Consider the following 46,380-nt stretch of genomic DNA (forward strand, 5'->3'; position numbering starts at 1 on the left):
CCGCCTGTTCCGTCTTGGCCACCGCCTCGGTCTTCGCGGGCTCGTCGGTCTTCTTGGCTTTCTTCTTCTTCGCCGCCCACGCGGGCTCCGCCGTCCACGCGACGACCAGGGCCAGCAGGACGCACTACAGCATGCGTACCGATGTCTTCATTCTTGCTCTCCTTTTCCTTTTTACGGGGCCGGCACTACTCCCGGCGGCCCGAAACACATATCCAGGTGCTCCTTCGGCGGCTTCGCGGTGAACGCGGAGACCGCCACGGTGACGATCACGGCCAGGGGGAACCCGATGATCATGGGATCGACGAACGCCCAGATCACCGGCCCCGCGCGATGAAACTTCTCGACGCCGTCCACCAGGTACACGCCCAGCGACCGGACGCCGAACAGCTTCTGGCACAGCAGCAGGGCGGTGGAGGCCTTCTCGTGGACAAAGGTCATCCAGGCCAGGCTGGCGACGGCGCCGACCAGCATGCCGGCGATGGCGCCGGCCCGCGTGATCGCGCGGCTCCACAGCGCGCCCAGGTACATCGGCAGGAAGGCGCAGGCGCAGAAACCGAAGAAGATCGCCGTGCCGCGCGCCACGATCTCGGTGCCCGACTTGCCGAACTGCTTCTCGAGCTCGTAGCCCAGCCACACGCTCGCCAGGAGCCCGGCCAGCACGCCGACGCGCGTCGCGATCACGCCGCCCCCGCCGCGGCCGTGCCGGAGCCCCTGTTCGTAAAGGTCCCGCCCGATCGCGGTGCCCATGGCGTGGAGCTGGCTGCTGATGGTGCTCATGGCCGCCGAGAGCAGGGTGAGCATGAAGAGCAGGGAGAACCAGCCGGGCAGGGACTCGGTGATGTAGAGCGGGATGATCCGCTCCACGTCGCCGCCCGCGGCCGCGATGGCGATCTTGCCCGCCGTCCGCTGGAAATGGATGTTCGTCAGGGCGCCGACGACGTAGGCGACGCCGACGGTCAGGAGGATGAACACGCCGCCGATGGGCACGGCGCGGTTGATCTCGCGTCCGCTCTTGACGGTCATGTAGCGCACCGCGAGCTGCGGCTGGGCCAGCACGCCGAGGCCGACGCCGAGCATGATGGTGCTGACGAGGGTCCACCACCAGGGCGAGCCGAAGGCCGGCATGCTCGTCCAGCCCCGGTGCCCGGCGGCGATCAGCTTCTCGGGCACCAGCGGGGTCATGGAGGACAGCTCCGCGTGGACGCTCGCAAAGCCCCCGAGTTTGACGTAGGTCAGCACCAGCAGGGCGGTCATGCCGGCCAGCATGATCGTGCCCTGGAGCGCGTCGGTATACATCACGCCCTTGATCCCGCCCATGATCACGTAGAGGCCGATCACGACCGAGAAGAGGAACAGCGCCGTCTCGTAGCCGATCCCGAGCTGCTGCGCCAGATACTTCGCCGCGCCCATCATCACGGCCGCCGTGTAGAGCGGCATGAGCAGGAAGATGAGCAGCCCGCTGGAGCCCTGGATGAACCGCGACCGGAAGCGCCGCCCGAGGAACTCGGGGAACGTGTGGGCGTCCAGCCGCAGCCCCATCTGGCGGGTCCGCGCGCCGAAGGCGACGAACGCGATGAAGATGCCGAAGAAGATGTTCAGGAACACCAGCCACAGCAGCCCCATGCCGTACACCGCCGCCACCCCGCCGAACCCGACGATGGCGGACGTGCTGATGAACGTCGCCCCGTAGCTCATGGCCATCACGTAGGGATGAATCCGCCGCCCGCCGATCAGGTAGTCGGTCGCGCCCCGGGTCGCCGCGTAGCCGCGGAACCCGAGGTACCCGATCGCAAACAGGTACACCAGGACGACGACGGTCATCCACACGGGGGCCATGTCTCTCCTCTCTCTCCGGATCAGCCGGCGGGTTTCGCGGGCGCGCCGAAGCACCGGGCCAGATGCTCGTCGGCGAATTTCCGCGACAACAGCGAGACCACGACGGTCACGACGATCGCGATCGGCAGGCCGATGAACAGCGGGTCCACGAAGGCCCAGATGAGCGAGCCGTGCTTCACGAACTGCTCGACCATCGCCCCGGCCTCCGGGCCCTCGACCATCCGGATCGCCAGCGAGCGCACGCCGAAGAGCTTGTTGCACAACAGCAGCGCGGTGGATTCCTTCTCGTGGACGAACACCATCCAGAGCAAGCTGGAAACGGCGCCGGAGAGCATCCCGGCGATCGCGCCGGCCTTGGTGATCGCCCGGGTCCACAGCGCGCCGACGTACATCGGCAGGAAGGCGCAGGCGCAGAGGCCGAAGAAAATCGCCGTCCCGCGCGCGACGATGGCCGTGCCCTCCTTGCCGAACTGCTTCTCCAGCTCGTAGCCCAGCCAGACGCTCAACAGGATGCCGATCAGGATGCCCAGGCGCGTGGCCAGCACGCCGCCCTTGCCCTTGCCCTTCCGCACGGCCTGCTCGACCAGGTCGCGGCCCAGCGAGGTGCCCATGGCGTGGAACTGGCTACTCAAGGTGCTCATCGCCGCGGAGAGCAGCGCGAGCATGAACAAGATGGAGAACCACCCCGGCATGGCCTGCTTGACGTACATCGGGATGATCGCCTCCACGTCGCCCGCCGCGGCCGCGATGGACACCTTGCCGGCGGTCCTGAAGAAATACACGTTCGTCAGGGCGCCGACCACGAAGGCCACGCCCGTCATCATGAGAATGAACACCCCGCCGACCGGCACGGCGCGGTTGAGTTCCTTGTTGCTTTTGACCGTCATGTACCGCACCGCAAGCTGGGGCATGGCCAGCACGCCGATGCCGACGCCCATGACGATGGTGCTGACCAGCGTCCACCAGAGCGGCGAGCCGAATTTCGGCATCGCGGTCCAGCCCAGGTGCCCGCCCTTGGCCAGTTTTTCGGGCACCAGGTGGGCCAGCGAACTCAACTCCCGGTGGGCGGGCGCGACCCCGCCGAGGGCGCTGTAGGTCAGGACGATCAGGACGATCATGCCCAGCAGCATGATCGTGCCCTGGAGCGCGTCGGTGTACATCACGCCCTTGATGCCGCCCATGATCACGTAGAGGGCGATGATGATGGAGAAGATGAAGAGGGCGGTCTCGTAGGAGATGCCCAGTTGTTCGCCCAGGTACTTCGCCGCGCCGATCAGCACGGCCGAGGCATAGAGCGGCATGAACACGAAGATGATCACCGCCGCGGCCCCCTGCAGGAAATGCGAATCGAAACGGCGGCCGAGCAATTCGGGGAACGTGTGGGCGTCCAGCCGCAGGCCCATCTGCCGGGTGCGCCCGCCGAAGAAGACGAAGGCCACGAAGATGCCGAAGAAGATGTTCAGGAACGTGAGCCACAGCAGGCCCATGCCGAACACCCCGGCGGCGCCGCCGAAGCCGACGATGGCGGAGGTGCTGATGAACGTCGCGCCGTAACTCATCGCCATGACGTACGGGTGAATCCGTCGGCCGGCCACCATGTAGTCGGACGCCGTGTGGGTCGAACGGTAGCCGCGGTAGCCCAGGTAGCCGACGCCGAACAGGTAAATAATAACCGCAATGGTCATCCACATGGATTGCATGGGGGTTCCTCCGTGAGCCTTACAGCTCTTCCTCGACCTTGTCCTCTTCCTCTGCCCAGTGGCGGACTTCCGCCTCGGGCTCCACCACGGTGTCCTCGCGGTTCCACCGGAGAACGCCCCACACCACGCACAGTACCGTGCTGGCGATGCACAGGATGTACGCCAGCCAGACCCACGGATCCTCGATGCCCAGCAGCATGACCCTATCCTCCTTTATCCGTCATCCTTGTTGCATAAACGGCCGGTTCCACGCCGGTTGCCCCGCTGCGGTCTCGAATAATGGCGGCCCATCCCCCGTTTGGCAAAGGAAAAAACGGTTTTTTTTGCCCCCCTCCGCAGCGGGCGGCTGCAACAAAATCGTTCACGGCCGTGAATGGATTTGTTTCAGTTCAGGAGCGGGGCGGCGTGGCGTGAAGACGCAAGGACGGCGCGCGCGGGCCGGGCACGGCCCAGTCCCGCGAGACGCGGCCGCCCGGCACCCATACGATCTCCCCGCGGCACTCGAGCACCGGCACGCCCGCGCGCGCTTCCCTCGGCATCTTCAGGTCGGTGAAAAGATCCTGCAGTTTCTTGGAGCCCGTCAGGCCGAAGGGACGAATCCGGTCGCCTGCTTTCCATGAGCGGGCGATCAGCGGCGAGCGCCCCGCCCGCGCGGCATCCAACCAGGCTTCCAGGTTCCCGCCGACCGCCGGGACCGAAAAACCGCGGCCGCGTTCCACCCGCACCCGCCAGCCGCTCTCCAAGGCGGTGACGCCGGGAATTTTCAACCGCGTCGAAAAAGAAGACGGCCCCGCGCGTCCGGCCTTCAGGACCCGCAGTTCCCCGGCCTCGCGGACCACCCGCCACCCGCCGGGCAGCGGCACCGATCCCCCGCCCCGCCGACGCTCCGCCAGCGCCCGGACGCGCTCGACGGCTTCGAAATCGAGCAAATCGGGCGGAACACCCGTTTTACCCAGCCACGCCCGGAGCGCCCGGCGCGCCAGGGACACCGGCATTTCAGACAGAACCGCCGCCGAACCGGAAAACCCAAGGCGGTCTGCCTCCCGCTCCATCCACCGGTTCTCCTCGCCGGAAATCTCGGCCAGACGGCACAAGGCCTTGCGCAGGCGCGGATTCAACCGCGCCGCGAGCAGCGGCAGGATCTCGTGCCGGACACGATTCCGGAGGTGCTCCGGATTGCGATTGGTGGCGTCTTCTCTCCATGCGAGGCCCCGCCGCTTCAGGAACGCCTCCACCTGCGCGCGGGTCACATCCAGCATCGGCCGGATCACCGGCATCCCGCCGTGTTCCGCCCGGCACGGGATGCCCGCCAACCCCTGCGGCCCGGCTCCCCGAGCCAGCCGCAGCAGCACCGTCTCGGCCTGGTCGTCGGCCGTGTGCGCCGTGGCAATCGCGTCCGCGCCGGCCCGCCGGGCCGCGCGCGCCAGGAAATCATACCGCGCCTCGCGGGCGGCCATTTCGATGGATATGCCCTTTTTCCGCGACAGGCCGGGGACGTCCGCCCGGCCCAGGACGAAACCGGCGCGCAGCCGCCGGGCCAGCCGCCGGACGAATTCCGCGTCGGCGTCGGCGTCGGCGCCGCGCATGCCGTGGTTCAGGTGGGCCAGGGTCAGCTTGAGTTTCAGACGCGGCCGCCATTCCGCCAGCGCCGCGGCCAGGGCCGTGGAATCCGCCCCGCCGGAGACGGCGAGGAGCAGGTGCTCGCCGGGCTGCACCAGGCCGTGCCGGCGGATCGTGCGTTGAATGTTCTGAAGCACGGCGGAATCCTCGGCCCCGCCGGCGGCGGGGTCAATCCAGAACCGTCAGCCCGCCCAGGTACGGGTGCAGGGCCTCGGGCAGGACGACCGAGCCGTCGGCGCGCTGGCCGTTCTCCAGGAGGGCCACGACGAGGCGCGGCAGGGCCACGCCCGAGCCGTTGAGCGTGTGCACGAAGTTCACCTTGCCCTCGGCGTTCCGGTAGCGAATCCCGGCCCGGCGGGCCTGGAAGTCGCCGAAGTTGCTGCACGAGGACACCTCCAGCCACGCCTTCTGGGCCGGGGCCCAGAGCTCGATGTCGTAGGTGTGGCACGAGGCAAAGCTCAAGTCGCCCGCGCACAACTCCAGGACCCGGTAGACCAGGCCCAGCCGCCGGAGCACGTCCTCGGCGTCCGCGAGCAGCGTCTCGAGTTCCGCGTCCGACGTCTCGGGTTCGACGAACTTGACCAGCTCGACCTTGTCGAACTGGTGCACGCGGATGAGCCCGCGGGTGTCGCGCCCGGCCGCCCCCGCCTCGCGGCGGAAGCAGGCGGAGTAGGCCGTCAGCTTGACCGGCAGCGGGTCACGGATGATCTCCTCGCGGTAGAAGTTCGTCACGGGCACTTCCGCGGTCGGGATCAGGTAGAGGTCGTCCGACGCGACGTGGTACATATCCTCGGCGAGCTTCGGGAGCTGGCCGGTGCCGGTCATGGACGCGGCGTTGCACAGGAAAGGCGGCGCGATCTCGCGGTAGCCGTGCTGCGTGGTGTGCAGGTCGAGCATGAACTGGATCAGCCCGCGCTCGAGGCGGGCGCCGCGCCCTGTGAAGAGCGGGAAGCCGGCGCCGCTCATGCGCGCCCCGCGCTCGAGGTCGAACAGCCCCAGCTTTCCGCCCAGTTCCCAGTGCGGCCGGGGCTCGAAGTCGAACTCGCGCGGAGTGCCGTGGCGGCGCACCTCGCGGTTCTGCGTGGCGTCATGGCCGGGCGGGACGGCGGGGTGCGGCAGGTTGGGCATGAACAGCAGGGCGTTGTTCAGCTTCTCCTCGGCCTCGCGGACGACCCGGTCCAGCTCCGCGATGCGGTCGCCCATGGAGCGCACCTCGGCCTGGCGGGCGGCGGTATCCTGGCCGGCCTTCTTCAGGGCGCCGATCTCCTTGGAAAGGACGTTGCGCTGGTTCTTGAGTTGCTCGACCTCGGTCAGGCCGTTGCGGCGGTCGCGGTCGAGCGCGAGGACCGCGTCGAGGTCCACGCCGACGCCGCGCAGGTCGAGGGCGCGGCGCACGTCGGCCTCGCGCTCACGGATGGTCCGGATATCCAGCATGGGCGGCCCGGCGGATCAGGGGGTTTCCGCGATCGGTTCCGGCGCGCCGGGCTCTTCCGGCTCCGGCTCGGCCGGCGCCGGAGCGAACGGGGACTCGGTGACGATCGGCAGGCCTTTTTCGACGGCCAGCTTTTGCGCGCGGTCGAGGCAGGGCGGGCAGTAGTTCCGGCCCTTCATGTCCAGTTCCTCGTTGTTGGCGTACAGCCACATCGCGCACTGGGGATTGGGGCAAGTCTCCAGGCCCAGGAGCAGACCGATGCTCATCATCACTTCCCGCTCGAGCCGCCGCCCGTACTGTTCCTCGTCACCGCCCTCCGGTTTCAGCAGGCGGGCGTTGACCACGGCCGTCCGCTGGCCGGGCAACTGCGTGCCGTGATTCGGGAGCTCCTCCAAAGGCACGGCCAGGACCACCAGGCAGGCGTCCTCCTCGCCGATGGACTGCGCCGCGGCCTCGCCGATCTCGTGAAGGCTGGCGGCCGGCTTCGCTTCGCGCGGCTCGAGCAGCCGGACCGGCAGGGCGAGGTTCTCCTGCGCGAAGGCGCGTACGCGCTCCGCCATCGCCGGGTCCAGGTCGCCGACGGCCAGCAGCGAAATCGTAGGGCCCGCGGCCCGGGCCCAGGCCGCGGCGAAAAGGGACAGACAACCGACCAGCATGCGCTTCATGATGGTTCTCCTCTTTTTCTATTGTTCCTGTTCCGCCGAACGCCGCCGGGGAACGCGCGTCGCCAGCAATTCCGGGTACCGCGGATCGGCCTTGATCTTGGCGAGATAGGGGTCTTCCTCCTGCAGCCAGGTGCGGGTCTCCGCGGGATAGTCCCGGATCAGGCCGGTCAGGATCGGCCAGGCCTCGTCGAGTCGGCCGTTCTCGGCCAGCATGCAGGCGCGCGCGAACACGATCTGCGGGTGTTTCGGCATCTTCGCGAAGGCGCGGTCCAGTAACTCCAGCGCCGCCTTGTACTCCCCGTCCTCGACGAGGGTGTACGCGTAATTGTAGAGGACCTGGGCCGTCTCCGGGAACCGCTCGCTCAAGTCCTTCATGATGGTCCGCGCCTGCTCCCGGTCGCCCTGCTCCATGATGGCCCGGGCGCGGTCCATTTCCAGGCCCAGCGCCTGCAGGCCCATCGCGCGGCTCTCTTCCAGTATAGCCAAGACCTTGTCCCACTGCTGCAGCCGCTCGGCCTGGCCGAGCCGGCGCAGGATCGCCACAACGTCGGGCAACTTGACGCCCAGGCCGGGCCCGAGGACCGTGTCGCACACCAGGTAGAACTGCTCTTCCGGCATGAGGAGGAGAAAGTCCGCCCGGTCCGCGTCCAGCCAGTTCGCCACCTGCGCCACGTCGAACGTAAACAGGTCGGCCCACGACTCGCCCTGGAGCGACTCGCCCCGGGCCGCCTTGACCAGAAGCCTGTTGAACCGCGCCAACAGGTCGCCGGGTTGCAACTCCAACGCGCGATCCGTCAGGACCTGCGCCGGCACAAACTGTTTCAGCCGGAGCAAAACCGAGGCGCGGCCGTTCATAAACACTACGCTGCTCGGGTCGGCCATCAGCAGCCGGCGGTAGTAGTCGTCCGCCGCGGTGTAGTTCTTGGCCAGCGCCGCGATCGCCGCCCCGCGCCGCAAGAGCAACCCGTTCTGGGGATCGATTTCCAGGCCCTTCTGGACCTCGTCGAGGGCCTTGGCCCAATCTTTCTTTTCGGCAAATACGTTGGCGGCGCGCAGGTGCTCCAGGGCTTTTCCCGCCGGCGGCAGGGCCACGCCGGCCGCGGGGGCCGGGGGCGCGACGGACGGACGGACGGAAGGCTCGGGGGCCGGCGTGTCACGCAGGGACATCGGGCTTGCCGGGAGCGCGGGGGATGCCCCCGGGTCCGCCTCCTTGTACTGGTCCACCAGCATGCCGTCCACGTAGTACGGATTACCGGCCGGCTCCTGCGCCAGGGCCAGACCCGCCAGGATTGCCAGGGCGCCCGCCATCTTGATCGCGTGGTTCATCATCCCATCCTCCGGATTGCCATCGAGCCGTCACCTTACCGTCGGCAGGATAAAAAGACAACCCCGCAGACGCCACGTTCAAACCCGGGCCAACGCCTCCAGGTCCTCCACGGCCAGATTCTGAAGCGAGTCCTCCACGCGGTCGGCCACTGCCAGCGAGCCGTGCGCGTGCGTCGTCCGCACCGCCAGGACCTTCAGCCCGGCGCCCCGGGCCGCCGCGATACCGGCGGGCGTGTCCTCGATGGCGACGGCGCGCGAGGCCGGGAACGCCCGCCCGGGGAACCGCGCGGCCAGGCGGCGCAGCGCTTCGCGGTAGCACTCCGGGTCCGGCTTGCTCACGGCCACGTCCTCCGCGGTCACCATGACGGCGAAACAGGCCTTGAGCCCGGCCCGCTCCAGGATCGGGTGGACATCGGACCGGAGCGCCCCGCTGCACAAGGCCAGCGGCACGCGGCCCGCGAGCGCCCCGATCAGGGGGACGACGCCGGGATAGGGCTCGACGCCCTGGCCCTCGGCCAGCTTCGCGAACGCCGCCGCCTTGGCGTCGATCAGCCCGGCCAGTTCCTCCTCCGCCAGCGGCCGGCCAGCATCCCGGAACAGGGCGCGGAACGCGTCCCGGTCGTCGAAGCCCATGTACCTCGCCCGGTACGCCTCCCACGCCAGCTCGATGCCGAGCGGGGCCGCAAGGCTCCGGAAGGCCTCGAAGTGCAGCGGCTCCGTGTCCGCGATCACGCCGTCGAAATCAAAGATCACCGCCGCGAGCGCCGGCCTGCTCACGGGGCCCCCGTCGGGGGCTGCTTGCGAAGAAGGGTTGTCACCTCGTCATCCTCCACCTGGTCGAAATTCCTGAAGAACTGGCCCACCGCGAAAAACACGTCCGGCACCTCGAGGCAGACCGTTTCGTCCGCCAGCGCCGCCACCTTCTCCAGCGTATCCGACGGCGCCACGGCCGTCGCGGCGACCAGCCGCGCGGGCCCGCGCGGGCGGAGCGCCTACAGCGCGGCGAGCATCGTCGCGCCCGTGGCGAGCCCGTCGTCCGCGACGATCACCTCCCGGCCCTCGACCGGGACCGGCGGCCGGACCGGCGTGTACAGCGCCCGGCGCTGCTTCAGGCGGTCCCATTGCACTGCCGCCTCGTGCCGGAGATAGGGCTCGTTGATCCCCAGCCGCCGCGCGGAGTCGGAAATCGTCACCCGCCCCTCCTCGTCCACGGCGCCCACGGCGAACTCCGGCTGGCCGGGCGCGCCGAGCTTGTGGACCAGCACGACGTCCACCTCGCCGCCCAGTGCGTCCGCGATCGCCGCGGCCAGCACCACCCCGCCCCGCGGAATGCCCAGGCACAGCGGCCGACGCCCGGCGTACGCCGCCAGGCGCTCCGCCAACCGCTCCCCCGCCTCCTGCCGGTCACGAAACACGGCCGGATTCTACAGCAGCCCGGCGGCAAGGCAAGAGGGGCATCAACGCTCAACACCCAACTTCCAACAGCCGACGTCCAACGGATTGGAAGTTGGGCGTTGAGCGTTGGACGTTGAATCTGTTTTCACCGCCCCATCGTTCTGGCCAGCAGCGGGCGGAGCTGTTTCAAGGTCCGGGTGTTAAGGACGTCCTTCTTCTCCAGCCAGCCGCGGCGGGCCTGGCCGACGCCGTAGCGCAGGTGATCGAGTTCCGGGATGCCGTGGGCGTCGGTGTTGATGCCCACCAGCACGCCCGCCTCCCTCGCCATCCGGCAGAACGTGTCGTCGAGGTCGAGCCGCAGCGGGTGGGCGTTGAGCTCGATGAAGCAGCCCCGCTCCGCCGCGTGGCGGATGATACGGGGAAGGTCGATGTCTATCGGCTCGCGCTCGAGAAGCAGCCGGCCGGTCGGATGCGCCAGCATGGTGAAGTGCGGCCGGTCCATGGCCTTGCGCACCCGCTCGGCCTGCTTCGCGGCCGGCAGCTTGAAGTGGCTGTGGATCGAGCCGATCACGAGATCGAGCGTCGCGAGGACCGCGTCCGGCAGGTCGAGCGAGCCGTCCTCGAGGATATCCACCTCGATCCCGCGCAGGATCGTGAAGCCGTCGAACTCGTTGTTCAATTCCCGGATCGCGTCCGCCTGCCGCGCCAGCTTCCGCTCGTCCAGGCCGCCGATCATCTTCAGGCGCGGGGAATGGTCGGTGATGGCGATATACTCGTAACCGCGCCCCTTCGCGGCGAGGGCCATCTCGCGCAGCGTGTTCTTGCCGTCGGTCGCGTCGGTATGCATGTGCAGGTCGCCGCGCAGGTGCTTCAGCTCGACCAGTTTCGGCAGCCGCCCCTCGCGCGCGGCCTCGATCTCGCCCGCGTCCTCGCGCAGCTCGGGCGGGATGAACGGCAGGCCGACGGCGGCATATACATCCTTCTCCGTGCGGCCGGCGAGGTATTCCTCCCCGCGGAAGACGCCGTACTCGTTGACCTTCAGGTCGAGCTGCTGGCCGAGCTTCCGCACGGCGATGTTGTGGGCCTTGCTGCCGGTGAAATAGTGCAGCGCGGCGCCGTAGCTCTTCTCCTCGACCACGCGCAGGTCCACCTGGATGCCCGAGCGGAGAACGACGGCGGACTTCGTGTCGCCGTGGGCCAGAACCTGGGCGACCTCGTCGTACGCGACGAAGGCGTCCATGATCGTCCCGGCGGACTCGGCGGTGACCAGGATGTCCAGGTCGCCGACCGTCTCGCGGCCGCGCCGGAAGCTGCCCGCGACGGTCACCCGGCCCGCGCCCGGCAGCTTCTCCAGGTAGGCGGTCAGCGACTCGGCGTAGGTCCGCGCGTGGGCCAGGAGGAACCGGCGGCCGGTGTCGGCCTTGACCTGGATCGCCTGCAGGATGTTCTGCTCCGTCTTCTCGCCGAAGCCGGGCAAATCGCGGATCTTCCCCTCGCGCGCGGCGGCCTCGAGCTGGGCGAGCGATTCGATCTTGAGGTCGCCGTACAGGACCTTGACCCGCTTGGGGCCTAGGCCCGGGATGCGGAGCAGGTCGGTGACACCGGGCGGGAACCGGGAGCGCAGCTTGGTGAGGGCGGTACAGGCGCCGGTCTGGACCAGCTCGATGATCTTCTCGGCGAGGTCGTCCCCGATGCCCTGCAGTTTTTTCAGATCCTCGCCGGCACCGACCATGTCGCGCAGCTCGCGGCCAAGGTCCTGGACCGTGCGTGCGGCGTTGCGGTAGGCGCGGATCCGGAACGGATTCTCTCCCTGGATATCGAGCAGGTCGGCGATCTCCGTGAAAACCGCCGAAATATCGGCGTTGTGGATCGGCATATTTTTAGTTTAGCAAAAGAGAGCACCTCGGCAAAGCAGACAAAATCCGAATATCGAATGTCGAAATCCGAAACAATTTCAAACGATCCAATCGCCGAAATGATCGAAAATCTGTTTCGGCCATTTGGATATTCGTGCTTCGGCTTTATTTCGAATTTCGATATTCGGATTTCGAATTTAGCCCTTGATGCAGATCATCGGTGCCAGCCGCGCGACCTTGCGCGCGAGGCCGGCGGCTTCGGTGGCCTCGATCACCCGGCTGACGTCCTTGTAGGCGCCGGGCGCCTCTTCCGCGACGCCCCGCATCGAGCGGCACCGGACCAGGATGCCGCGGCCGGCAAGGTCGTCCACGACCTCCCGCCCCTGCCACTGCTTCGTCGCCTGGGTGCGGCTCATCTGCCGCCCGGCGCCGTGGCAGGCGGAGGCGAAGGCGCGGCCCGCGCCCTCGCGCGTGCCCGCGAGAATCCAGGAAGCCGTGCCCATCGTCCCGCCGACCAGGACCGGCTGGCCCGCGGCGCGCAGGTCATCCGGCAGTTCCGGATGGCCCGGCCCGAGCGCGCCCGTCGCGCCCTTCCGGTGGACGAACAACGTCCGCGCGGCCCCGTCCACCTCGTGCGTCTCCTCGCGGCAGGTGTTGTGCGACACGTCGTAGAGCAGCGGCATTTCCATTTCGCCGAAGATCGACCGGAAGGCCTGACGGACAAGGTGGCCGAGGATCTGCCGGTTGGCGAGGGCGCAGTGGATCGCGGCGCGCATGGCGCCGAGGTAGGCCTGCCCGTCGGGCGACCGGATCGGCGCGCAGGCCAGCTCGCGGTCGGGCAGACTCAAGCCGTGCCGGCGCGCGGCGTCCAGCATGCGCTTCGAGTAATCGGTTGCAACCTGGTGGCCCAGCCCGCGCGAGCCGCAGTGGATGCTGACCACCGTCTCGCCCTTCCGCAGGCCGAAGGCGGCCGCCGCGGCCTCGTCGTAAATCTCCCGGATTTCCTGGACTTCGAGGTAATGATTGCCCGAGCCCAGCGTGCCCATCTCCTCTTCCTGCCGCTGGCGCGCGCGGTCGGAGACGTCCTCCGGCCGTGCGTCCGCGACGGCGCCCCGGGACTCGATGCGCTCCAGGTCATGGTCCGTCCCGAACCCCTGTTTCACGGCCCAGCGCGCGCCGCCGGTGAGCATTTCGCGCATCCGCTGATCGTTCAGGCGGACATGACCCGTGCTGCCGACGCCGGCGGGGACCTTGTGGAACAGCGCGTCGGCCAGGCGCTCCCGGACGCGCAGCACTTGATCGCGTACCAAGCCGGTCAGGTGAGTCCTTACGCCGCAGGAGATATCGAAGCCCACGCCGCCGCAGGAAACCACGCCGCCCCGGTCCGCGTCGAAGGCCGCCACGCCGCCGATGGGGAACCCATAGCCCCAGTGGGCGTCGGGCATGGCGTAGGATGCCTGCACGATCCCGGGCAGCGCGGCGACGTTCGCGACCTGTTCGGCCACCTTGTCGTCCATTTCCGCCAGGAGCGTTTCGTCCGCGAAGATCACGCCCGGCACGCGCATCGGGCCGGAAGGCTCGAGGCGCCATTCGGAGGCGGAGATGCGGGTGAAACGGGAAAGCTTCATGGTTTCAACGTCCAGCTTCCACTTCTTATACATCCACCACGCACTGGACCAGCCAGTCGCCACCGGGTTGACGCTCCACCTTGAGGCCATGGTACGTGGCGGCCTTGACCTCAACGGCGGGGCGGTGCCGGTCCGGCTCGATGCTCTCGCCCCAGGCCGTGGCGCGCAAGTCATTCTTTTCCAGGCAGACCTCGAAGCGGGAGAAGAGCATGCGGCGGGCGGCCATCTCGTAGACGAGGGCGTTGAGCCAGTCCACGAGGAGGGATTCGGGGTCGAGCGCCGAACAGCGGATTTCCACGGGCCGCTCGGCCCGGACGCTTTCGGGATCGGTGACGACGGCGGTGAGCGCGAGCGCGATCCGCGCGAAGGCGTCGTCCAGCGTGCCGCCGCGGCCGCGCAGGCCGATGTCGGCCTGGTGCTCGAAGTGCTCCCAGCGGGCGGCGGTCATGGGTATCCGCCCTTCGGTCTCGCGGGAGCTCGACCCTCCAGGCGGGTCAACCTGGAGGGCGGAACTCCGCGACGCCGGCCGGTGCGACGATCAATAGTAGAACCGCAGGCCCATGTGGAGGCCCACGTCCCAGTTGGTCAGTTCGTCGTCGGCGATGTAGACATCGTCCGTGGCCAGCGACAGGGTCGCGTGGATGTCCAGGGCGACGTTTTCGACGAGGTAGATCTTCGCGCCGGCCATGCCGCTGAAGACGAGCGCGGTGGTGTCGTCGCCGTTATTGACATCGGTCATCAGGAGGGAAATCGCGCCGCCCATGTACGGGACCGTGATGGTCTCGATGTCGAAGTGGTACTCACCGAACCCGCCGATGGAGTAGCTGTCGCCGGGATCGCTCAAGAAGACGTCGCCGCGCACGCCGGCCTCGACGAAATCGGTGACGAAGTAACCCCAGCCGAGGCCGAGGTCGAGCACGGAGCCGCCCGCGCCCTCGAAGTCAAAGCTGCCGTCCACCTGGATTTCCTGGGTGCCTTCCTGGAGCATGACGGCGGAGGCGGACGCCGCGAGGCACAGGCTCACGATCAAAGATCCGACGAATCGTTGCACGGTATGTTCTCCCTATGGTTGTATTCGCCCCCGGTCCGGGGGGGTGTGGCGGGTTTTGTATGCCGATGGCGGTTCCGGTGCAATGTTTTTTTGGAGGGGGCGGCGCACTTTCGGCTTGCACTCCGGAACGCAGGTCCTAACCTACCGCGCATTCGACGCAGGGCAGAATTGCCGAAACGCTCTACGAAAGGGTTGCGCCATGGCTTTTGAACCGACTTCCATGCCGGACATACGGATGCCGGAGGAATTTTCCCGGCTGCGCGAGCTGGCTTATAACCTGTGGTGGTCGTGGACGCCGCGGGCGCGGGCGATGTTCAGCAACATCAGCCCGCCGCTGTGGGCGTTGTACCGCAACCCCGTCCAGCTGCTGATCGACATCGAGCCGCACCACTGGCAGACGCTGCTGGCCGACGGCGGCGCGTTCATGTCGGAATACCGCCGGGTGATCCGCGAGTTCGATCGGTACATGGATCCCGAGTCGGAGACGCCGTTCAAGAAGGCCTTCCCCGACTACAAGGGCGGGCCGGTGGCCTACTTCAGCACGGAGTTCGGCCTGCACGAGAGCCTGGGCATCTACTGCGGCGGCCTCGGGGTGCTCTCCGGCGACCACGCGAAGGCGGCCAGCGACATGGGCCTGCCGTTCATCGGCATCGGCCTGTTGTACCGCCACGGGTACTTCCGCCAGAACATCGACAACGACGGGCGGCAGCACCACCTCTTCAACGAGACCGACTTCTACCGCATGCCCGTGCGCCCGGTGCACACGGCCAGCGGCCGCAACCTCCTGATCGGCGTCGAGTTCCCGGGCCGCGAGATCAAGGCCCGCGTCTGGCAGCTCACCGTCGGCCGCGTGAAGCTGTACCTGCTGGACACGGACATCACGGAGAACGAGATGGCCGACCGGCCGATCACCTCGCAGCTCTACGTCCGCGGCCGCGAGATGCGCTTCTGCCAGGAGTTGCTCCTCGGCGTCGGCGGCGCGCGCATCCTGCGCGAGATGAAGATCAAGCCCGCCGTGTGGCACATGAACGAGGGGCACTCGGCCTTCCTGCTGTTCGAGCGCCTGCGCGAGCTGATGAAGGCCGGCCGGACCTGGGACGACGCGATGAACACCATCCGCAAGGACACGATGTTCACCACGCACACGCCCGTCCCGGCGGGCAACGAGGCGTTCGACATGGACCTGGTCGAGAAGTACCTCGGCCCGCACGCCAAGGGCATGGGCGTGGCCATGGACCGGCTCCTGGAACTGGGCAAGGCCTATCCCGGCGGCGGGGGCCAGCCGTTCAACCTGACGGCCCTGGCGATCCGGATGAGCTCGTACGCCAACGGCGTCAGCCGGCTGCACGGGGACGTGTCCAACGACATGTGGCGGCACCTGTTCCCGCAGGCGCCGCACGACAGCCAGCCGATCAAGGCGATCACCAACGGCGTCCACGTGGCGACCTGGCTCGGGCACGACATCCGCGAGCTGGTCGAGGAATCCCTCGGCCACGGCTGGCAGGACCGGTGCTGCGACCCTGAATTCTGGCAGGGCGTGAAGAAGATCCGCGACGACGATCTGTGGGCGGCCCATATCCACCAGAAGGAGCGCCTGATCCGGCTGCTCCGCCACCGGCTGGTCGAGCAGTTCGCCCGGCACGGCAACAGCCCGGACGAGATGCGCGAGGTGGAGCGGATGCTCGATTCCAAGGTGCTGCTGATCGGGTTCGCGCGGCGCTTCGCCACGTACAAGCGCGCGGCGCTGATCTTCCGCGATTACAACCGGCTGCGCGCGATCCTGACGAATCCCGAGCGCCCGGTGCACATCCTGTTCTCCGGCAAGGCGCACCCGGCCGACCAGCCGGGCCAGGATCTCGTCCGGCACATCTACAACATCGCGTTCCACTCCGACCTGCGCGGCCACATCTTCTTCGTCGAGGACTACGACATCCGCATCGCGCGGCACATGGTCCAGGGCGTGGAAATCTGGCTGAACACCCCGCGCCGCCCGCGCGAGGCCAGCGGCACCAGCGGGATGAAAGCCGCGATGAACGGCGCGTTGAACGTGAGCATCTCCGACGGCTGGTGGCCCGAGGCCGCCAACGGGCGCAACGGCTGGACCATCAACGCCGGCCGCTACTTCGACAACGAGGACATGCAGGACTACGAGGACTCGACCTCGTTCTACCATATCCTGGAAAACGAGATCGTCCCCGCCTTCTACGGCCATCGCCAGAAGGGCGTCCCGGCGGACTGGGTGGCGATGATGAAAGAGGCCATGGCCACCATCATCCCCGAGTTCAGCGCCGCGCGGATGCTGCGCGACTACACCCGCGACGCGTACATGCCGCTGGCGGGCGGGAAGTAGGCCGGGCCTTTATTCCACGTCCGCGTCCACGACGTTGTACGGCGTGGCGATCGCGTTGACCATGGGCCCCAGGTCCAGGGCCTGGCACCGGACGTGGGCGATCCGGCAGGAACCCGATCCGGAGTTGGTGACCGCGCCGGCGACTGTGGAGTCGTAAATCACCGCCCCGTCGGCGACCATGATCCCGGCGCCCCACCGGCAGCCCTCCATCCGCCCGCCGAACTGACCGCGCCACGTGTCGGAGTCCATCCAGCAGTGGAACAGGCTCCCCGTGATGTCGTCGTCGTTGCCCCCGAACGAGCGTAACCCGCCGCGGCAGTTGATGAACGTGCCCGAGCAGTGTCCGTCCATGCCGAACGACATGGCGCCGGCATGGCAGTTGATGAAGGTCCCCGACGCGTAGCTGCCGAGATGGCTGCCGAAGCTGTCATCCTCCGCCACGCAATTGAGAAAGAAACCGGAGGCCATCCCGGCGCGGCTCCCGAAGCAGGTATCCCCACCGATGCAGTGGAGGAAGGTCCCCCCGGCGATGCCGCCCCAGCCACCGAAGCCGGCGCCGCCGCTCCGGCAGTTCCGGTAGGTGCCGGTGGCGTAGCCGCTGCCGCCGAACGCGAAATTGCCGCCCGCGCAGCGGTCGAACGTGCCGCGGGCGTCGGTGAACGCGCCGAAGCTCGCGTCGCCGCCGGCGCAGTCCTCGAAGGTTCCCGAGGCCTCGGCCCCCACGCTGAACCCGAAGCTGGAGTCGCCGCCCTCGCAGCGCCGGAACACGCCCGAGGCCCGGCCGCCCGGCCCGCCGAAGCTGTTTTCGCCGCCCACGCAATCCTCGTAGGTCCCCGCGTACTCGACCTCGCAGCGCATGGCCCAGGCATTCGTGTCGTTGGCTTTGAAGCGGCAGTTGCGGATCACGGTGTTCGAAAGGCCGGACTCCGGGAAATACGCCGCCGGGTCGTTGAAATCACCGCCGGCGATGCCGTTACTGCGCGTGCACTCCACGAAGAGGTTTTCGATCCGGACGTCGGAGGCCGATTGGAGAATCACGCCGAAATAATCCACGTCCGCCGAGCCGACGAGGCGCTGGTCGTCCCGGGCGGAGGACACGCCCACCACGTCCACGTGTTCCCCGGTAAGCTGCAGCGCCTCCGAGCCCAGGTTGTACACGCCGGGCGAGACGAGGAGCGCGACGCGGTTGCTGCCGCTCCGGGCCTGGCCGTGCGGCCAGAGATTGGTGGCCAGGACATACGCGGCCAGCAGGTTCCGCCCGTTCAGTTCCTCGTCCCGGCAGGGCTTGACGGTCACGCTGGCCTCGCCGATCTCGAAATACGAGTCGTCGCGGAAGACGCCCTCGATCACGGACCTGAACACCCGGCCGCTCAACGCGGCGATCACCGGCGCCTCCCAGCGGCAGCCTTCCATGCGGCCGGAGAGCTGCCCGCCGGTCCAGTTGGTCCCCTTCATCCAGCAATGCAGGAAGACGCCGCCGGCGCTGCCGCCCAGGGCGCCAAAGCTGTTCTCCTCCCCCGCGCAGCGGATGAACGTTCCCGAGGCCGAGGCGTTGACGCCGCCGAAGCTGCCGACCCCGCCCGTGCAATCCTCGAAAGTCCCGGACGCCGTTCCGAAAAAGGCGCCGAAGCTGCCGTTTCCCCCCGTGCACCGGCGGAACCGGCCGGAGGCCTGGGCGCTGAAGCCGCTGCCGAAGCTGAAATCGCCGCCGTCGCACTCGACGAACAGGCCGGAGGCCCGCCCGAACTGGCCGCCGCCGAAGGCGTAATCCTCGGCGACGCAGTTCTCGTAGATGCCGGCGTAGTCCACGCCCAGCCGCATGGACCAGCTCGCGTCCTCGCCGACCGCCTTGAACCGGCAGTTGCGCACCACCGTATTGGACAGGCTGGAATCGGGGACATAGGCCGCGGGATCCGCGCTATCCCCGCCCGTGCCGCCGCCGGCGCGGGTACATTCGACAAACAGGTTCTCGATCCGCACATTGTCGGCGGTCTGCCGCAGGACGCCGGTATTGTCGCCGTCCGACGCGCCCCGGATGTGCTGGTCCTCGCGGGCCGAGGAAAGTCCGACCAGGTCCACGAAGTCGCAGGACAGGGTGAGTTGGTCCGTCCCCAGGTGGTACCGGCCCGGCGGCACCAGCACGACGGCCCGGTTGACGGCGCTCAAGGGCAATCCGTGCGGCCGCAAGTTCGTGGCCGCGGTGCAGGCCGCCAGCAGGTTCAGCGCATTGACCGCCTCGTTGTTGGTCACGGACACCACTACGAAAGCATCGCCGCCGCGATAGGCCAGCGGGCCCAGGGGGCGCCCGCCGGACACGATGCGTTCGCGGGGCGACAGGCGAACCCCGCCGATCTCGACCTCCAGGTACACCGGGTTATTGGTCAGCGCCACGGCGAGCGGCGTGCCGACGGGATTGTCGCCGAGCAGCGTGGAATAAAACCCGTCGGCGACCGGGACGTTCACATCCTGCTCGATATAAATCTGCAAGCCCCCCGCCGGCAGGACGTAGAGGCGGAAGATCGGCGAGATCGTTCCGCTATACAGGTTCGTGCCGTTCAGCAGCCGGCCCTGGTAGTTCACCAGGCCGGGAACCTGGGCCGCGGCGAGGCCGGGCCAGGAGCAGATCAACGCGGCCAACAGCCGGCGCACCGGATTCGCGCTCATGGAGAAACCTCCCCGTTACATGGCCCCCTCACGGACATAGTACAGGTTTCCCGCCAACGGCACGAGAAAAAAAATCAAGTCAGTACTTCCGGAGCTTGTCTCCGCCCCGGCTCCTTCGTTATGCTTCAGCCTGTAAGGGCGAGATGACGGAAATGGCCGGGGATCAGCGACGGCGGTGTTCATAGGAGGTGCATCATGCGAAGGCTTACCAGGCTGGGCACAATCGCCGCGATCATTCTGCTCATGCGACCCATCCCCTCCGCGGCGACGGAACACGCGGCCAATGGCTGGCTTGTTAAGAAGTGGTCCCGCGAGACGTCCTGCCGCTGCGGCGACGTGATCCGCTACTACATCCTCGTCCAGCGCACGGGCGGCAATGCCGATAACGTCGTTATCAATGACGGCCGGCCGGCGGCCTCCACCGGCTACGTCCCCGGCAGCATCGTCTCGATGCCGAGCATCCCCTACAGCGGCGGGAGCACGGACACCTACGTGGCCTGGAATCACACGATGAACCAGGGCGACATCTTCGTGGCCCAGTACGATGTCCAGCTTTCGACGCCGCTCTACACCGGCCAGCGGATCCGCAACTACGTGCAGGTGAACAAAGACCCCTACGATGCCAACTATCACATCTCCGCGGATTACGACCTGTGGGCCGCGATGGGCAACTACACGCGCGGCGCCAAGCGGAACAGCGGCGCCGCGGGGGAGCCGGTCAACGCCGCCACGGGCGAGTACTTCCTCGAGCCGCTCACGGACCTCGACCTCGGCGGTCCCCTGCCGCTGCGCTTCACGCGCTGGTACGGCTCCGCGCTCAACGACCCGGGATTCGACACGATCGGCAGCGCGCTGGGCATGAACTGGATGCACAACTTCGAGGTGCAGGCGTTCAAGCCGGCGTCCTCCTGGAGCATGTTCGTCATCGCCGAGGGGGGCAAGCAGGTCTATTTCACCGAGGTCTACAGCAACAGTTCCTCCTCGTGGTCCCTCAACTTCGAGCAGGAGCCCGTCCCCTACGAGTTCAAGTACGACGGCGCGGATTTCTGGTTCCTCGATCCCGAGCGGGAGCGGGCCTACCGCTTCGACGCCACAACCCGGTCCTACGCCAAGGAGGTCGTGGACCGCAACGGCAACGCCCTCCTCATCCAGCGGCGGTCCGACATGCGGGTGACCAACGTCACGGACGGCCTCGGGCGCAGCCTGCGCTTCGAGTACAATGCCGCCAGCAACCTCGTGGGCGTGACGGACGGCGCGCGGGCCGTGTCATTCGGCCAGGACACGAACGGCTACCTCGTCGCTTTCACCAACGCCCTGGGCGGGGCCACGCAGTACGCCTACGATCCGGTCTTTTCCCACATCGGCCTCAACGAGGCGCTGATGACTTCGATCCAGTACCCGCGCGGGAACATCCCATACACGCAGACCTACGACATCAACGGCCAGGTCGTGGCGCAGGCCGACGCGTACGGGAACAACTCGGCCTTCGCGTACACGCCGCCGACCACCGGCGTCACCCAGGTGACCGATCCCTCGGGGACCTTCGCGCAGACGCACTACGACCGGCGCCAGGTCGCGGAATTCACCGACCAGGCCAGCAACACGTTCCGCATAGGTTACCACTTGCGCGACGTGCCCACGAACCTGGTGGACCGGCAGGGCTTCGAAACGGCGTTCGCCTACGAGGAGGACAGCCGCCGGCTCACGGAATACGTGGACGCCGGGGGCCGGACCACCCTTTTCACCTACGCCTGGACCGAGCAAACCTTTACCAGCAGCGAGACGGGGAGCAACGTGGTCTTCCGGTTCCGCGACCTGACCGGCGTGACCCACCCCGACGGGACCACGGAGCAGTTCCATCGCGACGGGCGCGGCAACGTCACGAACTACGTGGACCGGGCCGGGGCCACCTGGCGGATCACGTACAACAGCCGCGGCCAGCCGCTGACGCTCGTCAACCCGCGCGGCGGGGTCCAGGCCTGGGCCTACAACGCCGACGGCACGCTGGCGTCGGCCAGCAACACCGACGCGGGGCCCGTGACCTTCAGCTACGACGCCCTGCGGCGCCGGACGAAGTCCACGTATCCCGACGGCGCCTCGGAATCGCTGGAGCTCGACGCGCTGGACCGGGTCACCCGGGCGACCAACGGCTACGGGCAGGCGACGGCTTTCGCGTTCGATGCGAACAGCGTGCCGACCGGGAACACCGATCCCGCGGGCCGCATTTTGACTCACCTGACCGATTTGCTCGATCGCCGCACGAACACGGCGGACAACCTCGGCCCCCTGCGGACGGCGACGTACGACGCCATGGGCCGGCTCGCGACGGAAACCGATCCCGCCGGCACGACGACGTACGGCTACGACTTGCGCGGCTGGCCGACCAGCGTGTCCCGCGGCGGGCGGACGCGGCAGCGCCGCTACGATGCCGACGGCCGGGTCACGAATACGGTCTCCCCGCTGGGAAATACGGTGACTTACCGGCGCGACGCACGGGGGCTTCCGACGCAGATCGTGGACCCGCTCTCACGCACCAGCTCACTGGCGTACGACGCCATGGGCCGGTTGGTCTCCGCGGCCGATCCGCTCGGGAACAAGATGAGCTTCGGCTACGACGCCGCGGGACGACCGGTGAGCATGACCAATCCCGTCGGCGCTTCGGCCTCGATCGAGCGTGATGCGGCGGGGCAGGTCATCCGCCAGACCGATTTCGACAACAACGCCTGGACGTTCGGCCGCAGCCCGATGGGGCTCTTGACGGCCGTGACGAATCCCCTGGCCCAGGTCACGCGCTTCACGTACGACACATCCGGCCGACCGGCGCAGCGCGACCACGCCGACGGAACGCACGAGACGTGGGCCTACGACGCCATGGACCGGGTGCGCATGCATACCGACCGCGGCACCAATGCGTGGTCCTACGGTTACGACGCGCTCGGCCGCCTCGTCGCCGCCACCAACCCGGCCGGCGGCGTGACCCGGTATGCCTATAACCTCGATGGAACGGCGGACTCGGCCAGCGACTCGGACACCGGGCCGGTGTCCAACCGCTACGACGCGGCGCGCCGGCGGGTCCAGACCCTCCTGCCCGGCGGCGCGGCCGTGTCGTTCGCCTACAACACGAACGACGAGATCGTCGCGGTGACCGACGCGAACGGCTGGACGAGCCGGTTCGACTACGACACCGACGGGCGGCTGACGGCGGCGACGGACCCCTACTCCAACCAGACCCGCTACGTCTACGACGCCGCGGGCCGCCTGACGAGCGTGGTGAACCGGGTCGGGGGCACGACGCGCTTCGAGTACGACGCGGCCGGGCGGCTCGTCGCGGCAACCGATCCGGCGGGCGTGCTGACCGTGTACAGCAACGACGCCGCGGGCCGGCGCGTGTCCGCCACCGTCGGGGGGCGCACGTGGCGCGTGGCCTACAACGGGTCGGGCTTCGCCACGAGTTCCGTGACGCCGCTGGGCCGGTCGAATCGGATCGTGCCCGACGCGCTGCAGAGGCCCGCGGCGCTCGTGGACGCGCTGGGCCGGAGCCACACCGTCACGCGCGACAGCCTGGGCCGGGTCACGGCAGTGACCGATCCCCTCGGCCTCTCGGCCACCTTCGCGTACGAGAGCCGCGGCCGGCTCGCCTCCGCCGCGGGCAGCGGCCAGGCCCCGGCGCTGTACGAGTACGATGCGCTCGGTGCGCTGACCCGTCTCACGGACCCCAACAGCAACGCCTGGACATTCGGCTATTCGGCGATGGGGGCCGCGCTGTTCGCGGCGGACCCGCTGGGCCGGACCAACCGCTTCACGCGCAACGCACGCGGCCAGGTCACGCGCGTGACCTTCACCGATGAAAGCTGGGCGGACCTGTCCTACGCCCCGGCGGGACAGGTCACCGGCACGGTGCACTCGACCGGCGAGAGCTACGGGTTCAGCTACGACCGGCGGGGCGACTGGGCGGGGGCCCACGGCATCGCGGTTCAGCGCGACGCCGAGGGGCGAGTCACCAACACCGTCTCCACGGCCGACGGCCGGGCGTTCTCCGCGGCCTACGACGCCGCGGGCCGGCTGGTCTCGGCGGGATACGACAACGGGGCGTTCCAGGTGAACTACACGTACGACCCGGCGAGCGGCCTGCTCACGGGCGTGAGCGACACGTTGAGCGGCGCGTCGGTCTCGTTCCAGTACGACGCCGATTCCCGGCTGACGGGCCTCGCGCGCGGCAACGGCGTCCACACGACCTACGAGTACGACGACGCGGACCAGGTCGCGCGGATTGCCCACGGGTCGCTGATCGATCTCCGGTACGGATATGACCTCGCGGGCCGGGTAACGGGCCTGGTCAGCACCGCGCCGGTTGCGGCCTTCGGCGGCGTGGCGACGCTCGTCACGGGGACGACATACGACGCGGCCGCGCAGGCGTCTTCGGCGGGCTACCGCTACGACTCGCGGGGGAGGCTGACCAACGCACCCGGACACACGTTTGCCTGGAACGGCGCCTCGCGGCTGACCGGCGCGGACGGGGCGGGCCTGGCCTACAACGGACTGGGCGGGCTTGTCACGCGGACGGAAGCGGGGACTTCGACGCGGTTCTACTACAACCACGGTCTCGGTCTGGCCCCGATCGTCGCCGAGCGAAACGACACGGCAGGGACGTTCGCGCGGTACTACGTCTGGACGCCCCGCGGGGTTCTGCTCTACATGATTGACGTCGCCGCGGGCCACAAGCCGCGCTACGGGCACTTCGACCGCGTCGGCTCTACCGTCGCCCTGACGGACGAGGCCGGCGCGGTGACGGACGCCTACGCGTACACGCCGTTCGGGCAGATCGCGGGGCGGCTGGGCGCGTCCAGCCAGCCGTTCACGTACATCGGCGCGTGGGGCGTCCGCCGGGAAGGGAACGGCGCGCTGTACCAGATGCGCGAGCGCTACTACGACGCGGCGCTCGGCCGGTTCCTGTCGCCCGAACCGCTCTGGCCACAGATTCGCCGGCCCAAGGCGCTCAATCCCTACCAGTACGCCGGCGCGGACCCGGTCCGGCGGATGGATCCGACCGGCCTGGACGACGAACCGATCGGCGTGTTCGTCAATTCCAATACCAAGTCCATTCAGTTCATTGATCCGTTGAGTTTATCGCAGCTCGAGCAGTCGTTCTACTGGCGCGTGGACGAGGTGAGCGACGCGCCGTCTCCACCCGCCGGCGACGTCTGGAGCTTCGGGGAACATCAGAGCGTATGGCTCCCTCCCCAACCGCCCGCCGGGCAGTTCTGGACGTATCAGCCGCCGGTCAATCCGTTCGGCGCGATCGACACGCCCACGCCCGGGCCGGCGCGCTCAAAAAAACCACTAAAAGGATTGGCTATTATCGACTTAGGCGACGGCGGTGTCGTGATCGGGGAACCCTACCCGCCGTATCAGGATTCCCTCCATCCTCCCTTCCAGCCGCCTGAATTCCCGCAGCCGCCCGCCGGGCAGTTCTGGGTTTATACTCCGCCGGTCAATCCGTTCGGCTCGCTGGACACGCCGGCAAGCGGGCCCACTCGCTCCTCGATACCCGTGACCGGCTGGGTTCTGGACGACATCGGTCCGGGGGCCCTCCCCGGCCCTCACTACATGCCGGGCCCGGGGAATCCTTTTGGGCAGACGTATTACTGGCGGGTGGATGAAGTGGGCGACGCGCCGCAGCCGCCGGCCGGAAGTGTCTGGAGCTTCTCCCCGAGAGGCTATCTCGACCCGTACTGCCATCAGCGGCCAAGGAACACGAGTCCGCAGGGCTCCCACGGGCCTTACCGGGGCGGCCGCCCGCCCAACACGGGCATAGGTATTCCTCCAAAGCGGGGCACCAGCCAGTTGTTCGGCGTGGACACCATCGCGCTGGATCCGGTCGGAAACTACCTCTATGTCGCCAACCCGACCGCGTCCGGGGGATTATCCACACTGTCCATCATTGATCTAACGGCCCAGAACCAGGTGAATTACATGCCGGGTTCCGGCATCCCGACAGGCATCGCGTTCAGCACCATCAAGGATTGAGGAGGGAACCCATGAACACCATCCAACGCCTCCGCCTGGCCACGACAACGCTCATCCTCCTGGCTTCGTCGAGTCGGGCCGCGCAGGAGAGCGTCGCCTACACCTACGACGACTCCGGGCGCCTCGTGACGGCCGCCTGGTCCATGGGCTGTTCCAATGCCGCGGCGCATTACCAGTACGACGCGAACGGCAGCCGGACGGGCACGATCCACGTCGCCGCGAACGACACGAGCGTGGACACGGACGGCGACGGCATGCCGGACCTCGGCGAGCTGGCCTTCTTCGGCGGGCTGAACGCGGACGGCGCAGGCGATCCCGACGGGGACGGCCTCGTCACCAGCAACGAGCTGGCGCTCCTGGGGAATCCCTTCCGGGCCGATACGGACGAGGACGAGATGAGCGACCTGGACGAAGCCATCGCGGGAACCCGGCTGAACGATCCGCTTTCCTTCTTCGCCCTCCTGCGCTTGTCGGTGGCCACGGGCGGCGTGTCGCGGGCGAGTTGGGACGCCCGGGCCGGCCGGACCTACCAGCTGGAAACGAGCGCGGGCCCGCTGGCGGCGTGGACGAACATCGGGGCGCCCTACGTCAGCACCCACGACGGCTCCTACTCGGCCGAGCAGCCGCTCGGGACCGCCGTCCTGTACCGGGCGCGGGTGCGGCTGACGGAATGAGTCCCGGAGGCGGGACACCCGCGTCCCGCCTCGCCAAGCGCCGCGGGGGCTCTACTTCGACCGCGACCGCACCCGGTAGAAGAGGCCCGTGTACGAGTTGAGGCCGAGCCAGCGGCCGAGGTCGTAGTACTGGCATTCCGGCTCGCTGGGAATGATCTTGGCATAGGAGGTCCAGTTCGCCCCCGGCCCGAGCGCCGTGGAGACCTCGATTTCGTTGGTCGCCCCCGCGCTCAAGTTGACCAGGCCCAGGACCGGCCCGCCGAAGTCCGCGTCCCACGCCACGGAATCCACGACGGGCAGCGCCTCGGTCATGCCCAGTACGTACCCGTAGGCCCCGGCGCTCCACGCGCCGTTGCCGTTTTCGTTGTACGCGCGGACGAAATAGTAATAGCCCCGGTCGATCTGCGCGGTGTTGTCGTAGTAAACAACCTGCGTGGTGTCATTCTCAATGATCGTGGCCAGGGCGGGATTGTTGGTCTCGCCCCGCGCGACATCATAGTGATCCGCCACCGGCAGGCCGACCCAGCTCACAAACACGCTGGAATACTGGCCCTGGCTGGCCAGGACGATCGGCGCGGGCGGGGGCAGGTTGTTTTCCGCGTACCCGGAATCCACGGCGCTGAAGGCGCTGGTGATCCCGCTGTCCACCACGGTGACCTGGTAGTAGTAGAGCCGGCCCGGCGTGATGCCCACGTCGGCGATCGACTTGGTGGGCTCGTTGTACGCGATGCGGGTGGCCCCGGCCATGCTGTTGTTCGTGCTCCGCCAGACGGAATAGACGCCCGGCGCGGCCTCCCAGGTCACCACGACCCGGTCGGCGTGCGCGCCGTCCGTGGCCACGACGTTGGACGGCGCGAGGAGCGCCCACGACGTGTAGCCCTTCGTCGCGTCGCTCCAGTTGCCCTGCATGACCCCGTTGGTCGCCCGGACGAAGTAGTAGTTCGTCTGGCCGGGCACGACATTCAGGTCCCCGAACCCGATCCGCGAACCGGGCACGTTGGTAACGTGCGTGGCCCCCTCGCCGTTGGGCTGGACGCTGCGCCAGACCTCGTAGCCGGTCGTCCGCGCCGTCGGCAGCCAGAGAACCAGGATGCGATCGAGGAAGGAACCCTGGCTGGCAAAAACCGTCGGGGCCGCCGGCCGGAAGACATTCATGAACCCGGAGTCGCCCCGGCTCCAATCGCTCGTCTTCGAGCCGTCCGTCGCCCGAATCCAGTACCAGTAGATGGTGCCCAGCATGGCATCCCAATCCTGGTAGGCCGTGCCGTTCACGTCTCCGTCCAGCAGGTCGGCGCTGTCCGGGGTCACCAGTTCGCTCCTCCAGACCTCGTACCTTGTGGCGCCCTCCACGGCGTCCCAGGCCACGTACACGATGTGGTTGAACAGCCCGTCCGTGGCCCGGACGTTTTCCGGCGGCTCGGGCGCCGGGTCGCTGACCGCGGCGTACCCCGTGTTCGGCGTGCTGTAGTCGCCCCAGCCGTCTTCGTTCTCGGCGCGGACCCAGTAATAATAGACCGTGCCGGGCACGGCGGATTCGTCGTCAATGGTGTCGTAATTCGGGCCTGTCGTGCGGACGGTGGTCGCGCCGCCCGTATCGTTGATCGTGTGGCGGTACACCCGGTGGCGCGTCGCCCCGCCCACGGGATTCCATTGCACTTTTACGTGGTCGGTATAGGCCCCGTCGCTGGCCTGGACTCCCGTCGGCGCGGCCGGCGGCTCCAGCGCGCGGGCGGCCCAGCCCTCGTCGCCGACGCTGTAGGGGCTCAACCCGTCGGCGTTTCCGGCGCGGACGAAGTAGTAGTAGATCACCTCCGGCAAGGCGCCGGCATGGGAGTACTGGCCGTCCAGGTCGCGATCCTTGACCAGCAGCGCCCCCTCCGGGGTATTCTGAATATTGCACCACACCTGGTAGTAGTCGGCATCCTGCTGCGTGTTCCATTCCACGAGGACGGAATCGGTATACGTCCCGTTGCTCGCGTGCACGCCCGTCGGCTGGGCCGGCGGCGCGGCGCCGGCGACGGCGGGATCCATCACGGTGACGGTGTAGTTGAAGGTGCGCGGCGACCCGCCGATCAGCACGTTGTTGATCTGCACGGCGTACACATCGTCATCGCCGGGATTGGGCCAGACGTACGTGTCGGGATGCCCTTCGGGCCGCCAGACCAGCGTTTCTTCGCCCGGGGACGCGGTCGGCGTCTCCAGGGTCACGAAGATGGGGCTGCCGTTCTTCGTCATGGTCACCGTCGCGCCGCTGAAATCCGCCTGGTAGTAGCCGAACGACCAGTATGCGTACACGACCTGGTATGGGACATACCCGGCCGGCGGCCAGGCGGTGTAGCCCAGGCCGTGCGGCGGCGGGACTTCGCCATTGTGGCTGTCCCAGGCCTGGATGGCCGAGGCGGGCGTGGCGCCGGCGTCCGGGATATCGCCCGTGCCCATCTTCCGGTTGTTGGGAAAGAGGAGCCACCGGCGATGCCCGCACTCCGGGCTGCCGCGATCCCGCATGAACTCGCTCACCGCCGTCCAGCCATAGTACCCTTGATACAGGATGGACTCGGCGCAGCCGGCCGCGCCCTCCGCCGTGTAGCAGGGCCAGCTGGGCTGGGGATAGTGCGGGCTCTCGTCCCCCGTGTAGCGGCTGCGGATCAGGGCCGCCTTCTGGCAACGGGCGTTGTACGCCGCATCGAAGGTCACCTCCGCCAGGCCGGCCATCCGCCGGAAGTAATTGATGCGGAGCAGGACGTCGTCCTTGAAGGCCTGCGAGGTCGTGCCCTCGATGCAGTTGTCGTCGTCGCCCGTCCAGTTGATCGGCGCGTCGGGGGCGAGGTAAACGTCGTTATAGAAATCGCGGACGGACTCCCGGTCGAAATTGTCCACGGTCAGGGCGAGCGAGGACGACGGCAGGAGCAGGGCCAGCGCACACCACGCCCGGCCTGCGGCGAAAAGCGATTTCATAGAAGCCTCCCTCTTACGGGGGCATTCTGCGCTTTCGCGGGAGGCGTGGGAAGCTTTTTTTTGACCCGGTCAGGACTCCCAGTACGCCTTCAGCTTCGCCAGCCCCTCGCGGATGCGGTCCACGTGGATGCCGGAGAAGGCGAACCGGATGAAGACCCGGTCCTCGCCCGGCAGGGGCCTGCCGAAGTGGCTGCGCGAGCAGAAGGAGATGCCCGTTTCGCGCAGGGTGTCCAGGCGGAACTTCTGCTGGTCGGTGTACCCGCGGCGCCGGAAGACCTCGGTGACGTCCGGGAACAGGTAGAAGGTGACCTCGGGGTTGTATACCGTGACGCCCTTGATGCCGCGCAGGGCCGCCACCAGCACGTCGCGCCGCTCCTTGAGCACGCGGTTGATCTCCAGCGCGCCGGACTGGTCGCCCTTGAGCGCCTCGACGCCGGCGTACTGGATGAACTGGCAGGAGCAGGACTCCTGGTTGACGTTGAGCTTGTTGATGACGTCGATCACGGCCTTCGGGCCCAGCGCGCCGCCGAGCCGCCAGCCGGTCATGGCGTAGCGCTTGGAGAAGGACATCAGGATCACCGACCGCTCCTGCATGCCCGGCAGGCTGGTGATGCTCTTACTCTTGCCCGAGTAGCGCGTGTGGAAGTAGGGCTCGTCCGCGAGCACCCACAGGTTGTGCCGCATGCAGAAATCGGCCAGCCACTGCATCTCCTCGTCGCTGGATTCCGCGCCCAGCGGGTTCTGGCCGTTGTTGTACACAAGGCACTTCGTGCGCTTGTTGACCGCCGCCTCGAGCTTGTCGCGCTGGATCTCGAAGCCGTTCTTCGTCATCGTGTAGCCGTACGGGACGGCGACGCCGCCGAGGAACTGGATCTGCGACTCGTAGATCGGGTAGCCCGGGTTCGGGTAGAGCACCTCGTCGCCCTCGTTCATCAGGGCCTGGAAGAACTTGCCGATCACCGGCTTGCCGCCGGGTTGCACGGAGACGTTCTCCATCTTGAAGGCGATGCCGCGGTTCTTGCCCAGGTCCGCCGCGATGACCTCGCGCAGTTCCGGGATGCCGGCCGCGGGGCAGTAGCCCGTCTTGCCGTCCAGCATCGCCTTGTTCGCCGCCTCGATGATGTTCAGCGGCGTGCGGATGTTCATGTCGCCCAGGTGAAACGGGTACACGTCGTGCCCCTTCGCCGCCCACGCCCGGGCATCCTCCGACACCGCGAACGCCGTCTCCGTGCCCAGCCGCTCGATCCGCTTCGCTATAGCCATGGTGGCCTCCCTTGTCTTGATTTATGTAATGTTTCAGTTTACAGCAGAAGCGGGAAAACTGTACAAGGTAAAAAACGGAGAATGCCCATGTCATCGACTATTTCCAAACGAGCCGTCTGGATCAATATGGCCGAGCGCGCCGGCGACCAACCCCCCATCGCCGCGTCCGAACTCGCCGCCTTCGATTTCTTCGACCTGGTCTACCGGGCCCTCGTGGCCATCCTCTACAACTTCGTCCCCGGCTCCGGCCATCCCGGCGGATCCATTTCGTCCGGCCGGATCGTCCAGTCGCTGATGTTCCACACGATGGACTACGACGTCTCCGACCCCGAGTCGCCGACCGCCGACCTGATCTCCTACGCGGCCGGCCACAAGGCGCTGGGCCTGTATGGCTTGTGGGCCCTGCGCAACGAGGTCGTCCGCGTCGCCCGGCCGGACCTGCTGCCGGCCAATCCCCACATGCAGTTCCGCCTCGAGGACTTGCTGGGCTTCCGCCGCAATCCCGTGAACGAGACGCCGCTCTTCCGGCAGTTCGGCGCGCGGGCGCTCGACGGCCACCCCACCCCGGCCACGCCCTTCCTCAAGCTCTCCACCGGCGCCTCGGGCGTCGGCGACTGCTCGACCACCGGCCTCGCGCTGGCCGCGATGGACATCTACCGCGACGACCCGCCGCGCGTGCACATGATCGAGGGCGAAGGCGGCATGACCCCCGGCCGCGTCTCCGAGGTCATGGCCTGCGCCGCGACGACCGGCCTCAAAAACCTGTTCATGCACCTCGACTGGAACCAGGCGTCCATCGACAGCAACCGCGTCTGCCGCGAGGACGGAAATCCGGGCGACTACGTCCAGTGGGACCCCGCCGAGTTCGCCTACGCGCAGGACTGGAACGTGGTCTACGTCCCGGACGGCAAGGATTTCCGCATGGTGCTCCTCGCCCAGCGGCGAGCCCTGGAGTTCATCACCAGCGGCCAGCCGACGGCGATCGTGTACCGGACGGTCAAGGGCTGGCAGTACGGCATCGAGGGCAAGGCCTCGCACGGCGCCGGCCACAAGTTCTGCTCCGAGGGCTTCCAGAACGCCATCGCCCCGCTCCTGGGCCAGGTCGGCGCGCGCCTCCCGCTGTGCCCGTCCGACGCCCAGCGATGCGCCGGCGTGGACCCGGTCACCATCGAGGCCTGCTACTGGGACGCGCTGAAGGTCGTCCGCGAGGTCCTCGAGGCCAACCGCGACAAGATCCAGATCCTCGGCGACAACCTCGCCACCTCCCGCGAGCGGCTGCAGAAGCGCGCGCGCCAGCCGCGCGCCAACGCGCCGCGCCTCGGCGTGCTCTTCGATCCGAACGTCGTGGACCCGAACAAGGCGCCGGCGGAACTCGAGCTGAAGCCGGGCGCCAAGCTCACCATTCGCGAGGCGCTGGGCAACGCCCTCGGCTGGCTCAACCGCCAGTCCGGCGGCGCGGTCCTCGCCGCCGCGGCGGACCTGATGGGCTCGACCTCGACCTCGAACGTCGGCAAGGGCTTCCCGGAAGGCTTCCTCGATTTCCGCAAGAATCCCGACGCCCGGCTGGTCAGCATCGGCGGCATCTGCGAGGACGCGATCGCCGGCGTGCTCTCCGGCGTCGCGGCCTACGGCTGGCACACGGGCGCGGGCTCGTCCTACGGCGCGTTCATGGCGCCCCTGTCGCACATCGCCGCCCGCCTCCACGCCATCGGCAGCCAGTCGCGGCAGCAGCTGCTCCCCGACTACAAATTCCATCCCTTCTTCGTCGTCTGCGCCCACGCCGGGCTCAAGACCGGCGAGGACGGGCCGACCCATGCCTGCCCGCAGCCGCTCCAGCTGTTCCAGGAAAACTTCGTCAAGGGCACGATGATCACCCTGACGCCCTGGGAACCGGCGGAAATCTGGCCGCTGGTCGCCGCCGCCCTGCGCGCCCGCCCGGCGGTGATCGCGCCGTTCGTCACGCGGCCGGTGGAGGCGGTCCCCGACCGCGCCGCGCTGAAATTCGCCCCGGCGACAGACGCCGCGAAAGGCGTCTACGCCCTGCGCCGCGCCGATCCGAAGCGGAAGAGCGACGGCACGATCGTCCTGCAGGAGAGCGGCGTCATGTACGCCTTCGCCGAGCAGGCCCTGCCCCTCATCGACAAGGAAGGCTTCAACCTGAACCTCTTCTACGTCGCCAGCGCCGAGCTGTTCGACGCCCTCCCGGCCGCGGAGCGCGATGCGATCTTCCCGGAAGATCTCGCGCGCGAGGCCATGGGCATCACCGGCTTCACCCTGCCGACGATGTACCGGTGGATCCTCTCGCGGGCCGGCCGCGAGCGGACGCTCTACCCGTTCCGGCGAGGGCACTACCTCGGCAGCGGCCAGGCCGCCGCCGTGCTCAAGGAAGCGCGCCTCGACGGCGAGAGCCAGTTCCAGGCCATCGCGGAGTACGTCAAGAGCCGCCGGTAGGCCCAACTGCGCGCGTAAGGATTGCGCAATCCCTGCGCACGGCGCTGCCCTTGCGGCTCGCGCGGACGCTCGCCCTCCATAACGCTCTCTATACTATGCAGATAGGGTCCTCGTCTGGAGGGCGAGCGGCGCGAGATCATCAGGGTCAAGGGTTCTTACGCGCGGATCATGGCCCCACGGGCTTGCTTCTATACCCCCTTGGGGTATATTGAGGCCATGAACACGGCCCTCGGCATCCTGGCGGAGTTCTGGGCGGTGCTGGCGGAAATGGCGCCGTACCTGCTGTTCGGCTTCTTCGTCGCGGGCCTGCTGTCCCTCGTCCTCTCGGCCCGGACGGTCGAGCGCCACCTGGGCGGGCGCGGCCTGGGCCCGATCGTCAAGGCGTCGTTCTGGGGCGTGCCCATGCCCCTGTGCTCGTGCAGCGTGATCCCGGTGGCCACGTCGCTCCGCCGGCACGGCGCGAGCCGCGGGGCGACGGCGGCGTTCCTGCTCTCGACGCCCCAGACGGGCGTGGACAGCCTCCTGGTCACGTACAGCCTGCTCGGCCCGGTCTTCGCGGTGTTCCGGCCGATCGCCGCGTTCGTCTCCGGCCTGCTCGGCGGCTACCTCGTGGAAGCCTTCGGCGGAAACCCGACCGAGCCCCCGGCCGCCGAACACTGCGCGTGCGCCGGGTGCGCGCCGGCCGGCGGCCTGCAGCGGTTGGCCCAGGGCCTGCGACACGGGTTCGTCACGCTGCCGCGCGATATCGGCAAGGAACTGCTCGTCGGCCTGGCGCTCGCCGGCTTGATCGCCGCCCTGCTGCCGGAGACTTTTTTCGCCGACGTCCTGAAGCCGGGGCCGCTGCAGGTCCTGGCGATGATGGCGCTGGGCATTCCGCTCTACGTGTGCGCCACGGCCTCGGTCCCGATCGCGGCGGCCCTGATCGCCAAGGGCGTGTCGCCGGGCGCGGCGTTCGCGTTTCTCGTCACCGGCCCCGCGACCAACGCGGCGACCCTGCTGACCCTGCGCAAGCTGCTCGGCGGGCGGGCGGCGGCGCTCTACCTCGGGACCATCGTCGCCACCGCGCTCGGGGGCTGGCTGCTCCTGGACGGGCTGTTCACGGTCGGCGGCCTGCCGGCCCTGCACGCGGACCACGCCATGCTGCCCGCCGCCGTACGGCAGGCCGCCGCCATCATCCTGCTCGCCGTGCTGCTCGCGCCCCGGCTGATGCCGCGGCGGCCGGCCGAACCATCCAGGGAGGACTCCGATGAAGACGAAGCACAAAACCACCCACGAGGAAAACCTGGCCCGGCTGGCGCGGATTGAAGGCCAGTTGCGGGGCGTGCGGCGCATGGTCGAGGAGGGCGCCTACTGCGTGGACATCATCACGCAGGTCCAGGCCGTCTGCGCGGCCCTGCAGGCCGTCGGCCGGAAGATCCTGCGCAAGCACATGGAGCACTGCGTGTCCGAGGCCCTGCAGGGCGGCTCGAAAGAAAATATCCGGCGCAAGATCGGGGAAGTGATCTCGATCCTCGAGCGCGGCGGCAAGCTGTAGCCGTCGGCCCGGGCTTTCCAAGCATTGGAAAAAACGAGGGCCGGTTTTCCAGGCATTGGAAAACCGGCCTCCTTGAAGTTGGCGCGGGTTCGTTATTCCGCCAGCGGGGTGATGACGATCCCCGGCTCGCCGATGACGACGTTCATCCGCACCTTCTCGAGGATGTCCTTCCATTCCTCGGCGGACATCTCCGTGCGCATCATGGGCACCTCGATGGCGGAGTCCTGCTCGAGCAGGATCCGCTTCGTGATGTCGCGGTGGCCGGGTTTGCCGACGGTCAGGACGTGGTCGCCCTTGTAGACCTCGAAGTTCTCCAGCGGGGTGCTGCCGACGAGAAGGCCGTCGATTTCGACCAGGGCCGGGTCGGCGGAACTCCGGACGCTGATCTTCACGCGCGGCCGGGCGGCCTGCGCGGCCTCGCGCTGCTCGAGCCGGGACTGCAGTTCCGGCACCACCTGCTCGATGGCCTTGTCCAGCAGGCCCAGGGCGTCATCCTCGGAGAGCGTCGTGAAGTGCTCGGCGGTCTGGCGGAACTGGCCGGAGGCGGCGCCGTCGGCCATGGCGATCACCGTGCCGTCGACGGGGTCGACGGCCTGGACGCTCACGCGGAGCGAGAGGGTGACAAACTCGGTCTCGTAGCCGCCCTGGCGGACGACCTGCTTGCCGGGGGAGAAGCTCAACAGGCTGCCGCGCAGGACCACGTCCATGTTGAGCGCCTGGGCCGCGTGCAGGAAGGACGGCTTGGTCGGGGTCGGCCGGCCCATGTCGGTGGGCTTGAGCTGGTCGATCTGGTTGATGAAGTCGCGCCGGTCCACGAGCACGAAGGTCCCGGCGTCGAGCAGGCGCCGGCCGAGCAGGTCGAGCCCCTTGTCGGCCAGGGCGCCGGACTTGATGGCGCCGCCGAGGAGCGCATCGGAGGCCTGCCCGGTACGGTCCTCGAAATCCAGGACGGCCACTTTCACGGGTTCCGCCCAGCCGACCAGGACGGGCATCATCATCAGCACTGCCGCGATCGCATATTTTTTCATGGTTCTGTCCTCCACCCGGTTTAGACGCCGGGGATGTCCTTCTATTCAGCCCCTATCATGCCCCGCGGAAAGAGGACGCGCAATGCCGGAAAAGAGGGCTCGCCGAGGGGGCCGGGTCATGTTAAGAAAAGGGGGAGAAGGCATGAACTTCCCGATCGGCAAGGCGTGGGCAGCGGCGGCGATTCTCCTGGCGGGCGGACCGGCCGCGCCGGCGGAAAGCGAACCGCCCGAATTCTCCACGAACTGGACCAACCTGAACGACATCGCGCGCTTCCATGCCGAGGAGACGGAGTACCTGCTCCAGAAAAAAGACCTGGACGGGGCCAGCCTGGAAGTGCAGCAGGCCTTGAGCATGGTGCCGGATCATCCCACGCTGTTGCGGTGGGCGGCCGACCTGTACACCGAGCGCGGCCAGTACGCGATGGCGGAGAGCTACTGGGCCCGCCTGTCGGAACTGTACCCGACCAACGCATGGGTGTTCGCCCGCTGGGGAGACGTCTTCTTCCAGTTGGACCGGTTTGACCGGGCGGAACAGGCCCTGGCCCGGGCGCTGGAACTGGATCCCGACACGCTGCCGGCGCGCTATCAGTTGGCCTGCATACACCTGATGAAAGGCCGCCGCGCCCGCGCGCAGGGTCTTCTAAAGGACCTGCCGCTCACCTCCGTGATACGGATCGCCGACTGGATCGAGATCGATGCCGAACTACTTCCCGACCGGATGGGCCACCTGGCTTTCGAGTCCGTGGTGCTCCTGGCGCTGGGCGCCCCGCCTGCGGAGCCGGGCGCCGAAACCACGCCCGACTGGGCAGGGCGCATGGCCGCTGTGAAGGAAGCGCTGACCCGCGCGCTCGCGGCGCGGGACGCGCAGCAATGGGCGGATCTCCGGGAAAGCCTGGAAACGGCCATGAGCGCCGGGTTGCGGGTCCCGGAAGCCCGGCGCGATCTCGCCCTGGCGCTCTATCACCTCGGCGAAAAGGCCCGCGCCCTCGACGAATTCGACCGATTGGAAAAAGAGTATCCGGATTTTCCCGGCGTGCAGGGCCGGTATGGGCAACTGCTGCTGGAGGAGGGCCGGTTCGACCTGGCCGCGGCGGCGCTGGAAAAGGCGCGCCGGCAAGACCCCGCGGATACTGAATCCGCCTTCGCGCTGATCTGCGCCTACGCGGGCCTGAACCGCTTCACCGATGCCCGGGACACCGCGCGACCGCTGCCGCCCAGGCAGGCCCGGCAAATCGGCGCGTGGATCGCGGAAGGACACCGTTACGCCCGGCACCTGGAGGGGAACACGGAGTTGAGGGATTGGCTGCAATCCCTCGGGCCTCAATCCGCAAAAACCCAGTAGACAGGGAGCAACCACCGCATGCTGGCCAGGATCAGGTCCGGAGCCGTGTTCGGCGTGGAGGCCTTCGCCGTGGAAATCGAGGTCCACGCCGGGCGGGGCGACCCCGCCACCATCATCGTGGGCCTGCCGGACACCGCCGTCAAGGAGAGCAAGGACCGGGTGCACACCGCCCTGATCAATTCCGGCTTCATGCCGCCGCGGGGCCGGACGACGATCAACCTGGCGCCGGCCGACGTGAAAAAGGAGGGCCCAAGCTTCGATCTGCCCATTGCGCTGGGCATGCTGGTGGCCGAAGAGGAACTCGGCCAGGAGCGCCTGGACGGGCTCTGCGTGCTGGGCGAACTGGCCTTGAGCGGCGAGATCCGGCGGGTCCGGGGCGTGCTGCCGATCGCCATCGAGGCCCGGGCTTCCGGGTGCCGGGGCATGATGGTGCCGGAGGACAACGCCGAGGAAGCCGCCGTCGTGGAAGGCCTGCCGGTCTACCCGGTCCGGACGCTCCGGCAGGCGGCCGATTTTCTCGCCGGCACGCTGGCCCTGGAGCCCCATCGCTTGGACGCGCGGGCGATTTTCGACGAGGCGGCGCACGGCGAAGAGGATTTCGCGGAGGTCAAGGGCCAGGAGTCGGCCAAGCGCGCCTTCGAGGTGGCCGTGGCGGGCGGCCACAACATCCTGACCCTGGGCCCGCCGGGCACGGGCAAGACCATGCTCGCGCGGCGCGTCCCGTCGATCCTGCCGCCGATGACCCTGGACGAGGCCCTGGAAACGACCAAGATCCACAGCATCGCGGGCGTCCTGGCCCCGCACCAGGCGCTGGTGGTCCAGCGTCCGTTCCGGGCCCCGCACCACACGGTGTCGGACGCGGGCCTGCTGGGCGGGGGCTCGCATCCCATGCCGGGCGAGGTCAGCCTGTCGCATAATGGGGTGCTTTTCCTTGACGAGTTGCCGGAATTTCACCGCAACGTGCTCGAGGTCCTGCGCCAGCCGCTGGAGGACGGGCACGTCACGATATCCCGCGCGGCGGCCAGCGTGACCTTCCCGTCGCGCTTCATGCTGATCGCCGCCATGAACCCCTGCCCGTGCGGCTTCTTCGGCGACACGCGGAAGGAATGCCGCTGCAGCCCGATCCAGATCGAGCGCTATCGCCGCCGGATCTCCGGCCCGCTGCTGGACCGGATCGACATCCACGTCGAGGTGCCGGCCGTCGCCTACACGGAGCTGTCCCGCGCGGAGCCGGGGGAGCCGTCCGCCGCGATCCGCGGGCGCATCCTGCGCGCGCGGGACATCCAGCGGCGGCGTTTCGAGGGCTTGAAGCGCGTGTACTGCAACGCCATGATGCGGCCACGCGACATCCACAAGCATTGCCCTGTCGAGGAGGAGGCCCAGCACCTTCTGAAAATGGCCCTCGCCGAACTGCATTTCAGCGCCCGGACCTACGACCGGATCCTGAAAGTCGCGCGAACCATCGCTGACCTCGAAGGATCGGACGTGCTGCGGACCCCGCACGTGTCGGAGGCGATCCAGTACCGCTCCCTGGACCGGCGTTACTGGGTATGAAAAAGGCGCGGGTGCAACCCCGCGCCCTCCCCGCTCGATCCCCCGGCTACCGGGGTTCGGCGAGCATGATCTGGGACTTCCCCTCCTGTTGCACCTGCCAGATCACGCGGCGGCCCGCCGTGCGGGGCTCGCGGTCCTCGACCTCGTTGTAACTCAAGCGGCCGGGGGTCGACCCCACCTGCCCCTCCTCGTTGACCATGGCGATATAATCCCCCGTTTCCAGGTCCCAGGCGAAGATTTCCGAGTCCCAGTTGTCGTAGTAGGCCATCCAGCAGATGAGGCCGTCGCGGATGTCGGGATTCACGTCGTCGTGGCGGTTGCTCGTGAGTTTGACGGTCTTCGTCCCGTCGAAGAGGTAGATCTCGAAATCGTCCCCGTCGAAGCCCTGCCAGACCACCTTGCCGTTCCAGATGCGAGGGTTGGTGTCATCCCAGGGGTTGTCGCTCAAGCGCTGGAATCGCCCATCCTTCCACAGGTACACCTCCGCGTCGGCGCCGGGATAGGCCTCCCAGGCAATCTGCCCGTCCCAGATCACGGGCGAGACATCGTCGTACCGGTTGCTGGTGACCTGGAGCGTCGTGCCGGCGGCGAAGTCGTGGAGGTAAATCTCGTAGTCGTTGCCGTCCCAGCCGTACCACGCGATCTGCGTCCCCTGGACCTGGGGCGACATGTCGTAGAAGAAATTGGTGGTCAACTGGTACATGTTGCCGTCATTCCAGACCATGATTTCCCAGCCGAACGGGAACCCCTTGGCTTTCTGCCAGGCCAGCGTGCGGCCCCACAGGCTGACGCTATAGTCGTTTCGCGAATCAAAGTTGATCCGCTTGATCTCGTCGCCAAACCAGACGACAGGCTCCATTTCCCCGCTGGGATGCCGGCGCACGGCATCCGGGGCCGTTTCTTTGGAGCCTTCGAGCGGCTCGGCCTCAAGCGCGGGGACGGGCTCCGCAGGAACTTCAGCGACCGGGCCATTCGTTTCGACGCCCTGCGGCATCTTATTGGTGGCCATGAACTGGGGAATGGCCACCAGTTCCTCGTACGGCACATCCCGGACAGCATCCGGCACCTCTTTCAGCACCCAGTTGTACTCGTCCGCTTTCGGCATGGCGTAACTCCCGATCCACGCCACCCAATTGCTGTAGACGGTGGGCCGGTAGTGCGTGGTCCCGGCCGGGACATTGCCGCCGGTCAGCGAGCGCTGCTGCCCGTTCTCGAAGAGGTGAATTTCGGACGCGCTCTCCTCTCCGTCCGTCGAGATATACGCGGACCAGGCCGCGAATCCAGTTTCAGAAATGACGGGATCGCGGTTGAAGAAATTCTCGTTGGAGATCTGCCGGACCGTGTACTCCGCCGGCGCGGCCAGACCGGCCGACGAATACAGGGAGAAGATGAGCATAACCCACCCTCTCGCGCTGCGAAGACAGCGTTCTATCCGGTGCACGCTCATGCCAATAAATTACAGTCTCCCGTTCCGCAACAGGCGTAATTGCGGACGGTCCACACTTGCAAAAAGTGATTCATACTAGTGCAACCCCGCATGGAGTGCAACCTTAACCAACAGGGAAAAACAGGGCGGGCAGGCGTCTGGCTTATGGAGCGCCTGGCGCCGGGGCCCCTTCCGGCGCCGCGGCCGCAGGCGCCGCCGGCGTCTCACTGGGAGCCGGCGTCGCGGTTTCCGAACCGAGCGGGGGCAGATTGGTGGTGGCGGGAATGGGCCAATCCGGGCCCCATTCGTGCTGGGCACTCCAGTAATGCAGCGGATACGTGGTCGGCAATTCGGGACTGGAATTCCTCAAGCGGGCATCGACCAGGCGCGGATCCAACCGCTCGTCCTCGATGCCCTGCATGCCCACGAGGTCGCGGCTCATGCGCTCGATGGACTTGAGAATCGCGTTGATCATCACCCGGTCGAACGTGGAACTCATGCGAATGATGCTAAACTCCTGCTCCAGCGTCGCCTGCTCGAGCGTTTTGACCATTTCAACCGCCCACCAGTCGTACTTGTCAAAACCGTATTGATCCTTCCTCTTCACGCCGCCCCACTTCGTCCGCAGGCCCGCTTCCGCTGCCGTCTTCATGTCGGCGAAAAGGTTGAGCGCGTATCGCGAGGAACGGGCGGAGGGGGTCAGCACCAGGATGTCGCAGCGCCCGTCGTTGTGCGCCAGGTATCCCTTGACCACCACGGCCTGCACGTGGTTGCGCAACTGCGGGGGCACGGCCTGGCGGGGGTCCGGCAGCACGAGACTGAAGTACAGGGGCTCCTGGAGGTGGGCCACCAGCATCATGATCTCGCCGGAGAATATGGAGTCCAGGATCTGGCGCTGCCGCTCCGTGGCCGCCTCGTCGGCGCCGAACACGATGATGTCGCGCCCGAGAAACCCGATGGCCAGGTTGCCCAACGTCCACAGGTCGCTGTCGATCTGCTGGAAGAAATAACCGTGACGGTGGAAGCCCGGGCGCTTGCGGGCCGCCGGGAATCCCCCGACGGCGTGGACGATCACGTCGGACACCGTCCCGTCGTCCTCGAGATGGTAGGTCACCAGCAGGGCCGTGATCTCGCCGGCCGTCAGCGTGGAGTCCTGGGCCATCCCCTGCTGCACGACTTTTTTCAGTTGATCGAGCAGTTCGGGATTGTCGCCGAAGATGGTCTGGAGGTAATCCACGGAGAACGTTTCCGTGGCCGGCTTTTCGCCGATCGTCTGGCCGGTTTCGACCAGGTAGCGGATCCGGTCCTGGAAATCGGCGCCCACGGACCAGACCCGGGAGGCGCGGTATACCACATGCCCTAGCGCGCCGGCCACGACCAGGACCGTGAGCACGATCACCCACATCACCCAGCTTTTTCCGCGAGCCCAACGCATAGGATTTTCCCTAAAAATACATATATACCCGGAATATCGCCGCCGATCAAGTCCGCCGCGACGGCATTTACAATGCCGCATCGCACCGCAAGTTGTGATCGAGGACGGGCCGGAGGTCCTGCTCCACGTACCGGGCCCAGGCTTCCTTGGCCGCCGGCCAACCGGCCAGCGTCTCGATCGAGCGTCCGAGCAGGGTCTCGAGGTAGCGGGGCACATCGACGCCGGACTCCGTCGCGGCCCGGAAGGCCGTCGCCTTGTTCCGGCCCGCGTCGCTGCCCAGGGTCTTGCCGGCGGTTTCCGGATCGCCCTGGACATCCAGGAAGTCGTCGGCCAGTTGGTACGCCGTGCCCACCAGGTAGCCGCTCTCGCGCAGGGCGTCCCGGAGCGCCGGATCGGAACCCGCCCCGGCCACGGCCGACAGGGCAAACAAGGCCCCCGTCTTGCGCCGGGCGATATCCACGCACGCTTCCCAGGTGGAAGGCGCACCGCGCCGCATCAGCTCCTGCTCCGATTCCGCCTCGCAGACATGGGCGGTCAGACGGATCGCTTCCTGCAACAGGTTCCCCCGGGCGGGAGCGGACAGCAACCGCAGCGCCAGTAGCAGCATCAGGTCGCCCAGCAGGATCGCGCCGGGGATGCCTTGCTCCACCCAGAAAGCCGGCAGACCGCGGCGAAGGTGGCCGCCGTCAATGACGTCGTCATGCAGCAGGCTGGCGGCGTGAATCATTTCGATGGCGCAACAGGCGTCGATGAGAAACTCGGGGTCCGCGTGGAGTGCCGCGCCCACCCGCCACGCCAAGCGGCTGCGCAACATCTTGCCCTGGACCAGCAGCCGGCGGTAGCCGGCCACCAGCGGACCGACGGCCGTACCGGTCATCACCTGCATTAGGCGGGCCCGCACGGCCTCTACGTGCTCTTCCAGCCGCTCATCGCTCATGCCGCCAAGCTACCCGACAACGCGGGAGGCGTCAACCTGCTCCGAATCGGCCCTTGCGCGAACCCGCCGGACGGGGCATATTGAGCGGCCCTGAAGGCGCGGCCGCGCGGCGCGGCGCGCCGCAACCCGGAGAATCAGCCATGGAAAGCCTGAAATCGCTCGACGGCTACCGGGGCCCCAAAGGCCCGGTGGTCCTCATGATCATGGACGGCATCGGCATCGGCCGATACGAAGAAGGCGACTTCGTCCGGGCGGCCTCTACGCCGCACATGGACTGGCTCCGCGCCCACGCGGTGTTCACCCGGCTCAAGGCCCACGGCGTGGCGGTCGGCATGCCCAGCGACGAGGACATGGGCAACAGCGAGATCGGGCACAACGCCATCGGCTGCGGCCGGGTGTTCGACCAGGGCGCCAGCCTCGTCAACAAGGCCATCGAGAGCCGCGCGCTATTCGATGGCGCGGCCTGGAAGGAACTCGTCGCCCGCTGCGTCGAACGGTCATCCGCGCTGCATTTCCTCGGCCTCTTCTCCGACGGCAACGTGCACAGCCACATCAACCATCTCGAGGCCATGCTGCGCGAGGCCAGGGCCGCCGGCGTGAAAACGGCGCGCGTCCACCTCCTGCTCGACGGGCGCGACGTGCCGCCCCAGTCCGCGCTGGTGTACGTCGACCGGCTGGAGGCCTTCCTGAAGGAACTCAACACCGACGGGACCGTGGATTTCGCCATCGCCTCCGGCGGCGGCCGCATGAAGATCACGATGGACCGTTACGAGGCGGACTGGGACATGGTCAAGCGAGGCTGGGACATACACGTCCGCGGCGAGGGCCCGGCCTTCCCGTCGGCGCGCGCGGCGATCGAGGCCGCCCGCGCGGAGAACCCGGCCATCATTGACCAGGACCTTCCTCCCTTCGTGATCACCCGGGACGGGCAGCCGGTCGGCCCGGTCCGCGACGGCGACAGCGTGATCTTCTTCAACTTCCGCGGCGACCGGGCCATCGAGATCAGCCGGGCCTTCGAGGAGAACTCCTTCGTCCGGTTCGACCGCTCCCCGCGGCCGGACGTGCTGTACGCCGGGATGATGCAGTACGACGGCGACACGGGCATCCCGCATCGGTTCCTCGTCCCGCCGCCGGGCATCGACCGGACGATGGGCGAATACCTCGCCGTCACCGGGGTCCGGCAGCTCGCCATCAGCGAGACGCAGAAGTTCGGGCACGTGACCTACTTCTTCAACGGCAACCGGTCCGGCCAGTTCGACGACAAACTGGAAACCTACGTCGAGGTGCCTTCCGACCGCGTCCCGTTCGAGGAGCGGCCGTGGATGAAAGCGGCGGAGATCACGGACAAGGTGATCGAGGCCATCGAGCGGAAGCGCAACAAGTACCGCTTCATCCGGTTGAACTACGCCAACGGCGACATGGTGGGCCACACCGGCGTAACGCAGGCCGTGCGGATCGCCGTCGAAACCGTGGACCTGGGCCTGGGCCGGGTCATGCGGGCCGTGGAGAGGGCCGGCGGGATTCTCATCGCCACGGCCGACCACGGCAACGCGGACGACATGTACGAGCACGACAAGAAGACCGGCGCGGTGGTCATGGATCCGCGCACCGGCCAGCCGAAGCAGCGCACGGCCCACTCGCTCAACCCGGTTCCCTGCTACATCTACGATCCGTCGGGCGCGTCATGCGTCCGGTTGTCCGCGGCGGCGCAGGCCGGCGGGCTCGGCATCAGCAGCCTGGCCGCGACGTGCCTGAAGCTGCTGGGCTACGAACCGCCGCAGGATTACACGCCTTCGATCGTGGACGCGGGCTGAACGCCGGCGTCACCGAAGCCGGCTGCGGCGCCGGGAGCGCGTTCATTTCGCGGCGGACAGGCCATAGATGCCCTTGCGCTGGGCCTTCGCTTCCGCGTTGACCTGGGCATAGCGCTCCTTGCGGGGATGCGGCTCCGGTCGCGGGTACACCAGCCCGTTGCGTATCAGCATCTCGCAGATATCCTTGCCGCCGACCTCGATGTAGGCCAGCACGCGGCCGAAGGAATCGTATTCCACCTTGCCCCGGGGGAACACGATCTTCACGTCCTTCCCGGTCAGCATGATGTCCATCTGGCGGATAACGACCTGGCTGATCTGGAGCAGGGCCGCGGGCTTGATCTTCAGCATCTCGGCCTGTTCCCGGAGCTTCTTGTTCTCCTTTTTCTCGGGCGCGTCGATGCCGGCCATGCGCACCTTGTTGGTGCCGTACAGCCAGTGAATGACGATGGTATCCGTGTCCACCACCCGCAGGCAGCGCGCCGGCATGGCCGACGACCCAGAGGCTTCCCAACGGCGGACGAGGTACCCGGCGGCAAAGCCGATGCCGAGGCAAAGCAGGCAGAGGATGATGGTGATCACCGCGCCGCCGGTTCTCCGGACAGGACTCAAGGCCGCGCCGCCCTTCTGGAGCCAGCTCCCGGATTCGAACCGGGGGCCCACCGATTACCAATCAAAGGATGGAGCACTGTTTTCAATATCTTCTGCTTTAATGTCCCTGACAAGTTCCTAGCCTATTCGTCATCCTGCCATATATAAGTACTCAAAAGAATCGAGTGACGCGATGACAAAACGGCTTCGCCGCAGGCCCCTCTGCCGCCGAGGCCATGTGTGGCGGCTGAAACATATCCCGATCCTGGAAACAGAGAACAAGGCCGAGGCAGAATCGAAGCGCTTCGAAATCGGCTACCCGGTGTTGCGGGCCCAGGAAGCGGATGCCATGGCCGTACGGGCGGGACGCCTGGCTGCAGTTTAAAAAAAAGAGCAGGAGAAGCGCGATCCGGCGTTGAAGAGAACCGACACGCCGCCTGCGCATGCAAACGCGACCGCCCGCCCGGATTCTGGCGAGCGCACGCTGGCCGGTGGCGAAGCCTCCTGGAAAAAAGTCCGCGCGCGGATGAAGACCACGCACCCCGATGTAGCGGCCAGGAGGGAGATCAACGAGGAAATCACCCCTTCTTGCGCCAAATCCCTGGCGGCAACCGGGGTTGCCGTCCTTCTTGCGCGTCGTGCATCGCGGAAACGTGGGCCTCCATGGCCACCCGGCACCAAACGCGGGAAGGGGGCCGATCGATGGGGCAAAGAGGTCCAACGCATCTGCAGTTCTTATCCACTGCAGATCGGCAATCGAAGGGTGACGGTGGTGCCGAATCCTGTTCGGTGGGTCCATTCCAGGCAGCCGCCGTGTTCCCGCACAATGCGCTGCACGATGCCCATCCCCAGGCCACTCCCTTCTGCATTGCCGCAGGTAAAGGACGGTTCAAGGGCGCGTGGCGGTACTTCAGCGTCCATCCCGCGCCCGCTGTCCATGACGCGCACCACGGCCAGTTCCTGGTCCCGCTTCAGGTGGATGGTCACTTCGCCCGCGCGGCCCATGTAGGCATCCACCGCATTGATCAGAAGATTCTGCAGCGCTCGCGCCAACTCGAGCCGGTCGCCTTGTACATGCACATCCTTCGGTTCCAGGACGACCCATACATCCACACCCTTGTATTTGGCCCAGGACGAGACAACCTCCGACAGCTCCTGGAGAATCTGGGTCAGGGAAAGCCGCTCCCGGACTTTACACTTCTTTGGCGCCCGGAGGTTCAAGGACCCCGTCTTCTCCGTACAGCTTGGCAGGCTTTGCTCCACAGCGCGCAGGTTCTCGTTAATTTCCGGCTCGCGGGTCTCGGACACCACCCCCTGCCCGTTTAATGGGCGCCCCAGGACACAAAGGAATCCCCTGGCCATGGTCAGCGAGTCGCGCAGGTCGTGCGGCCACTCGGCCCTTTGCCGCGAAGTATCCGAAGACGGCCCCGGCATACCCCTCTTCTGTCCGCCTGCGTCCGCGTGTGGTCCGGTTGTGTTCATAGTGCGTGTTTCTTTCCGCCCCGGATGGCGGCCGGGACGCTCCAGGGGGGATTGAAAAACCGCGGGGTGATATCCAGGAACACCGGCTCACGCTGTTCTTCCGGCGGGACGGCCCCGCCGCCACCAGGTTCACCGCGTACGGCGGCCCCTTCTCCGCCCATCCCGCGAACAACACCCCGATCCAGACCCGGGCATTCCGCCACGCCCTCTCATCCCGCCGCGCCCCTTCGGAAGAAACGCCGCCCCACCAGCGCGGCCAACACCAGCACCCCCGTGCCCGGCTCTGGAATAGCGCTGTCCGGCGGGTCCGGCGGATTATCGTTGTTATGCCGGAAGTTATCCAGCGC

At 67.7% G+C, this 46,380-nt stretch carries 31 protein-coding genes and 1 pseudogene; 10 read left to right on the plus strand and 22 right to left on the minus strand.

Annotated features, from left to right (window positions below):
• Positions 1–171: 171 nt before the first annotated feature.
• The 13 genes and pseudogenes from KA248_11860 to KA248_11920 all read right to left on the minus strand — a co-directional run bounded on the left by KA248_11860 (position 172) and on the right by KA248_11920 (position 14,482).
• Complete coding sequence (locus KA248_11860; GenBank protein MBP7830602.1) at positions 172–1,836, minus strand: sodium:solute symporter family protein; 1,665 nt, start codon at positions 1,834–1,836, stop codon at positions 172–174.
• Positions 1,837–1,856: 20 nt separating this feature from the next.
• Entirely contained in the window at positions 1,857–3,536 is a 1,680-nt protein-coding gene (locus KA248_11865) for a sodium:solute symporter family protein (protein MBP7830603.1), read from the minus strand.
• Between the two features lie 19 nt (positions 3,537–3,555).
• Complete coding sequence (locus tag KA248_11870; GenBank protein MBP7830604.1) at positions 3,556–3,735, minus strand: hypothetical protein; 180 nt, start codon at positions 3,733–3,735, stop codon at positions 3,556–3,558.
• Between the two features lie 190 nt (positions 3,736–3,925).
• Complete coding sequence (gene tilS, locus KA248_11875) at positions 3,926–5,293, minus strand: tRNA lysidine(34) synthetase TilS (protein MBP7830605.1); 1,368 nt, start codon at positions 5,291–5,293, stop codon at positions 3,926–3,928.
• A 31-nt stretch (positions 5,294–5,324) separates the two neighbouring features.
• Positions 5,325–6,590, minus strand: a complete 1,266-nt coding sequence (gene serS / locus KA248_11880) for a serine--tRNA ligase (GenBank protein MBP7830606.1) — start codon at positions 6,588–6,590, stop codon at positions 5,325–5,327.
• Between the two features lie 15 nt (positions 6,591–6,605).
• Entirely contained in the window at positions 6,606–7,253 is a 648-nt protein-coding gene (locus KA248_11885; GenBank protein MBP7830607.1) for a hypothetical protein, read from the minus strand.
• Positions 7,254–7,271: 18 nt separating this feature from the next.
• Positions 7,272–8,579 carry a tetratricopeptide repeat protein gene (locus tag KA248_11890; protein ID MBP7830608.1) on the minus strand — a complete coding sequence of 436 codons (1,308 nt, stop codon included), beginning with the start codon at positions 8,577–8,579 and terminating at the stop codon, positions 7,272–7,274.
• Positions 8,580–8,657: 78 nt separating this feature from the next.
• Positions 8,658–9,356: an HAD family phosphatase gene (locus KA248_11895; GenBank protein MBP7830609.1), complete on the minus strand. Its 699-nt coding sequence runs from the start codon at positions 9,354–9,356 to the stop codon at positions 8,658–8,660.
• Positions 9,353–9,994: pseudogene (locus KA248_11900) on the minus strand (phosphoribosyltransferase). The gene KA248_11895 and the pseudogene KA248_11900 overlap by 4 nt, the downstream one beginning before the upstream one ends.
• Before the next feature lie 125 nt (positions 9,995–10,119).
• Entirely contained in the window at positions 10,120–11,850 is a 1,731-nt protein-coding gene (gene polX, locus KA248_11905; GenBank protein MBP7830610.1) for a DNA polymerase/3'-5' exonuclease PolX, read from the minus strand.
• 177 nt (positions 11,851–12,027) lie between these two features.
• Positions 12,028–13,458, minus strand: coding sequence for an RtcB family protein (locus tag KA248_11910; protein ID MBP7830611.1), 1,431 nt, complete (start codon positions 13,456–13,458; stop codon positions 12,028–12,030).
• Positions 13,459–13,483: 25 nt separating this feature from the next.
• Positions 13,484–13,906 (minus strand): archease, encoded by a 423-nt coding sequence (locus KA248_11915; GenBank protein ID MBP7830612.1) that lies wholly within the window; start codon positions 13,904–13,906, stop codon positions 13,484–13,486.
• Between the two features lie 90 nt (positions 13,907–13,996).
• Positions 13,997–14,482 (minus strand): hypothetical protein, encoded by a 486-nt coding sequence (locus KA248_11920; GenBank protein MBP7830613.1) that lies wholly within the window; start codon positions 14,480–14,482, stop codon positions 13,997–13,999.
• Positions 14,483–14,708: 226 nt separating this feature from the next.
• Here KA248_11920 and glgP point away from each other — a divergent pair, with 226 nt between their 5' ends.
• Positions 14,709–16,859 (plus strand): alpha-glucan family phosphorylase, encoded by a 2,151-nt coding sequence (gene glgP, locus KA248_11925; GenBank protein ID MBP7830614.1) that lies wholly within the window; start codon positions 14,709–14,711, stop codon positions 16,857–16,859.
• Positions 16,860–16,868: 9 nt separating this feature from the next.
• Here glgP and KA248_11930 read toward each other — a convergent pair whose 3' ends face one another.
• Positions 16,869–19,523, minus strand: coding sequence for a hypothetical protein (locus KA248_11930; protein MBP7830615.1), 2,655 nt, complete (start codon positions 19,521–19,523; stop codon positions 16,869–16,871).
• A gap of 195 nt (positions 19,524–19,718) precedes the next feature.
• Between KA248_11930 and KA248_11935 the strand changes: the two genes are divergently transcribed.
• Both KA248_11935 and KA248_11940 read left to right on the plus strand, forming a co-directional pair.
• Positions 19,719–25,550, plus strand: a complete 5,832-nt coding sequence (locus KA248_11935; GenBank protein MBP7830616.1) for a hypothetical protein — start codon at positions 19,719–19,721, stop codon at positions 25,548–25,550.
• An 11-nt stretch (positions 25,551–25,561) separates the two neighbouring features.
• Entirely contained in the window at positions 25,562–26,224 is a 663-nt protein-coding gene (locus tag KA248_11940; GenBank protein MBP7830617.1) for a hypothetical protein, read from the plus strand.
• A 51-nt stretch (positions 26,225–26,275) separates the two neighbouring features.
• On the opposite strand, the gene KA248_11945 is transcribed toward KA248_11940, so the two are convergent.
• The gene (locus KA248_11945) at positions 26,276–29,179 is read right to left on the minus strand and encodes a hypothetical protein (GenBank protein MBP7830618.1); all 2,904 of its coding nucleotides are present in this window, start codon (positions 29,177–29,179) and stop codon (positions 26,276–26,278) included.
• A 69-nt stretch (positions 29,180–29,248) separates the two neighbouring features.
• On the minus strand, positions 29,249–30,442 hold the full coding sequence (locus tag KA248_11950) for an aminotransferase class I/II-fold pyridoxal phosphate-dependent enzyme (GenBank protein MBP7830619.1): 1,194 nt from the start codon (positions 30,440–30,442) through the stop codon (positions 29,249–29,251).
• A gap of 87 nt (positions 30,443–30,529) precedes the next feature.
• On the opposite strand from KA248_11950, the gene KA248_11955 reads away from it, so the two are divergent.
• The 3 genes from KA248_11955 to KA248_11965 all read left to right on the plus strand — a co-directional run bounded on the left by KA248_11955 (position 30,530) and on the right by KA248_11965 (position 34,427).
• A complete protein-coding gene (locus tag KA248_11955; GenBank protein ID MBP7830620.1) occupies positions 30,530–32,893 on the plus strand; it encodes a hypothetical protein in 2,364 nt (787 codons plus the stop codon).
• 216 nt (positions 32,894–33,109) lie between these two features.
• Complete coding sequence (locus KA248_11960; protein MBP7830621.1) at positions 33,110–34,198, plus strand: permease; 1,089 nt, start codon at positions 33,110–33,112, stop codon at positions 34,196–34,198.
• Positions 34,140–34,427, plus strand: a complete 288-nt coding sequence (locus KA248_11965; protein MBP7830622.1) for a metal-sensitive transcriptional regulator — start codon at positions 34,140–34,142, stop codon at positions 34,425–34,427. The genes KA248_11960 and KA248_11965 overlap by 59 nt, the downstream gene beginning before the upstream one ends.
• A 92-nt stretch (positions 34,428–34,519) precedes the next feature.
• Here KA248_11965 and KA248_11970 read toward each other — a convergent pair whose 3' ends face one another.
• The gene (locus KA248_11970; GenBank protein ID MBP7830623.1) at positions 34,520–35,455 is read right to left on the minus strand and encodes a PEGA domain-containing protein; all 936 of its coding nucleotides are present in this window, start codon (positions 35,453–35,455) and stop codon (positions 34,520–34,522) included.
• A 142-nt stretch (positions 35,456–35,597) separates the two neighbouring features.
• Here KA248_11970 and KA248_11975 point away from each other — a divergent pair, with 142 nt between their 5' ends.
• Together KA248_11975 and KA248_11980 are read left to right on the plus strand one after the other, a co-directional pair.
• On the plus strand, positions 35,598–36,797 hold the full coding sequence (locus KA248_11975; protein ID MBP7830624.1) for a tetratricopeptide repeat protein: 1,200 nt from the start codon (positions 35,598–35,600) through the stop codon (positions 36,795–36,797).
• Between the two features lie 18 nt (positions 36,798–36,815).
• Positions 36,816–38,351, plus strand: a complete 1,536-nt coding sequence (locus tag KA248_11980) for a YifB family Mg chelatase-like AAA ATPase (GenBank protein ID MBP7830625.1) — start codon at positions 36,816–36,818, stop codon at positions 38,349–38,351.
• 46 nt (positions 38,352–38,397) lie between these two features.
• Here KA248_11980 and KA248_11985 read toward each other — a convergent pair whose 3' ends face one another.
• The 3 genes from KA248_11985 to KA248_11995 form a co-directional block, all read right to left on the minus strand.
• Complete coding sequence (locus KA248_11985) at positions 38,398–39,747, minus strand: hypothetical protein (GenBank protein MBP7830626.1); 1,350 nt, start codon at positions 39,745–39,747, stop codon at positions 38,398–38,400.
• A gap of 193 nt (positions 39,748–39,940) precedes the next feature.
• Positions 39,941–41,212, minus strand: a complete 1,272-nt coding sequence (locus KA248_11990; GenBank protein MBP7830627.1) for a hypothetical protein — start codon at positions 41,210–41,212, stop codon at positions 39,941–39,943.
• A 67-nt stretch (positions 41,213–41,279) separates the two neighbouring features.
• On the minus strand, positions 41,280–42,149 hold the full coding sequence (locus tag KA248_11995) for a polyprenyl synthetase family protein (protein MBP7830628.1): 870 nt from the start codon (positions 42,147–42,149) through the stop codon (positions 41,280–41,282).
• Between the two features lie 140 nt (positions 42,150–42,289).
• Here KA248_11995 and KA248_12000 point away from each other — a divergent pair, with 140 nt between their 5' ends.
• Positions 42,290–43,963: a 2,3-bisphosphoglycerate-independent phosphoglycerate mutase gene (locus KA248_12000; GenBank protein ID MBP7830629.1), complete on the plus strand. Its 1,674-nt coding sequence runs from the start codon at positions 42,290–42,292 to the stop codon at positions 43,961–43,963.
• Between the two features lie 42 nt (positions 43,964–44,005).
• Here the strand turns inward: KA248_12000 and KA248_12005 are convergent, their stop codons facing one another.
• Positions 44,006–44,623, minus strand: a complete 618-nt coding sequence (locus KA248_12005; GenBank protein ID MBP7830630.1) for a thermonuclease family protein — start codon at positions 44,621–44,623, stop codon at positions 44,006–44,008.
• Positions 44,624–44,789: 166 nt separating this feature from the next.
• Here KA248_12005 and KA248_12010 point away from each other — a divergent pair, with 166 nt between their 5' ends.
• Positions 44,790–44,936, plus strand: coding sequence for a hypothetical protein (locus KA248_12010; GenBank protein ID MBP7830631.1), 147 nt, complete (start codon positions 44,790–44,792; stop codon positions 44,934–44,936).
• Between the two features lie 350 nt (positions 44,937–45,286).
• Here the strand turns inward: KA248_12010 and KA248_12015 are convergent, their stop codons facing one another.
• Positions 45,287–45,985, minus strand: a complete 699-nt coding sequence (locus tag KA248_12015) for a HAMP domain-containing histidine kinase (protein ID MBP7830632.1) — start codon at positions 45,983–45,985, stop codon at positions 45,287–45,289.
• Positions 45,986–46,380: the final 395 nt, after the last annotated feature.

The organism is Kiritimatiellia bacterium, assembly GCA_018001225.1.
GTDB lineage: Bacteria > Verrucomicrobiota > Kiritimatiellia > CAIQIC01 > JAGNIJ01 > JAGNIJ01.

Bases quoted from the DNA above. Each gene is read 5' to 3' on its own strand.
- KA248_11860 (MBP7830602.1), bottom strand. From the start codon at position 1,836: ATGGCCCCCGTGTGGATGACCGTCGTCGTCCTGGTGTACCTGTTTGCG.
- KA248_11865 (MBP7830603.1), bottom strand. From the start codon at position 3,536: ATGCAATCCATGTGGATGACCATTGCGGTTATTATTTACCTGTTCGGC.
- KA248_11870 (MBP7830604.1), bottom strand. From the start codon at position 3,735: ATGCTGCTGGGCATCGAGGATCCGTGGGTCTGGCTGGCGTACATCCTG.
- serS (MBP7830606.1), bottom strand. From the start codon at position 6,590: ATGCTGGATATCCGGACCATCCGTGAGCGCGAGGCCGACGTGCGCCGC.
- KA248_11885 (MBP7830607.1), bottom strand. From the start codon at position 7,253: ATGAAGCGCATGCTGGTCGGTTGTCTGTCCCTTTTCGCCGCGGCCTGG.
- KA248_11890 (MBP7830608.1), bottom strand. From the start codon at position 8,579: ATGAACCACGCGATCAAGATGGCGGGCGCCCTGGCAATCCTGGCGGGT.
- polX (MBP7830610.1), bottom strand. From the start codon at position 11,850: ATGCCGATCCACAACGCCGATATTTCGGCGGTTTTCACGGAGATCGCC.
- KA248_11910 (MBP7830611.1), bottom strand. From the start codon at position 13,458: ATGAAGCTTTCCCGTTTCACCCGCATCTCCGCCTCCGAATGGCGCCTC.
- KA248_11915 (MBP7830612.1), bottom strand. From the start codon at position 13,906: ATGACCGCCGCCCGCTGGGAGCACTTCGAGCACCAGGCCGACATCGGC.
- glgP (MBP7830614.1), top strand. From the start codon at position 14,709: ATGGCTTTTGAACCGACTTCCATGCCGGACATACGGATGCCGGAGGAA.
- KA248_11930 (MBP7830615.1), bottom strand. From the start codon at position 19,523: ATGAGCGCGAATCCGGTGCGCCGGCTGTTGGCCGCGTTGATCTGCTCC.
- KA248_11935 (MBP7830616.1), top strand. From the start codon at position 19,719: ATGCGAAGGCTTACCAGGCTGGGCACAATCGCCGCGATCATTCTGCTC.
- KA248_11940 (MBP7830617.1), top strand. From the start codon at position 25,562: ATGAACACCATCCAACGCCTCCGCCTGGCCACGACAACGCTCATCCTC.
- KA248_11945 (MBP7830618.1), bottom strand. From the start codon at position 29,179: ATGAAATCGCTTTTCGCCGCAGGCCGGGCGTGGTGTGCGCTGGCCCTG.
- KA248_11950 (MBP7830619.1), bottom strand. From the start codon at position 30,442: ATGGCTATAGCGAAGCGGATCGAGCGGCTGGGCACGGAGACGGCGTTC.
- KA248_11955 (MBP7830620.1), top strand. From the start codon at position 30,530: ATGTCATCGACTATTTCCAAACGAGCCGTCTGGATCAATATGGCCGAG.
- KA248_11960 (MBP7830621.1), top strand. From the start codon at position 33,110: ATGAACACGGCCCTCGGCATCCTGGCGGAGTTCTGGGCGGTGCTGGCG.
- KA248_11965 (MBP7830622.1), top strand. From the start codon at position 34,140: ATGAAGACGAAGCACAAAACCACCCACGAGGAAAACCTGGCCCGGCTG.
- KA248_11970 (MBP7830623.1), bottom strand. From the start codon at position 35,455: ATGAAAAAATATGCGATCGCGGCAGTGCTGATGATGATGCCCGTCCTG.
- KA248_11975 (MBP7830624.1), top strand. From the start codon at position 35,598: ATGAACTTCCCGATCGGCAAGGCGTGGGCAGCGGCGGCGATTCTCCTG.
- KA248_11980 (MBP7830625.1), top strand. From the start codon at position 36,816: ATGCTGGCCAGGATCAGGTCCGGAGCCGTGTTCGGCGTGGAGGCCTTC.
- KA248_11985 (MBP7830626.1), bottom strand. From the start codon at position 39,747: ATGCTCATCTTCTCCCTGTATTCGTCGGCCGGTCTGGCCGCGCCGGCG.
- KA248_11990 (MBP7830627.1), bottom strand. From the start codon at position 41,212: ATGCGTTGGGCTCGCGGAAAAAGCTGGGTGATGTGGGTGATCGTGCTC.
- KA248_11995 (MBP7830628.1), bottom strand. From the start codon at position 42,149: ATGAGCGATGAGCGGCTGGAAGAGCACGTAGAGGCCGTGCGGGCCCGC.
- KA248_12000 (MBP7830629.1), top strand. From the start codon at position 42,290: ATGGAAAGCCTGAAATCGCTCGACGGCTACCGGGGCCCCAAAGGCCCG.
- KA248_12015 (MBP7830632.1), bottom strand. From the start codon at position 45,985: ATGCCGGGGCCGTCTTCGGATACTTCGCGGCAAAGGGCCGAGTGGCCG.